Source organism: Rhizobium sp. 007 (assembly GCF_015353075.1).
In the GTDB taxonomy this organism is placed as follows: Bacteria; Pseudomonadota; Alphaproteobacteria; order Rhizobiales; family Rhizobiaceae; genus Rhizobium.
Window position 1 is genome coordinate 2,876,486 of record NZ_CP064187.1, and the last position, 56,776, is coordinate 2,933,261.

Below are 56,776 nucleotides of genomic sequence, written 5' to 3' on the forward strand. Positions count from 1 at the left end.
GACGGTGGTCTCTTGCGCGTCCCGGTAATAAACCTCGCTCACCCGAAACCGTCCATCGATGCGTTTGCACTGGACGATGACGTCGATGGCGATCATCAACAGCGCACGGATATCATGCCTGTCGACGTCCCTGCCGCCTTCCGATTCCTTGACCAGCAAGGTCAGCTGTTCGAAGGCGAGCTGCGCGGAGTCGGCATGCACCGTCGTGATCGAACCTGGGTGCCCCGAATTGACATTGCGGATGTAATAGAATGCCGTTCCGTCTCGCAGTTCCTGCAGCAGAATTCGGTCCGGCCGCATGCGCAGGCTAGATTCCAGCAGGTCCTTGGCGCCGATCTTCGCCAGGCCCTGACCTCCCTTGGAATAAAAGAGACGAACGTGGTTCGATTGCGGGATGACCAGCTCGGGCGTGTCTTCGATCGAAATGATCCGCTCGCTTGACGGAATATGACGGATCAGCGCCTTCGACAAGGTCGTTTTGCCGGAGCCCGTTGCGCCGGAAATGATGATGTTCTTTCTCGCCTGGACGGCTTCGCGCAGAAACGCCTTGTAGGACCTGTTCCTGTAGAACCCCAAAAGCTTGCGGCCAGACGCGTTGCCGTCTCTTTCGGCTTTCACGCCATCGTCGAACAGGCCGCCGTCATCGAGATCGTCGAGGCTTAGCGAAACGGACGACGGCTTTCGGATCGTAACGCTGACCGTTCCCTTCGTCGTTGCCGGTGGGATCACGATCTGGATTCGCTCATCGTCTGGCAGGGTGGCCGACAGGATCGGCCGTGTTTCATCGATCGCTTGATTGGAATAGCTTGCGACAGCGCGTGCGAGACGCATCAGCTTGTCGAACGATAGATCCGGCAGATCGTGGGTCTGCCATCCGGCCGTCCCCTCGGTCACCACCTGACCCGGCCAGTTGACGATGATCTCGTAAAGCGACATGTCGCGCAGAAAGGCGGAGATTGGCGCAAGAAGCTCGCGCACGACATCGCAATCTGCTCCTTCCGTCATCGGCGTACCTATTTGGTGACCAGAGTGGAAGCCGGGCTGACATCCCCGAGAACGGCGCGGTCATAGATCCTGTTGCGAGGCTCCGTGACGCGAAGGCGGTAAACGCCAGAGAAATCAAGATCCCGCGCCACGAAGATTAAGACCAGGTCGCCCTGGTTTTTCAGAAGCGTCGGCGGGATATTGATCGACTGTTCCACCGCGATCGCCGCGGCCTGCTGGCCGGCGCTCGTGGTATTCTGCGCCTCGACATCACGTTCCTGCAGCCGGCTGCTCGCGTAGGAGGTCGCATCGCCGACGATCGACAGCAGGATTGCGCTGCCGAAGCGCTCCCACCAGTGGGTGTCGACAAAGCCGTCCATGCCGGCACGTCCGAGAGCATCGGTCGCAGGCGACGCGAGCGTAATGATCACGCCCTTCGGCGTCTTGGCACGGCTCCACAGAACAAACAGGCGTTTTTGACCGCGGCGAAGACCGCCGCGATATTCGCCAACGATCTGGGTACCCTTTTCCATCAGCACGACGCGGCCATTGTCCGACAGCACATCGCGGTTGATGACGCAGCTTGCAAAGCCCGGCTGGTCCGAGGAAAGCGCTGTTTCGAGCACGCAAGGGATGGACGTTCCCATGGCGACGATGAAATCGCGATTTCCAAGCATGCCGGCGCGCGAGCCCTGCAATTGCGTCGGCGTCAGCATCCTGTTGAACCGCTGGTCTTCGTTTTCCGCCTGCGAACCGAGAGTGCCGGGATTAGCGTCGAACGGAAATTCGTTCGATGGAGCATCCGAACTCTGGTTCTGCCGGTCGGTAGCCGGTGCCTTTTCGCCGCCATAAGCGATCACCGGCGCGCGGCGGGCAGCGTCGAGGAGCTTATCCTCCTCGGCCGGCGCCTCCTCGGTTACCACAGGCGTTGGCAGTTGCACCTCCGTCGGCATCACGACTGGTTGAACCGGTTCCTTGGCGGGCTCGAAATCCGACGTCTGGCGGATGACGACGCGCTCGGGGTGGGTTCCTTCTGGCGGTTTGTTCTGACCGCGCATCGACCAGAGCGCAAAAGCGACGAAGGCAACGATCGCAACGGCAACTGCGCCGCGTTTCAGGATCGGGCTGTTGTCGAGCCGGCGCCGCCCGGTCGATGTTTCCGCGCGCTCTCCAGGGATCGGTGTGTTGTCTTCCGCAGCCATGACACTTTCCTATTGCGCGATAGCGGGTTGCGTCTTGACGACACGCTCGACGGACGGTGACGTCGTGTTGGTTTCAGGGTTGATGCCGACACGATCGTAGGCCTCGTTGAACACGCACAGCACATCCCCTCCCCGCCGCAGAATGAACTTGCGGCTGATGGCATGAACCAGCACCAGATTGCCGTCGACGGATTTTGGAACCAGGCCCTCGGTGCCGTCGGAGTTTTCCATGTAGATCGCCGGCATTTCCTGATTGCCGGCAAAGGCGAAAGTGGTGACTTTGCCGTTGTCATAGACGGCCTGAGGTTCGAGTGACACGGAACCTTGCGCCGAATAGCGCCAGTTTCGCGGCCCATAGGCCTCGTGGAGCGCGAGCACCTGGTCCGCCCGACCGGCCTCAGCAGCCTGGGCACGGGCGGCGGCCTCCTGACGGCGCCGGTCCGCCTCATCGGCCGGGTAGCGGTACTTCACGTAAAAATAGGTGTTCTGTCCGGCTTCGACCGTTCCGTCCCGCACCGTCAGTTCCATCTGATAGCTGCGGGTCGATCCGTCGCGCCTGGCCGTCACAACCGAGATATTGGTCACCGGCTGATGTTCCCGCGGCTTCAGGAACAGGATGTTGCCGGCCGGCGCCACCTCCCATGCAACGCTGTTGCCAAGGGCGACATGGGCAATCTCCTCGTCGGCGGCAAACTCGATCTGCACCGACGACCGCAACGTCCCGACGATCCGTGTGATGTTGTAGGGCTGATAATCGACGAAGCGGATACGGCTGTCCTTTGATGCGCCGCGGGGAATTTCCAAGGCAACCGCCGTCGATGAAAGACCAAAACTCAGAACAGAGGCGATCAGTAATATCTGTTTCAATCGACGGCCTCCGGATCGGCGCGATATTCGCTTACGGCAAAGCCCAGGGGATTGACCAGCCGGTCGGTGGAGGACATCGGCGCGATGACATAGGAAAAGGTGAGCGTTGCGACCCAGTGCGTGGTGCGCACGTCGTCTCCGCGGGTGTTCGTGCGCATGTAGCGCACGGAGGCCACGTTGGCATTGATCAGGGAGATCGAAACAATGCTGATGCGCGCCGTCGCGCTGCGGCCGTAGATATTCTGCGGAGATTGCGGATTGCTGCCGCGGTAGACACTCGCAAAACGCGTCTGCTCCGGCTGCGTGGAGAGCAAGGCAACGATCCGGAAATTCTCCTCGGCCTCGCTCCAGACATAGCCTTCTCTCGCGCGCACATACTTGGCAGCGAAATATTTGGTGACGGCCTCATCATAGCTCCCGGCGGCCGACGTCAATGCGGAGACGACGTCGACGATGCCGGTGGAGTTGTCGACGCGGACCACGAAGGGCTCGACCGTTTTCAACGGGGTGAGCCCGGCAATGGCGAAGACGGAGACGACGGCCACGATGCCGGCACAACCAGCGACGAACCAGGCGATGCGGGCGGAACGCTCCACCTGGATCAGCCGATCCTGATCGAACCGGCGCGCCTTGTCGAAGTAGCTCTTCAGATTATCCGGCGTCACCATGTCACTTGCCCTTGCACGGACGGTAAGAACCTTCGACATCGAAGTGTGCGAAGGCGGCTGGCGTGGCCGGGGCCGGTTGCTGCGCGTAGGAGGCGGCATGGCTTGCCGGGGCGGACGCAGGCTGCTTCAGCTTGCCGTCGTCCTCGCGTTGCCACATGGCCCGGTTCAGGGGCCGGCGGAAGTAGCCGTCACATTTGGGAAGCGGGTGTGTCATCGAGCTGCAGGCGGGAAGTGCCCCGGCGATGAGAAACAATGAAACGATGCGAAGCATGCGCACACAACCTGTCCGTTTCTTGAGGGGAGCGGACGTCATTTTTCCCCTCCCGGTCTGAGACGGCGCGAAACCGGGCGGGCTCCTCGCCCGAGCGCTCTTGCCGAATGCGAGGCTGCCCAGGCAATCGTGCTTTCGTGAGCGTCGCGAGCAGCGCCGTAGCCGTAGGTCAAGGATGCCCCGCCCGCGGCGAGAGCCGACGCAATACCGGGCAGCTGATAGAAGACGTAAAGCGCTGCAAGGCAGATCGCGCAGAGCGCGATCGGGCGCATCAGCACGTCGGAATAGCTTTCGATCGCCGTGAAGGTCGTGTCGACGCAGGTGATCAACAACGAACCGATCGCAACGACTAGGACCTGGAGGATGACGAAATTGGCAAGCTGCGCAATCCAGGACTCGGTGAAGCGGCGAGTGGGCTGGAACATTGCAAGCGCAATGAAGATCGGGCCAATCGCAAGCACGATGGCAAGGGCCAGCCGCGCATAGAGGGAAACGATGTAACCGATCGCCGCGACAATAAAGCTCGCGCCAATGACCATCATCCCGCCGATGCCGGTGACGATGTCGACCGGCCAGGACGCACGGGCCCAGATTTCCTGGGCGCCCTTCTGACCCTTGTCGAGCAGGCTGTCGAACGTAGAGGCGCTCGGCGCGGTGCCCGAGTTCAGCGCCTCGGAAATCTCTTTGGGCAGCGTCTCGAAGAACAGACCGGTGACATAGGTCTGGTACTCGCTGGCGTTCCTTACCAGCATGACGATGATTGCAAGCTTCATTGCCCGAAACGCAAACTCAAGGATGGGCTCCTGGACGGAACCGCGCAGCACAAGGTAGCCGTAAAGTACGACGTAGAGCGTCAGCGCCGCGGTGAGCGGGCCACTCACCCAGGCGGCAATGTTTGCGGTACCCGACGAGATGAACGTCTCCAGGGGCGACTTGAACTGCCCGTCCACGAAACTGAAGACCTGATACATCTCTTAGCCTCCGGGTGACTTGCGAATTCGAAGAAGCTGCAGTCCCGCCGCCTCTGTAGTGTTGGGCGTGTCAGCATGTCTGACTAAATTGTTGCAGCACTCGGCCATGACGTTGGCGAGCAAAGCCTCATCACCTTCATCCGTCTGGCCGGCACAAACCGGCTGGGCGGACGCGATCACTGCAGGAGGGGCATGTTTCATTTGAGCGCCGCTCCCATTGCGTCCATGCGCTTGCGCCAATCCTCCGCCTTTCGCTGGTCATCGACCTGCACCTGCGCCTGCTGGACCATCTGCAAACCATGCATGCGCAGCAGGTCGGTTTGAAGAAACGCCGTTTCGGCCTGCAGCCGTGCCTGAAGATCGGCGACGTCCTTGGCATCGGCGGCGCTGGAAATCCGCTGGCGCAGCTGATCGATGCCCTCGATGCGCGTGGTGGCCGCATCATAGATCTGTTGGCCAAGGCTCATCTGCCCTGCATTCTGGTTCTGGACGCGCGACAATTCCTGGGCGTAGAAATCATTGGCGTCGGTGCGATAGGTCGAGTTGCTCTCAAGGAAATTCGAAGCGGAATTGCCGAAGACGCCGGTACCCGACCCCTTGAACAGGCCTTCGACGGCATTGAAGTCGCGTGGCAGCGCCTTGCGGATCGAAGGGTCGTTCAGCAGGCTTGCGACATCTGCCATGTTGGTGATCTTGTTCAACGACCCATAAAGCTGCTCGGCTTGCTGGAGCTGCTGGTTCAGCGTGTCGAGCTGCGACTTCAGCTGTGTGATGCTCTCGATCTGCTTTAAGATCGCCGTCCGGTCGATGACCGGAATGCCCTGTGCGGATGCCATTGCCGCCGACAGCAAGGCAGCTGCCGCCATAAGAGCAAACCCTGCACTTTTTCTTTGCATCATCCCGCTCTCCTTCTTTGCCAAAATTCCGCCAGCCAGTCCTCTCGCCGGTCACCGACCTCCGCCCTGATCGCCTCGGCGAGTTCCACGTTGGCGGTGCGGCCGGACAATATGTCGAGCTGGTCATCGAAGCCTTTGAGGTTCAGTTCTGCGACGACGCTGTTGTGTCCCTGCTTGACGATGAAGCGGCGGCTTTCGGCCGACAGTTCGCTAGCGACAAGCTCGAACTCCCGTTCGGTGAGTTTGAAACCATCGACGTAGTCGGCACGATCGCCACGCGGATTGGGAAGGAAGATCTGCGTCGGGCACTGCTCGATGATCGTGTGGGCGATCGGCGAGACAATGGCATCGCGCGGGCTTTGGGTCGCAAACAGCATGAGCCCGTTCTGTTTGCGGATCGTCTTGAGCTTGTTTTCGGCGAGGTCGCGAAAACCTTCGTCCTGTAAGGCCTTCCAGAATTCATCGATCACGATGATGATGCGGCGCCCGTCGATCAGCTGCTCGATGCGGAAGAAGAGATAGGCCATCAACGGCGTGCGGATTTCCTCGTTGTCGAGGAAATCCGTCATGTCGTATCCGATGAATTTGGCGCCGATCCCGATCTCGTCAGCCTCGTTATCGAATACCCAGCCAAGCGGCCCTCCCCTTTCCCACCGCCGCAACCGCGAGGCGATACCCTCCGGGTCGGTATTGTTGAGGAAGGCGCGCAAGGCGCCGATGGAACGCCGTTCGACCGGCAGGTCCGCCAAGCCGTCGACGGCCAAGGCGATGTCGCGCAGCTCCGTGACCGTCAGTTCACGTTTCGCCGATCCGACGAGCTTGCCGATCCACCGTGTGAGAAACGCCTTGTTTTCCGCAGTCAGCTCAAGTGCCTTCAGCGGCGCGCAGCCGGTGGCAACGCCATTCCTCACCGGCAGGTAAGCGCCACCCGCCGCCCGGACGAAAAGGTCCGACCCACGATCCTTGTCGAAAAAGACCATATGCGGATCGTGCTTTTCGAGTTGGGAGAGCATGAAGTTCAAAAGTACGGTCTTGCCGGCACCCGAGGGACCGCAGATGAAGGTGTTGCCAAGGTCGCGGTGGTGGAAGTTGAAGTAGAAGGGCGAGCCGGACGCGGTCTTCAGCAGGGCAACGGCTGGTCCCCATTCATTTCCGTCCTTGTGCCCGGTTGGATAGGAATGGAAAGGCGAAAGTGCTGCAAAATTCCGGGATGTGATGGCGCCAGACCGCGCGCGGTAGCGAAAGTTGCCGGGCAGTTGTGCCCACCAGGCCGCTTCAAGCCCGAGATCCTCGCGCGCGACGACCGCGCCGCCATTGGTAAGGTGCGAGCGGGCCTCCGCCAGATCGTCAGTGAGCGCTTTGACTGAGGAAGCGAAGACTGAAAGAGTGAGGTGATGCTCGCCGAGTACGAAGCGGTTGGATTCGAGATCGTCCATCGCAGCGTCGAGTTCTTCGGCCTGGGACGCCGCCTTGTCGCCGGCACTGACCATCTGGTTCTGCTTGCGCCCCATGATGCTGCGCGCATCCGCTTTCGAGGTGAAGGCGAAGGATTGTGCGAGGATGAGCTCGAACGGGGCCGTCAGGATGCCGTCGAGCATGCCGCTGCGGGTCGCTGCCGGATATTCCTTGAACCCGAACATCCCGGCATAGCGGCTTTCGGCCTCGTGACGGATCTCGATGGTCTCGCGGCCGAAAATCACCCGATCCGAATAGATCGCCGATGAAATCCTTCCTTCAGTCAACGCAATGGGCTCGCGCCGGCCACCCACGATTTGATGAAGGACTTCGCTCGGCTCGGAAAACAGGATGCCGTCCTGCTCGTAGAGGGACAGCACGCGAGGCTCGAAGCGTTTCAGGCCTGCGGTGATGTCGGATAGCTTGCTGCGCAGCTGCTTCAGCGCAGTTTCGTCGAGCTCGACATCGCTCCGGCGTGCCCTGCGCAGCCGGGAAAGAAGGTTCACGGCCCTTTCAGCGGGATCGCGTGCGGGATGCCAGACCAGTGAAAGATAGAGATCGTTGCGAAACAGATCCTCGCCGATCATGCGCGCGCGATATCTTGAATTCAGTGCATCGGAGAAAGGATTGGCGAATTGTCCTTCCGGATAGCCGTTGTCGCGACGGCGAATGACATGCGTCCAAAGTGCGAGGCGCTCATCGGCGATATTCCGGTAGAGAGTGTTGAGGTTGCGGTGCAGGCTGTTGAGGTCGATGACGTCCGCTGTTTCAAAGGAGACGCCTTCGAGCGCGATCATCACCATCAGCGCTCTGGTACCGAGCCCGATCGTCGTCTCGTCGATATGGCGCACATAAGGAATGAAGGTCTCCGGCCCGAGTTCCCGGGATCGAAGCGTTGCGTTCCTAGGCAAGGCTTAGGTCCCTTTCGTCATAGTGTCTGGTGAGCTTGAGCGGCGAGAGCGTGGCCCCGCCCCAATAGGAGGTGTTGCGCGATCGACCGCGGGTCTCCATCCAAGAAACCAGGATCCGGAACATGTTATGGTCGTGCTTGACGAGCGTTCGGAACATGAAATGGAAGACGACGCCGACAAGCGCATAGGCAATCGATCCCGCCGTGATGTAGAGGATCGTCGTCAGCATGATGTTCAAGCCCATCGCCTCCATGGTCACACCTGCAATCATCGCCGGCCGGGTGCAGGCCAGGAACAGGGTGTCTTCTTCGATGTCGGGAGCTGTCGCCATGTCGCTCAGCTCCCAACGATGGTGTTCACCAGTTCGGTGGCACCGAAGATCCCCCCGATGCCGATGATCCAGTAGCCGGCACGGCGCAGATCCATGTACCCGAACATCCAGGCAATGCAGATGATGATTACGGCGATGACCGCGAGCAGGCGGGCGATGTTGCCGGTCAGCATATCGACGATATTCTGCAGGACGGTTTCGATGCCTGCGGCCTGGGCGAAGGCCGGTTCGACCATGCACGCAACGATGGCTGCGGCCATCAAGGCAGAGGCAGCGACAGGGCGAAGACTGGATTTTGAAGTCATTCACTTTGCTCCGATCGATCATTCTGAAACACGAGAACCGAAGATCGCCGCCGGGAATTGAAGACGTCCCATGAGGCGGTCTCATCGGCTTGGGGAAGGCGTTTTGCGACCGCTGACACGTCCTGAATGTCTGCGGGCTTCTCGAAGCGAGCTTCCATGCGCGGCTCGGCAATGGAAAGCGACGCCAGTTTGGGGGACAGCCGGACCATTTCCTGGCGGACCTGCTCGTCATATCCGACCAGTTTGCCCAGCGACGGATCGTCTCGACCGTAATGAGACTGAAGCATGATGTTTTCCGCTTGCGCCGCATCGGCGCCTGCGCGCAAGGCAAGGCGATAATACCCATCGAGAAGAGTGGCGGTGGCCTTGAGGTTCATGCAGGGATCGAACGCATCCGATATGGAAAGCTTCAGCTCGTGCAGTTCCTCCAAGCCGAGACCGCCAAGACCGATCTGGATGTCCTGGTGAGCCGCAACAAGGGAAGTGGCGAGCTCAATGGCCTCCGCCTTCGATGCCGGCCGATCCGAAAGCGGCGGGCCACTGTTGATGCGGATGGCATAGGGCTGAAAACTACTCTCCAGGCTAACAACTGCAGCAATCGTCTCGATCGCAATGTTGGGAGCGCATGCCTGCGCAAGATCGACGAAGGCGACTGGCATTGCTTAGTACCACACCCTTTGGTTTCCGATCCCGTCAATGGTGACGTCGACGTAGTGCGGCTTCGCGCGCATATGCGGCTGCATTGTCACGTAGCGCCGGCACTGTCGCTGCCCGTCATTCCAGTGCCAGGCGGATGAATGAACTTCGCGCACGCTCTCTGAGTAGCATTCATTGTTTGAGACAGTCTGCGGTGTGGTCGAGATGCAGCTTACCTCCCGTCCGCGATCACTGTATCGCGTCGTTATGCGGTAGCCTTTGTCGCAATAGTAAGGGGCGTATCCGGGCGCAGATGCCGTAAAGCCATGGCCGTTGCAGCTCGGGAATGCGTTCCCCTTTGCAAGTTCTCGCCACAGCTTCTCAATCGGCGGTCGGCATTCGGTAAATTGCGTTGCGCCGCCGGGATTGGAAAGGCATAGGATAACCTCGCATCCCCAATCATCTGCCCGCGCATAACTCCCTGAAATGAGATATGATGGCGAGGCATTGAGAAGAGCCACGAACGTCCTGATCAGAAGGTTTTTCATGAGCCGTCCCTCCGCAATCAACACGCCAACGATGCCCGCCGGCGTCTGTGTCGTCTGGAAATTTATACAGCCTTATATTATGCAGTTAAACAGATGACAAGAGCACTCAACGTTCAATGGCACAACCTTGCCTTTTCAGCCTTCATCTTCCACGAGATTTTTGACAATCCGCTGGAGGATGAAACGCCTCAGTCGCGGTTGAAGCAGATCGGCATGATGAGTGTCCTCTACATCATGCACCAGGGACATCAGCCGCTAACGCTTTCAAATATCGTCGAAACTACGGGTTTGACGCGCACCGGCGTAACCGAAACGGTAGACCCGTTGGTTCGGCGCGGGCTCCTGACGGAGAGCTTCGTGAAGAACTCGATGGGGCGCGGCAAGGCGCGACGGTTTGAGATCGCCCCGGAGATCCTGGAGAAAATTCGCAGCTTCCAGGGGAGTTAAAACCCTGCCCAAGGCGACATCGCCGACGACTCATAGCGCCTTAATTAAGAGCAATTGCTTCGCCTTTGTCACCTGAGCCAGATAGTCGGCGCGGGCATTGTCGGGCTTCTCGCTGGCGTGATCTCGTAGGGTTTCGTTGCCTACCTCTGTGCCGCGCTTCGCTCAACGATCCTGCGCCTTGCCATCGCCGTGATCTTAGCGGTTCCCGCCGCTATTGCTGGCTATGCCCTTTGCATGGCGTCACCCGCAAAGCAGTTCCTTCTGAAATGTGGCGCCAAATCTTCTCCATTGCGGGTGGCGCATTCGTCGGTCTGCCGGCGCTCGCAAGGCTGGCCGATCCATCAACGCTCCAAATTGACCTTGCCGTATGTCCAGATTTGGGCTATGTCTAGTTCAAGACTGGAGGTCATTATGCCGCACGCGCGACGCACCGAGCCACAGGACAGGCACGAGCCGCAGCGCCTGGAAACCGACCGGTTTGCTCCGGCAATCCGCAAAAGGTTGAGCGCCCCGGCTCTGCGAACCTTCCTAGCGATCGCCGATCTTTGGGGCCTGAACGAAGAGCAGCGCTTGCTTGTGCTGGGTTACCCGTCCCGGTCGACTTATCACAACTGGGCCAAGCAAGCGCGCGAACATGGTGCCTTCACGCTGGACGTCGACACCCTCATTCGGATCTCGGCCGTGCTCGGCATTCATCAGGCGCTTGGGATCCTGTTTGCCGATGAACGCCTCGGCGTTGCGTGGCTGCGGACGCCGCATGAAGCGCTTGTTTTCGGCGGCCACCCCCCGCTCGACGTCCTGACGAGCGGAACGCAGGACGGCCTGATGACAGTTCGTCGATTTCTCGATGCGGCAAGGGGTGGCATCTACATGCATCCGAACATCCTGGACGAAACGTTCACACCTTACGACGACGGGGACATCGTCTTCCGGTGACTGATCGTTTTGCTCAGGCGCCGCGTCCTTCGTACCGGCTGATCCCATCACGATTTCCGCCAATCGGGCTTTTTGATACCGTTGCGACGGCGGCCGATCTCGAAGCCGTGATGGAGCTTACCGGATGGACCAATGACCGTCTGGTTGCCGACCGCATCCAACGACTTCCCCAGGGCGAATGGGTCTACGGCACTCCCAATTCCAGCATCGTGATGGGGGCATTTCTCCATGTTGCGCCGGGAGGAATGCGGTTTAATGGCACCGAGCTCGGCGCATGGTATGCCGCCGACGATCTCCGCACAGCCGCAGCCGAGGTTGGCCATCATCTTCGGCGCGAAGCTGTTGCGCGCGGTGTGGCGACGATGACGCGCACCTATCGAAGCTACATGGCCATCCTGCTTGGAGATTACCTCGACATTCGTGGAGAGCAGATGCTGCGGCCCGAGATCTATGACGGCACCAGCTACGCCGCGTCGCAAGCGCTTGGTGAGCAAGTGCGTTCGAACGGCGCGGCCGGCATCCTCTATGACAGCCTGCGGCGCAGAGCCGGCGTGAACATTGTCGCACACCGGCCGCGGAACATTCGCAACGTCGTGCAGGCCGACCACTTCGAGATCACCATTTCCGCCGGCGATCGACGCATTGACGTCCAAAGGCTCGCGTCCTAACGACGGAAACCTCGGGACTTTGGGGTGAAATGCGCACATTGCATCGACCTGCCCAATCCGCCTCGGACACGGCGCTTTCGAGAGCCTCCCCGAGTTCGTCCCGCGACATCGTCCCACCGGAAATGATCGGGCAAGCATCGTCCGCTGCGCGGACACGGATCGAATGCGGTGTCTTTCGGTCAGGTCACCTGCCCACCCGCATGATCAGCGCGCGGTCATTGAAGACCTATTCTCCGTCAACTCGAAGCTGTCATCTATGTTTCAAACTATAACAGTAAGTAGTGCTGGCGGTTAGTCATCCGCTACCCTAGGCAGCCAGGCGCGCTACTTCGCCATCGACGCCTCCGGATCTGACTTCTGCACGTGGTAACAACTCGGCGAGGCGGATATGTTGAGATCACACGTTTTTTGGTCCCTGCGTCCTGGAGTGGAGGACGCTCTCAGGATCCTTGCTGCTGTCGGCCTGCTGGCGATCGCCCAGGCAACCCCCACGGACGTTTGGGCCGAACCTATTCGCGGCGCTGGCTCGACTTTTGTCGCACCCGTCATGGCGCAATGGGCGGAAGATTACCGTGTCGCCCGAGCCGATGGGGGAGATTTCAGTTCTCCTGATTGGACAGTCGATTACGAACTGGTCGGCTCGCTCGGCGGCCTCATGCGGCTCGATCAGCCGGAGTTGGATTTTGCGGCGACGGACGTACCGGTTAACCCGGCCGAACTCGAAAAGCACGGCCGTCAACAGTTTCCGATGGTCTTCGGCAGTGTTGCAGTTGTCGCGAACGTCGATGGTATTGCCGCAGGTAGCCTTCGGCTATCGGGCCCTGTCGTTGCCGATATCTATCTTGGCAAGATCCAGCGTTGGTCAGACTTGGCGATCAAGGCGCTGAACCCCGATCTTTCGCTTCCGGACCTTAAGATCAGCCCACTTCACCGCACGGACGGCTCCGGCAGCACCTATGTGTTTACGGAGTATCTTTCGGCAATCAGTGCCGAATGGAGCAAGGTGCACGGCGCCGACATGCTCATCACCTGGCCCGTTGGAACGGGTGCGGAAGGCACGCGGGATTTGATCCAGGCGGTGAAGAGCACCAAAGGTGCCATCGCCTACGCCGAATACGGCCAGGTGGAACGCACCGGTCTCCCCTTCGCCTCGCTTCAGAACAAGTCCGGAAATTTCGTCAAGCCGGGAGCCGAGGGCGTGCAGGCCGCCGTCAACGCAGTCGCCTGGGACAAGACCAAGCATTTCCACGTCTCGCTCACTGATCTGCCGGGAAAAGACGCCTATCCGATCACAACGGCGACGTTCGCCGTCGTTCCGGTCGCCGGACGCTCCGGGGATCGTTTCGGCCGGGTTCATGACCTCTTCCGCCTGGCGTTCAAGAATAGTGCGGCCGCGACCAAGCTCGGCTACGTGCCGGTACCGGCCCGGCTCGTTGATCAGATCGAGCAATATTGGGCAAGGACGCGGGGCGCGAGCAACTGAGAATACCGGTTCCTGCATTTTCCGGTACCCACGGGACCGGATCATAGAAGGATCGGCCGATTTGGACGCGCCGAAACAGGCGCTTGCAGGGGGCAATCAGCATGAACGTCGATATCTTCAAGGACATTCTTGTGCCGGTCATTGGCGGGTTGGGCATCTTCATGCTTGGCCTGGAATTCATGTCGAACGGTATCCAAGCGCTTTCGGTCGCGAAGATGCGCGCTTTTTTGGCGAGCGCTGCCGGTACGCCGATCAAGGGCGTTTTGGCTGGAACTTTGATCACCGGCGTCATCCAGTCTTCGACGGCCATGACAGTCATGGTGGTCGGCCTCGTTAACGCCGGTGTAGTCGCACTTCGGCCGGCCATTAGCGTCATCATGGGCGCCAATATTGGCACGACCCTCGGCAATGGCCTGATCGCTTTGCCCCTCGGGCCACTCGGCCTGATCCTCGCCGGCATCTTCTCGCTGGTCTATTGCTTCTCGAAGAGCGAGAAGGTTCGCAATATCGCGCTCGCCTGCATGGGCTTCGCGCTAATCTTCTACGGTCTCAATCTGATGACCGGTGGTCTGCGTCCCTTGCGCAACATGCCGGAGGTGATGGATCTCTTGTCCACACTGACCGCCGACTCCTATTTCAACCTTTTGAAGTGCGTTCTTATCGCCGCACTCGTCACCGCGATGATCCATTCTTCTTCCGCTACCATCGGCATCGTCATGGGGCTTGGCGCCGCCGGCATCCTCGATTGGACCACCGCCGTTGCCTTCTCACTCGGCGCTGACCTTGGCACTACCATCACCTCTTGGATCGCCTCGCTCAATCTTTCCAAGAATGCCAAGCGTGCCGCCTACGCGCATATCTCGTTCAACATCATCGGCGTGTGCATCACCATCCCGCTGTTCTTCGTGTCGATCGAGGTGTTGCGCTGGGCGATGCAGTTCTTCGGCGGGGATCCGTCGATCCCGGTAGCCGTCGATGGCAAGGAAACCTTCCCTCTGGTGCCGGTCGCCGTCGGCCTGTTCTCCACTTTCTTCAACGTCTTCAACATGCTGATCTTGTTTCCCTTCATTAGCGTGTTCGAGCGCGTGCTATTGCGTGTCGGCCGCACCGACGCAGAAGACATCGAGGACTACTCGACCCCGAAATTCCTCGACCGAAAGCTGGCTGGTGATTTCGCCAAAGCCATTCCGGCCGTCCAGCAGGAAACCGCCCGCCATTTGGAAGCGGGCGCTATGTTTCTCAACATCGCCCGGTCGGAAAAGACAGCGCCGTCCGATCCCGGCGAGCATTATCTCGCCACCGATATTCTCAGCCGGGATATCCGAGCCTACACTGCGTCGCTGATGAAAGAGGACCTTCCCTACGAGCAACTCGATTTGGTCGCCAGCCTGATCGAAGAAGCCGACTTTACGGCTGCGCTGACGGAATCCATGCATCAGGTCGCCCGACGCGTAAGGCGCGAGAAGTTCAGCCAACCGGCGCAAGAGATTGTCAATCAGGCGCTCAACAAGCTGGATGCAGCGCTGCAAGAAATCATGCCGGACCACGGCATCAAGAATCCTCTCATGCCTGCCGGCCATGTCAGCTATTCCGAGGTGGAGGAGCTCCGTGCTCGCACGCTGGCGCTTGGCCCCAATGCCGGCGCTGGTGAACGAGGGACGATTCTTGCCCTTCTCGGCTCGATCGAGCGCGCCGAACTGCTCATACGCCGCATCGATGCCGAGCGGAAGTCGGTCAACCGGCAGAACGTTCTTGCGCGTGCGGCCCAGAAGCAAGAGCAATCCCGGCCGCTGAACGAGGGTGGTTTCAGCCCCATGCCGGCCGAGTGATCTTCACCTTCGTGACGCGCTAGCCAATGTCTCGCGCGTGATTTCGTGAAGTGCGTTAGCGGCCGCGACCTCTTCAAAGAGACTTGCGCCAATTTGCTCAGGGATTCATTCCAGGCTCTGCAACAAACTGCGCTCCGATATCCGACGATCTGAGCGACCTGCCGTTGCTCAGATCGCAGCTTCACGCCCACGAACAAAACAGCGCGAAGGCGATTTGGCGTTCGAAGAATCCATCGAAGATTTCAACACCGCCAGCGCCGCCCTCCCAAAGAAAAATACCGCGCTCGTCCACTACCGATACACATTCATGTGCGGCTTGTTGCAATGCATAAGGTCGTCAGTTTGCGGAAGAACCCCGTGACTGCAGTCGCGGAGAAGGTTTGAAATGCAGCCACCCTCAGCGGCTCGGTCGATGTGGGAAGTCAGATGCAGATCGAACGGCAGCGTGAACGGGCATGAAGCCGCTTGGTTTGCGACGCATCGCAATCGCCTCGCGCCTGATCCTGTTTGGTCTCCTCAGGTCGACAGACTCGCCTCGAATGGCAGATCCAAGGCCGCCTTAAACGCATGAGATGAAACAATCAGTCAGCGGATGCGTTGGTGACGTCATCGCGTGAGTGGCGTTCAGGCTGGGGCATTGGCGCCAGCCAACTCTTTCACCGCCGATATGCGCACCCTCGGGGATGTCGGAGGAGGACATCATGACCAATGTCTTGAATGCGGAGAAGCGGCTGCGAAAGGTTCTGCGCGGCCGGCCATACAATGTGAACGAATTCGCCAGGAAATACCGGCTCGATGAGCAAGAGGCAAAGCGCCTCTACGAGAAGTTCGGACCATCCGCCACCGACCTTGACCTTTTGATGTCCGCGAAGTGTAGCGCGTCTCGCAAACCACCAACCTGCGATCTTTGAAACGCGGGACCAAAATCCGCATTAGCTCTCCCTCGCTGCAATAACAATTCGAGGCTGCTGGATTTCCCGGCGACGTTTTGTCGGCAGTGGTGTCATCTGTGCGAAAACTTATGCCTCGCTCGTGACCAGGCGTAAGTCGCGTTCTCTGGTCCTCGACCGAGATCACATTCGGTGCCACTGGTCGCGCGTCCAGGAAGCCTGAGCAGAAAGCGTGGCGCCCTTCATTGAAATCAAAGCATCATTGAACATGAATTATACTTCTGGCTGATTTCTGATTTCAGCAACGCGAAGCACCACTGTTGCGCATCATAGAAGTTTTTGGAGCAGCTTTTGCAATCCGGGTTGACCCGCTTCCCGAATGGCGCCCTTCATTGAAAACCAGCGCGTCTTACGGACGGATTTTTCAGGAAAGGATTTGGCGACAGACAGCGCCTCAAGCAAATGGACTTTCACCCGATAGCGGTTACGGCTGCCGTCCTTGAAATAGGTAAAGGTTCCGAAGACCTCGTCAGAGACGACGCCGGTCACGCCAGCCTCTTCGAACGCCTCGCGTTGTGCCGCGGATCTTGAATTCTCACCAGGCTCGATATGCCCTTTCGGAAGGCCCCAACGTCCGCTGCGGCGGCTGCCCACCAGAAGAACCCTGATCTGACCTTTCCTGTCGCGGCGCAAACAGACGGCGCCGGCCTGGTGCACATCGTCTACGTCCGCAGGTGTTTCCGGCTGCGATAGCGATCGATCCTGTAACATCGTCGTCCTTTGATGGGCGCATGCTCGTCAAGCGGACGGCACCCTGGTGAACGGGTCAACTCGAATCCAGCCTCGGCAAGATCGACCTTTTCCGCTATAATGACATGCTCAGATGTCGCCTTCATGATACCGTGACACGGCTGAACTATCTGCTGGCTTCGAACGAACCTTGGAGATCATCCTTGGCTGCCGAAATCGAATTGAAACTCGAGCTGTCACCCGAAGCGGTCAAAGAGCTGCTCGCTTCCGAATTTCTCGGAGAGCCCGAAGACGTCCTCAGCCAGCACTCGACATACTTCGACACGGCCGACCATCAGCTCTTCAAGGCAGGTTTCACCCTGCGTATCCGCCGCACCGGCGAGGCCTTGATGCAGACGGTAAAGGCGACAGGATCAAGCGCCTCTCTCTTCGCACGGTCGGAGTGGGAGACTCCTTTAACCGCGAACACGCCCCAGTTAGATCATTCCAGTCCGCTGCAAACCGAGTTCGGACCTGACCTTGACGTCGCTCCCCAGTTCGATGTCCAGGTTGACAGACGGGTCTGGAACCCGAGCGAGAACGGATCACAGATCGAGGTGGTCGTGGACCAGGGAACCGTGATCTCGGGAGAGCGGAGAACACCAATCTGCGAGGTCGAGCTTGAGCTGAAGGACGGTGACCACCAAAATCTGTTCGTTCTCGCAAGGCGGATCGAAGCCGTTGCGCCCGTTCGTTTCGGCGTTCAGTCCAAGGCGGGCCGTGGTTATCAGCTCATCGGGCCGCAGCAGTTCATGTTCAAGGCAGAACCCATCGATCTGGACCGGAACATGAACACGGTCAGATCCTTTCAAACCATCGCGCAATCCTGCTTCCGGCAATTCAGGCTGAATGAGGATGTGCTCCTTTGCCGGAGGAATGCTGAGGCTCTCCATCAGTCGCGCGTGGCGCTGAGACGCCTCCGCTCTGCCTTTTCACTCTACAAGCCGCTGCTTGCCGATGCAGAAGCAGAGCGCCTGAAGGACGAGCTCCGGTGGCTGGCAGGAACACTAGGCGACGCCCGAAACCTGGACGTTCTCCTCGTCAAGGCCAAGGATGACGACATGCATGACCGGCTGAAGAGTGCACGCAACGCCGCCTATGACGACGTCGTCGACGCCCTTCAGTCCTCGCGCGCCCGTTCCCTGATGCTCGACTTCAACGAATGGCTTCACTGCGGTGAGTACCTCGACCGGCCGGAGATCGCCGATGATCGCAATGGGACGGCCGTCGACTTCGCCTGTCAGGCGCTCGACCGGATGCGCAAGAAGCTCAAGAAGCATGGCCGTGCCCTTGCACAGGTTGACGACGAACAACGTCACGAGGCCCGTAAGGATGCTAAGAAACTGAGGTATGCAGCCGAGTTCTTCGGCTCGCTCTTTCCCGACAAACGCGGCGTGCGCCGCCACAAGCGGTTCATTTCGGCGATGGGCGACCTGCAGGATCACCTTGGCGCTCTGAACGACCTCGCAACAGGGCCAAGCGTCTTGAAGAAGCATGGTCTGGAAGATCATCCGGCTGCGAGCTCGGTCATCTCGCATGCCGACAAGCAAGACTTGATCGATGCAGCACAGACGGCGCTCGACGACGTCGTGGATGCAAAAAGGTTCTGGCGTTGAATGGTGAAAAAAAGCCCGCCGGCGGCGGGCAAGAGAGCGGTCTGGTCAAGGGGGAAAAACGCCCAACCAGATGTAAGCACTCTATTCGGTTACCGTGACAGTTCCGTGTCGCTTCCCGAAATGAAACAGTGATATGTTGCTTCTAGCTTGAAACTGGCGAGGAGAATGATCAGTCCTCCCGAATATAGCAGCTATAGGCGAATATCTTGTTCTTGGTGCTGGACAATCAAGGTGCCAAGTTCAATTCGGAGTTGCTTCACGAGGCACCGAAGCGGATGCGGCCTTCTTCTTCAGCTTGCGCAGAACCGGGCTCTTTTCCGTAGGATCTTCCTCATCATCGGGGTCACTCGCCGACCCGACCTCATCCATTCTGTGCGCTATCGCAAGCGCGTAAATGGTATGCAGAACATTCCGATCCTTCACGTGAGGATCTGAAAGAGCAAGAAGCGAGGCACGCACAATCTTCTTGCTGGTGGCTTTGGGACAGCGCTGCAGCACAAAATCGTAAAGCTCCTTGCCGGAAAGACCTTCTGTGGCGCCATCCAGAAGCGCTTCGTAAACTCGTTTCCGTTTTTCGCTCACGGTTCCCTCCCTCCAAGGTCGTAGCGACAATGTCTGTCGCAAAACCGTCATACACAATAAATCACCGCGCGCAATACCAGCACGAACTCTCGCCGAGACCAGATGACGTCACCGTGTCGCCGTAACATCATTCGGCTACGCTGCGATTTGTTTCATGACCGCATGAACGCAATTGAAGCCAACTCAATCATATCAACCAGCGATGAGCCCCAGGAGTTCCGCTTGCCCATACCCCAGCGATAAAGGCCGGCGCCTTCAGATCCGGCTTACGCCGGCAGCCAATCCATCTGGACCCGAACAGGAAGGCAGCGGGCATGTTCAAGGAACGAACCGTTTCAAACCCCACAGACGCATGAGCTCGGCTGGAGCGGAAATACCCGCGTCAAGGACATAGGGATCGAGCTTTCGTCCCCGGCCTTTCCCGAGATCCCGCACTGGAAGCCCATGGCCAAACCCCTGTAACAAGTAGAGCGACACCCGAAAACGTCCGTCTTGTTCCCACCGGACAAGCGTACCCCAGGGCTGGACAACTGTGCGGCGCATTTCTTCCGGGATGCCGGCGACCTCGAGCCATTGGGCAACGCATGCCTTCGCGTTAACGGACTTCACCACGCGGTCTTCTGTTCCTTGCCATATGGAGACCGGTGGCCATACGCTCTGCGCAGGCGAAGCCGCTTTGACTGGGCTGCCCCATCCGCCCGGTGGAGGCGCGGTGCCGGATTTCATCGCACGCAAAGCGGATACTGCGTCCCTTGCTGTTCCAAAGGGCATTCCGGCGACGATCGCGCCCCCGGCAAAGAGGCCGGGATATGTTGCGATAAGGGCCGATGTCATTGCTCCCCCCGCAGATAACCCCGCAATGTAGACCCGGGACCGATCGATCCGGTGGCGCTCAATTGCATGTTCGATCATCTGCCGGACAGACATCAGCTCGCCGCGGTCGCGCGCCACGGCGCTTGGCCGAAACCAGTTGAAGCAGCCATGGGGATTGTTGGCATTCGTCTGTTGCGGATAAAGAAGGACAAATCCGCGCTGGGCAGCGAGCCTGGAAAATCTGCTTGAAGCGTCGAAGCTCTCAGGCGTCTGCCGGCAGCCATGAAGGATCACGACGAGCGGCGGCTTTGCTGGCAACCGCTTCGGAAGAAAAAGTTTCATTCCAAGGCGTCCGGGGTTACTGCCGAAGCCGACCACCTCCCTAAGGAGCGGATTTGCGCCGCTTTTCGATCTGGTCGACGTGGATCTCGTTTTCGTCTGCGAACTTTTCCAAGCCTTTTCGAAGAGGCTCTGAAACTTCTTTTGCGTCTTCAATAATCGCGAGAAAGACTTCGCAAATCGCACCTTCACCGGCTACGTCCTTACCACGAGGTCTTCGACGCTTCTCCCGTCGCCAAAGGCAACCATCGACAGACAAGCTTCAAACTTCTAACGCTATTCGCAATGGTCCAGCAGCCATCAGACGTTAGACGAAGGCGGAGCGGATGGGACGAGCGGTTCGGCAGCGAGGGCCTGACGTAGGCGCTCCTCTTGCTCCGGCGACAGCGACGAGCGCAGGACCTTGGCATGCTCACCCTTGAATGCTTCCAGCACCTTCTCGGGCTGCGCCTTCCGGACGAGAAGGAACAGCGCCGAGCTACTGGCGGGGATCGCTTCGGCCAGCCGCTTGATGAGATCGTCGTCGATCCCATAGTCGGTTATTGAACCGGCAAGCGCGCCCGAGCCGGCGCCGAAGGCGCCACCGAGGACCATGCCCGCCAGCGGGTTGAGGAACAGGAGACCGACCAGCGATCCCCACAGAGCACCAGAAACGCCGCCGCTAGTCGCGCCGGCCGCGGTAAGATTGATGCTTTGCTTCAGGCGGACCTTGCCCGAACTGTCGCGGACTGCGACGACGGCGTCTTCCAGATCGACAAGGTATTCCTTCTCGAGTTGGACAAGCCGGTTGAGAATGGCGTCCGCCTTGTCGGCGGTATCGAAACCGAGCACTACGAGTTCTGACATCGAGTTTCTCCGCGTTGGTATCCCGACAGGACATAGCAGCCAAGTGGATTTCGTCCATGTCTGTGCATCGAGTCGGCTGCTTGCTGCGCCTTGCAGCGATGAAGTTGGCGCGGAATTGTCCTTCGATACTTCGAGCCACAAGGCAATATGCTGCAACAAGGTAAGACAGCGATCAAACTCCTCCCAACTCCTGCTGTTCGGCTTCATAAAACTGTCATCGAACCTCGGCATTGATTTATCGATTTCCGATATCGGTATTCGAAGGGCTTTCGATGCAGGACGGGACTCATCGCGTACTCTTCTTTCTCGCCGCAATTCCGCGCGCAGTGCGATGGCTGAAGCCATTTTGGCTAAAGCGAAGTACTATTGTTGGGTCACGATCATCGCCTCATCCACAGGCTGGCGACGGTGAGATAGCTGGAAGCGGTTTTGATATACACGAATCTGCCCTTCAAATCGGTCTCGGCCCTAACAGCAACAGCAGCTCGCTAGTCATTTGGATGTGATTTTCCAGAGACACCTCTTGTTGGAATTGTTTCAAAAAGCAACGATGGAGAACCGCCATGACTGATATCGACACAAGCAAGTTGTCCTGGGACGAATGGGACGAGTTGCAGAATCCGCCCCCGGCCGAAACCGATTTCGACCGAGTCGTCGAATCGGCCATCTCGCGCCGCGGCTTCCTCAGGGGCATCCTGGCCATAGGCTCCGCTGCTGCGGCCATGGGGACGCTCGGCAATCTGACGTCCTCCACCTCGGCCCAAGCGCAGGAAGCCGCTTCGCGCTTTGCGTTCAAGCCGATCCCGGTCTTCACCGACAACACTGTGCATGTCCCTGAAGGCTATTCATGGAAGCCGTTCGCCAAGTGGGGCCAACCGCTGTTCTCCAACGTTCCGGATGTCGACCCGGCCAACGGCGTCAGCGTCGAGAATTCCGACAAGGTCTTCGGCGAAAACACCGACGGCATGGAACTGTTCGTGATCGGTGACCATCAGGTGATCGCCGTAAACCATGAATACGTGAACAACGAAACCAATCTTCCGAACAATGAAAAGGGCATGCCGAAGAGCGCCGACGACGTGAAGATTCTGCAGAACCTGCAGGGAGTCACCGTCATGGAAGTCGCCGAGGGGAACAACGGCTGGGAAGTCGTGCTCGACAGCCCGTTCAATCGCCGCATCACCCATCTGACGCCCATAAAGATTTCCGGCCCGGCTGCGGGCTCCGATCTCATCAAGACTGAAGCCGATCCGAACGGCACTGACTGTCTCGGAACCTTCAACAATTGTGGCGCCGGCAAGACGCCATGGGGCACCTATCTCACCTGCGAGGAAAACTTCAACGGCTACTTCGGCTCCACCGATCCGAACTTTGCCATGCCCGACGACTTCAAGCGCTACGGCATTGCAGCCGAAACGCGTTATGGCTACGAGACCTTCGATCCTCGTTTCGACATCTCGAAAAACCCGAATGAGCCACGCCGCGCCGGCTATGTCGTGGAAATCGATCCGTCGGACGCATCGTCAACGCCGGTCAAGCGCACCGCGCTCGGCCGCATCAAGCATGAAAACGCCGCTGTCGTGATTGCCCGCGACGGTCGCGTCGTCGTCTATATGGGCGACGACGAGCGTGGCGAATTCCTCTACAAGTACGTCTCGAACGGCATCTACGTTCCGGGCGGCGACACCTCCAAGCTACTCGACGAAGGCTCGCTTTACGTCGCCAAGTTCTCCGACGACGGCAATGGCGAGTGGCTGGCCCTCACCCCGGAATCGACCGGCATGAAGACCGACGAAATTTACGTCTTCACGCGCCAGGCTGCTTCGAAGGTCGGCGCCACCACCATGGACCGCCCGGAATGGGTCGCCATCAATCCGGTCGCCATCGAAGCCTATTGCGCCCTGACCAACAATACCAATCGCGGGGTGAAGAAGAATGCCGGTGGCGACGAAATGCCGGTCGGCGGCGCGAACCCGCGCGAGAAAAACGCCTACGGCCAGATCGTGCGCTGGTATCCGGAAAACGAGGACCATGCCGATGGCAAGTTCAAGTGGGACCTGTTCGTCATGGCCGGCAATCCGGACGTCCACAAGGACGCCTATGCCGGCTCGTCCAACATCAATTCCGGCAACATGTTCAACTCGCCGGACGGCATGATGTTCGACACGACCGGTCTGTTGTGGATCCAGACGGACGGTGAAGACACCAACGAAGGCGATTTCCTCGGCCAGGGTAACAATCAGATGCTCGCCGGTGACCCGGCCACCGGCCGCATCGAACGCTTCCTGACCGGCCCGAAAGGCGCAGAGGTCACTGGTATGACCTGGTCGGCGGACAAGCGGACGGTGTTCGTCGGCATCCAGCATCCCGACGCACCCTTCCCGGATGGCGAAAGCAAGCTGCCGCGTTCGACCGTGGTTGCGATCAAGCGCGACGACAACGCGCTTGTTGGTTAATCGATGAGTCTCTCGACAACGGAGGCGCCGACTTCGGCGCCTCCTCTTGTTTCTAATGCGTTCAATCGCAGTTGATATCCGCTCCTTGCAGCGAGATCGAAGTCCAATGGACCAATCCTCACTGCCATGCGGCCTCGTTTTTCTTCTCGTAGTCACCGAATGCCTTCTTCAATCCGCCGAGAGGCGATCTGCATGGTTCTCTGGATGATCCAGGAACTCGCGCACCGCGGCTACAAGGTCTCCGCCGGCACGTTCTATCCGATGCTGCACTCCATGGAGAAGAAGGGATACCTCACCTCGCGAACCGAACGCGTGACGGAACACACCGCAGGATTTACAACGCGACGCCGTACGGCGTTGCAGCTCTGGAGATGGCCAGGGAAAAGGCCAGGGAGCTGTTTCGTGAAGTCGTCGGCGGAAGCACTTCATGAAGAGGCAACCAGGCGTCCAAATGGCACGCCGGCCGAGGTCTTCTTCGCATTCCTAAAGCTTGGCCTGACATCCTTCGCCGGACCGATCGCCCGTCTCGGCTATTTCCACGACGAACTGGTCGTGCGCCGCAGGTGGATCGACGAAGCCGGCTATGCTTTCTTCCGGGCCCGCCTCAAGTCAGGTTGGGATCGCGCGCTCGGCCTCCTGCGGGACGGCCCGCTTGGCTCATTCGCCGCCCGGGTCGCGTTCACGTTGCCATCTGCGGTGCTACTGGTGGTTTTTGCAATGGCGGCGACGGCATTTGAGGGGCCAATTGGCACGGGCTTGCTGCATGGTCTGAAGATGGTGGCCGTTGCGGTCGTGGCACAGGCGGTATGGGGCATGGCGAAGAGCCTGACACCTGACCGCGAACGCGCGAGCATCGCGCTCGCGGCTGTCGTCATCGTCGTTTTCGCTGCGGGGGCCACTGGCCAGATCACCAGGACATAGATCGTCAGCTGCTCATGCGACGTCCGGTCTTTTGGAACTGGAGCCTTCCATCTGACCGATCTCGTGAAGCTTGGCCGAGAGGCTCAGCCGTTCCAGACTTTCGACTGGAAGTGCAGCAAAGGCGGCGATGCGCAGCTTCATGTAGCGAAGCGTCTGGGCGAATGCGACCCGCTTGTCGGCATCGGTCCCTTCGACCGCCGCCGGATCATCGAGGCCCCAATGGGCGGTCATCGGCTGACCCGGCCACACCGGGCATGCCTCGCCTGCCGCGTTGTCGCAGACGGTGAAGACGAAGTCGAGCTGCGGGGCGTTCTTGGTTGCGAACTCGTCCCAGCTCTTCGAGCGCAGGCCGTCAACCGGATAGTTGTGACCCCGCAGGGTCTCGATGGCGATGGGATTCACCTCTCCTTTCGGGAAGCTGCCCGCGGAGTAGGCATTGAACTTCACCGCACCATCCTTTCTCAGGACGCTTTCGGCAATGATCGAACGGGCTGTATTTCCGGTGCAGAGAAAAAGAACATTGAATTTCGTCTTGGTCATGGGGACACCTTTAGTGGCGGACAGCATGGTGAGAGTTCGGCGATCAGCGGCTCGCAGAGCTCGGCCCTGCCTCCGCAGCAATCCTTGACGAGATAGAGGGTAAGCTCGCGCAAGGCCGCGATGTCCGCCCGGTAGACGACGAGGCGGCTGCGGCGCTCGGGACGGATAAGCCCTGCACGGGCGAGAATGCTCAGATGCGACGACATCGTGTTCTGCGGCACCGCGAGCGTCTTCGCGACATCGCCCGCCGGGAGTCCGTCGGGTTCGTGCCGGACGAGCAGATTGAAGGCCTGAAACCTCGTCGGCTGAGCGAGGGCGGCCAAGGCAAGGATCGCATTTTCTTGTTCCATATATCCAGATTGCCGGATATATCGATAGAGTCAATATTCTTCGGAATAAGTGCGACGTGAAGTTAACGAATCTCAAGCTGGTTCCGTTCTGGCTCTGCGTTGCCCTGGGCGCCGCGCAGCTTGCAGCTGTCGTTATCTATCTGAGTATGCACTTGATCTGCGCTTTTTCAGTTGGAATCCCGCAGTAGGCGTCTAAACTGTCTGGACGGCCCGCTTGGGAGGAAGGGCCGCCGGGAGGAAGGGATGGCACCGGGTTCCGAGGAGGATCACTGTCGGCGCGCCGGCTGCACCCGGCGGACCTTCATGCGAAACATCGCGGCCGCGGCGACCACCTTCGCGGCGACGGGAGCACGCGGCGTTGAATCGATCGCTATGGCACGCGAGGGCTCGATCCGCTTCGGCCTCACCCCCGTCTTCCTGTCGAACGACCTCGAAGTTCTCGACGAACTTCAAGCGTATCTGGCGGCCGCCACCAGACGCGAAGTCCAGCTCGTCACCCAGCGGACCTACCAGGAGGTTACGGCGCTGCTGGTCTCGGGAAATCTCGATGCCGCCTGGATCTGCGGCTATCCCTACATGAAGTTCCGGGACGAACTCGAGCTTGTCGCCACGCCGGTCTGGCGCGGCAGCCCTCTCTACCAGTCCTACCTGATCATCGGCTCCGACCGGGCGGCGTCGACGTTCGACGACTGCCGGGGCGACATCCATGCCTTTTCCGATCCCGATTCCAACTCAGGATACCTGGTCACCAAGACCTACCTTGCCGAAAGGCAGGTGTCGGAAGAGCGCTTCTTCCGCAAGTCGTTCTTCACCTACGGGCACCGCAACGTCATCCGAGCGGTCGCATCGGGGCTGGCAGATTCCGGGAGCGTGGACGGATATGTCTGGGAGGTCATGCGGGAGACCGAACCGGAGCTTGTGACAAGGACGAAGGTGCTGGTGAAGTCGAAATGGAACGGCTTCCCTCCGGTGGCCGCGCCCGCGCGGACGCTGGGATTTAAGTCCTTCCTTGCCATCCAGAACGCCCTGCTGACGATGACGGGGAGCGAACTGGGCAGGTCGGTCCTCAAGAAGCTCGAACTCGACGGCTTCACACGCGCTCCGCCAAGCACCTTCGACAGCATCGCCGCGAGCATGGATATCGTGCGGAGGCTCGGATGAATGTCATCGAGCGCTTGAAACGGACTCCTCTGACCATTCGCGCTCCGGTGATGGTGGCGACGCTGATGATCGTCGTGAGCGTCATCATCTCCGAGCGGGTGCTGAACAGGCTGAACGAAATGCAGCAGCAGCACCTGGAAAGCGTCTTCGGCACCTATTTCGACGGTCTGTCCACGGCCCTTATTCCACCGGTGCTACGTCAGGACGTGTGGGAAACGTACGACGTCCTCGACCGGACGCGCGTGGTGTTCAAGTCGGTTTCGCCGATCGAGACGGTCGTCACCGGCCGCGATGGGAGGGTGCTCGCCTCGAGCGATCCGCAGGCCATCCCCGTCCTTTCCGATCTCCCTTCCGAGTACTCCGCCAGGAACCGCCCGGATGAAATGGCGATCGACTGGGACGCACATACTGGCTTCGGCGTCCGCCCTCTGATCTACCAGGGTAAGACGGTCGGCGCGATCCATGCCTCATTCGACATATCGCACCTGATCGCCGAGCGCCGAGACATCCTTCACACGCTGCTTGCCACGAATGCAGCGCTTGCGGCGATCTTCGCCGCGATCGGTTACGTGCTCGCAAGGCGCATGGTCAAGCCAGTCACGACGCTAGCGGAGCACATGCGCTCCGGCGCCGCGGGCACGCCTCACGCGATCGCCGTCGAGGAATTTCCAAGCCGGAGCGGCGAGTTCGCCGATCTCTTCCATGGATTCAACACGCTGGTCGAGGCCGAGCGGGAGCGGAGCGCTCTGACGAACCGGCTGGCCGAGGAGGAGAAGCTCGCAAGCCTCGGCCGCCTCGCCTCGAGCATGGCGCACGAGATCAACAATCCGCTGGGCGGCCTCTTCAACTCCATCGACACCTTGAAGCGTCATGGAGCCGACGCCTCGGTACGGGAGATCAGCCTGTCGCTTCTCGAGAGAGGTCTCGGCGGCATCCGCGACGTCGTGCAGGCCGCGCTCGCGACCTACAGGCCGGACCGCTCCGACCGGCCTCTTGTCGTTCAAGACCTCGAGGACGTGCGCCTGCTCGCCGGTCCGGCCGTTTCGAGCCGAAGCCAGTCTCTGAACTGGAGTAGCTGTTCCGGCGAATTCTCCGTCGCTGCACTGCCGGGATCGTCCGTCCGCCAGGCCCTGCTGAACCTCGTCCTCAACGCGAGCGCCGCGGCGGGAGAAGGCGGGACGATCAGCGTGCAGGTGACGCTGGAGGACGCCGGAACCACGCTGGTTTTATCGGTCTCCGATTCCGGTGCGGGGCTGACGCAGGCCGCCACCGCCGTCCTGACCTCGCCAGACCCGCTGACCGCAAGCCGAGCAGCGGGGGGTCTTGGACTGTGGATGGTGCGCAAGCTGGTCGACGACGCGTCCGGCCGGATCGAAGTGCGTGGCGGGGATGGAGCGGCGACCATGGTCATAGTGCGCCTGCCGGTTTTGACGGCTACTAGGGAGGACGTCAGCGATGCAGCATGACATTGGAAGGATCGCCATCCTGGAGGACGACCCGATCATGGGCGAATCCCTCCTACAGAGGCTGACGCTCGAAGGACACCGTGTCGAATGGTGGACGAAGGGCGAGCAGGCGCTAAGGCAGCTTTCGCGCGCGGATGGCGCGTTTGATCTCGTCATATGTGACATCCGGCTACCTGACATGAACGGCGAGGACGTGTTCCGCCAGAGCAGCCGCGAGTCCGCGACGCCCTTCCTGTTCATGTCGGGATATGGCGACATCGACCAGGCCGTCCGCCTGATGCGCAGCGGCGCGGTGGACTTCATCACGAAGCCCTTCGAGATGTCCGCCCTTCTCGATCGGATTTCTACGAGCCTGCGCGCGCGCCCGGCGGGTGCCGTCGAAGGCGGGCTCGGCATTTCCCGCGCGATGCGCGACGCGGAGATGATCCTGCGCCGCTACGCCTCCCACCCGCTGCCCGTTCTCATCCAGGGGGAGACGGGAACCGGCAAGGAGGTCAGCGCACGCTTCCTGCATCAGGCTTCGGGGCGCGCAGGCTCTCCGTTCATGGCGGTCAACTGCGCCGCGATTCCGGCCGAGCTCCTGGAAAGCGAGCTCTTCGGACACGAGAAGGGAGCCTTCACGGGCGCGCACCAGCTTCACCGGGGGTACGCCGAGCGGGCCGGCGACGGCATCCTTTTTCTTGACGAGATCGGCGACATGCCCCCGCCGCTGCAGGTCAAGCTGCTCCGCCTGATGGAGGACGGCCGGTTCCACAGACTTGGTAGCGAGACGCCCATCCCCTTCAAGGCCCGCATCGTCTGCGCCACGCATCACGACATCGGATCCGAAGCAAGCACGTTCCGGAAGGACCTGTACTTCAGGCTCTCCGCGCTTCCCGTCAGCCTGCCGCCGCTCCGGGACCGGCCCGAGGACATCCTGTGGCTGGCCCAGCGTTTCCTCGAGGAGATCATGCAGGTCAGGGAGACTCCGGTTCGGGGGATTGGCGTTCTGGCCGAGGACGCCATGCTGGAGCACCCCTGGCCGGGCAACGCGCGCGAGCTGCGCAACAGACTAGAACGGGCGGCGGCATTGTCGGAGAACCCGCTGCTCATGCCTGCCGACCTCTTTCCGGACAAGGCGCCCTCGCCTCCCGCGCAGGTCGGAACGCTGTCCGACGCCCGCGACGCCGCGGAACGGCGACAGATCCTGCGCGCCCTGAGCGCCACCGGCGGCCAGATTTCGCAGGCGGCCCGCGAGCTCGGCGTGTCGCGGACGACGCTCTGGGAAAAGATGGCCCGCTTCGGCATCGAGGGCGGCGGACGTTCGGAAACCTAAACGCGGCCGACCGCTGCCGTTCGCTTCTCCGGACGCGGCGTGTCCACCTTTCCGATACTTCCCTTGACAGCCAGCGCCGAACAGCGTTGGCACGACGATTGCAGATCCTTCGTCACGGACATCCAATCGAGGGAGGATCACATGTCACGCTGTCGAACTTTGGTGGACCTTGGCCGACGCCAGTTTCTTCGCGGAGGCGCGCTGGCCGCGGCCGGGGCAACGGTGGCGGTCGTGGCGCCCGTCGCTCCGCAGGCACGGGCCGCGATTCCCTCCGCCGGCGTCGAGTACCCCTCCAACCGCCTTGCCAACCTCTCCGATCTGAAGGTGAACGAGCCGCTGGACGTCGCCTACCCTGACGAGGACGCGGCGGGCGTGCTCCTCAAGCTCGGCGTGGCTGTCGAAGGCGGCGCCGGCCCGGACGGAGACATTGTCGGCTTCTCGACGATCTGTCCCCACAAGGGCTTCCCGCTGAACTACTCCGCCGACGAGAGGACCTTCAACTGCCCAGGACACTATTCCGTGTTCGACGCCGAGAAGGGCGGGCAGGAGATCTGGGGCCAGTCCACGCAGAATCTGCCGCAGTACGTGCTGAGGATCGCCGACAACGGCGACATCTTTGCCGAAGGCCTCGACGAGCTGCTCTACGGCCGTCTGTCAAACGTGCTCTAAGGGGGACATCACCATGGCATTCAAACGTCACATCGACCGCCTGCCGATCATTCCCGCCGATGCGAAGACGCACAACGTCACGTGCCACTTCTGCATCGTCGGCTGCGGCTATCACGCATACACCTGGCCGATGAACAAGCAGGGCGGCAGCGCGCCCGACCGCAACGTGTTCGGCGTCGATCTGTCACAGCAGCAGCAGGCGGAAACCGACGCCTGGTACTCGCCCTCCATGTACAATGTGGTCAAGCAGGACGGCAAGGACGTGCATGTCGTCATCAAGCCGGATCACGAATGCGTCGTGAACTCCGGCCTTGGGTCCGTTCGCGGCGCCCGCATGGCGGAGATGAGCTATTCCGAGGCCCGCAACACGCAGCAGCAGCGGCTCACCGATCCGCTGGTATGGCGCTACGGGCAGATGCAGCCCACGAGCTGGGAAGACGCCCTCGACCTCGTCGCCCGCGTGACGGCGACCATCGTCAAGAACAAGGGCGAGGACGCGCTGTTCGTTTCCGCCTACGACCACGGCGGCGCCGGCGGCGGCTACGAGAACACGTGGGGGACCGGCAAGCTCTACTTCGAGGCCATGAAGGTCAAGAACATCCGCATCCACAACCGCCCCGCCTACAATTCCGAGGTCCATGCGACGAGAGACATGGGGGTCGGCGAGCTGAACAACTGCTACGAGGACGCCGAGCTCGCAGACACCATCTTCTGCGTCGGAGCGAATCCTCTGGAGACGCAGACCAACTACTTCCTGAACCACTGGATCCCGAACCTTCGCGGAGCGACGGCCGACAAGAAGAACGAGCAGTTGCCCGGCGAGGAGCATCCTGCGACGAGGGTCGTGTTCGTCGATCCCCGCAGGACGGTGACCATAAACGCCGCCGAGGCCGAAGCCGGTGCCGACAACGTCCTCCATCTCGCCATCAATTCCGGCACGGACCTGGCCTTGTTCAATGCGATCTTCACGCACGTGGTCGAGAAGGGATGGATTGACAAGGCCTTCATCGACGCGAGCACGACGGGCTTCGACGACGCCGTCAAGGCGAACAAGACGACCCTGGAGGAAGCCTCCAAGATCTGCGGCGTTCCCGCCGCCGACATCGAGAAGGCCGCGCAGTGGATCGCGGAGCCGAAGGCCGAAGGCAAGCGCCGTCGCACGATGCTTCCCTACGAGAAGGGTCTCATCTGGGGCAACGACAACTACCGCACCAACGCGGCCCTCGTTAACGTCGCGCTTGCGACGGGCAATATCGGCCGCCCTGGTGGCGGCTGCGTCCGCCTCGGCGGCCATCAGGAAGGCTACGCGCGGCCGTCCGACGCCCATGTCGGGAAGCCCGCCGCCTATGTCGACCAGCTCCTGATCGGCGGCCAGGGAGCGGTCCACCATATCTGGGGCTGCGACCACTACAAGACCACGCTCAACGCGCACGAGTTCAAGAAGGTCTACAAGAAGCGGACCGACATCGTGAAGGATGCCATGAGCGCCGCGCCGTATGGCGACCGGGACGCGATGGTCAAGGCGATCGTCGACGCCATCGACAAGGGCGGCCTGTTCGCGGTCAACATCGACATCATCCCGACCAAGATCGGACAGGCCTGCCACGTCGTTCTTCCGGCGGCGACGTCGGGCGAGATGAACCTGACGTCCATGAACGGCGAGCGCCGCATGAGGCTGACGGAGCGCTACATGGATCCGCCCGGACAGGCGATGCCCGACTGCCTGATCGCCGCGCGGCTCGCCAACAATATGGAGCGCGTCCTCCGCGAAACGAACGACACGGCCTACGCCGACAAGTTCAAGGGCTTCGACTGGAAGACCGAGGAGGACGCCTTCATGGACGGCTACCACAAGGTCGCCAAGGGTGGCGAGTTCGTGACCTACGAGCGGCTACGCGAGGCCGGGAACAACGGCGTCCAGGAACCGGCGGTCGGATATGAGAACGGCAAGCTGGTGGGGACGAAGCGCCTCTACGAAGACGCGCAGTTCGGCACCGACGACAAGAAGGCCAAGTTCATGGCGTCCGAGTGGCGCGGCCTCCAGGCTCCCGGCAAGCAGGCACAGAAGGACAAGCACAAGTTCCTGATCAACAACGGCCGTGCCAACATCGTCTGGCAGTCGGCCTACCTCGACCAGGAGAACGACTTCGTGATGGATCGCTGGCCCTATCCGTTCATCGAGATGAACCCGGAGGACATGGCTGAAGCAGGCATCAAGCAGGGCGATCTCGTCGAAGTCTACAACGACGCCGGCGCGACGCAGGCGATGGCCTACCCGACGCCGACTGCGCGCCGGGCCGAGACGTTCATGCTCTTCGGGTATCCGACGGGCGTCCAGGGCAACGTCGTCAACGCGGGTACGAACGAGTTGATTCTCCCAAACTACAAGCAGACCTGGGGCGACATCCGCAAGATCGCCGACGCACCGCGCAACGTCGCCCACCTCTCCTTCAAGCCGAAGGAATATCGTTCGGCCTGAGACATGGCGGAGGGCGGGCCGCCGCGCCGCCCTCCCAGTCCCCGCTGCCGATTTCCAAGGAGGCGGCCGTTGGACGCTCGGGTGGCGCGCCGTGTCACGGCGGGCCATGCTCCGCCTCTCCCTCCCTCCGAACCGCGGGTGGCGGTCGAAATTTCTACGGATGCGCCGGCTCCTGAAAGCTTCGATGCTGTAGTCATCTCCGGCCGAAATGCGCCTCGTCTGGCCGGTGACGCCAAGGCCGCCCGCGAGGTGCATCTCGTCCTTCCGGAGAGCGGCGTTTGCACTGCCACGAACCCGGCGCTGGCCGAAGCCGCGTCCGGCGGCTGTTGCGGTGGTCCCTCCCCTGCCGAGGCCGACGCCTGCTGCGTCGCCGACGCCGAAGCGAAGGCGGTAGGCAGATCTGGCTGCGGCTGCACGACGCCCGCAGTGAAACAGAACGACATGGAACCTGCAGAATGACCGACAAGAAGCCTCCCGCGCGCCTGATCTGGGCGCGCTCTGGCCGCCGCCATCTCGCTGGTCTGCGCGGCTGCATCGTCGAACGCGATATTGTTCGGGACGTCGCTTGTCGCGATGGAAATCGCATCGAGCTTCGTCCTCTATAGCACGGCATTCGCCGCCATAGTCCAGGTCGGCGGCAGCAAGGCGCAGCGTAGCATCACGCACCTGACGCTGATCGCAGGTTTCGCATCGACCGTTTTCTTAGGCCCCTGACGTCTACGCTGCACGAACACCTCGGCTGGCGGGAGATCTACCTCGTCTTCGCAGTCCTGAACGTCATTGTCTGCCTTCCGATCCATTGATGGGTCGGCGGGCTTCCAGGTATAGTGGCGACTGCCGGCGCAGGCCGGCTATTCGGGTGTTGCAACGCGAATTGGGCGAGTGCCGATCTTTGCCCCTGTGACGGCATCCACGGCTACCGGCTCAATTTCTTCTCCTGTCTCCGCGTCGACGTATCGCGCCAACCTGCCTTCGCCACGGTACTGGCGTCCCCACGCACCCAGTAAGACAAGCACCGGCAAGAAATCGCGTCCGGCGGCGGTCAGCACGTACTCATCGCGCGGAGGCCGCTCCGAGTAGCGCCGCTTTTCCAGAAGTCCCTCCTCCGTCAGCGTCGCCAGCCGTCGGGTCAGAATGGTGGGGGCGATGCCCAGACTTTTCCGGAATTCGTCGAAGCGGGTGAGGCCCATGCTCGCGTCGCGAAGGATCAACATGCTCCACGCGTCGCCGACGCAGGTGAGGCTGCGGGCAATCGGGCAAGAGGTGTCGGGAAGATTCTTCATGTTCATATCATTTTGATAGTGACTTAGTATCTAAATGATAGTAACATCCTTTCAAGATGTAATCCAGCACAAAGAAAGAAGTGACTTCCATGAACAAGATCAAACTTGGCGCCCCCCATCCAGAACTTAACCGTCGGCGCGCGCAATCGGGTCATCATGTCACCACCGGCCACCCGAGATCGTCCAAACGGAGCCTCACGATGATCAACTTCATCGGTGGCCTGGCGGCATTCGGCCTGGCCGCGTCTCCGTTGCATGCCGATGAGCTGCCCCCCATGGCGGGGGAAAGTATCCATGTCGGCGGTTTTCATGGCGTCTTCTACTACACCGACGAAAATGACGGCGATCGAGTGGTTGCAACGATTGCGGAGGGAGAGGCCGGAGTTCCGGTGCGTTTCTCGGCCACTCTCGCCGAGGGACAATCAGCGACGATATCCGTGCCGGGGAAATTGGGCGAACCTAGCCAAAGCCTCGCGATTTCGCGCTCGGACGACAAGCTTGTCGTCACCGACGTGGGGTCGATGTCCAACAAGAAGCGAATTGGGGCCATTGCCGAGTAATGGCCTCATCGAATCGCCCCCGGGGGCGAGCATATCTTCATTGGTGCGCACTGGATTGGCCCGCCGAGAACGTACAGGATTTAAGCACTGAGTCGGGAAGCATGCGCGGTGTTTCGTCTGCCTCAGGTGCAGACCCATTCACGGATCTCGCACTGGTTTTCCTGACCGCCACAGAGGCTCAGGGCCTTCCGTTCCGCTTCGCGACGGGTCATCGCCGAAGCGGTACCCCAGAACGGGGCTCCAGCACGGGAGGTTCCACCTAGCGACAGGGCTGCACAATGCTCGTAGGGAAAGCCCGTGCCGTCGTCGTCATCCCAATGGCGATGGTTGCGGAACACTTCGACCACCTTGCAAGCCGCACCTTCCTCATTCACGCAATGCTTGAGCGCGGCATCTTCCGCTTCCGTCCTCTTGTCGGCGCCCCAGAAGAAACCGTGCCGGCCGTCCACAGGCGAAAACGCAATCGCGCCGCAGATGCCCTTCTCTTCGTGCGCAGGTCCCCGCTGCGGCATCACCAAATCGGCGGCATTGCCCAGGCAACGCGCACCTTCTCTTTGTTGTCGCAGCCGATTTCGAAGCCGTCAGAGCACCAGCGAAGATTTGAGCGCTCAACGGCAACACGTCCGTCATGGCGGCGAGTATCGATTGCACCGGTATGGCGCTGGAGAAGCAATCCATGCAGCTTCATCACACGATAGACGCGTTTGGCGTTTGACCACTAACGTCCTTCGCTGCACGCGTTGCGGCGTAGGATGGCGTGAACACGGCGATATCCATAGGTCGGCATATCGGTAATGATCGCTTCGATCTCCTCCACCAGACCCCGATCAGCTGGTGGCGGTCGTCCACGGGCTTTGGAAGAAGGCTGCTTCACCCGCTCTGCGATATTCGACCGCGCAACACTTAAAGTCTCGCACACTCCCGTCATCGAGAAGTGCCCTTCGGCAAGGACAGCGATCGCAACAGATGTTTTTTTGGGCCGATAGCGATTTCAAGGGCTTCCTTGAGAATTTCGCCTTCCATCGTCTTCTTGCCGAGCAGGCGCTGCAGTTCCTTGATCTGGTTCTGAAGGGCGCGATACTCGGAAGCCGGAACGACCTCTTCCTGCGACGCGGTGGCGGTCAATGCCCCCTGAGCTGCAAGCTTGCGCCAATTGAACAACTGGTTCGGCTGTATGCCGTGACGCCGGGCAACGATGCTAACCGTCACGTCTGGCTCATACGTCTCCTGAACGATGGCCAGCTTTTCGGCCGTCGACCAGCGACGCCGGCGCTCCGGGCCGGAAAGAACTTCTATCTTCGGATTGTGACTGCTCATAATGGGCACATTACCTCGCTCACTTAATAAGTGGGAGATCGTGTCCGGTGATTTATGGGGCCATTACATTTCGAGCTGCAGGATCTAAGCAATCCATTAATTGGACTGGGAGGGGCGGCAATGGAGCCACTATCGACATGGGCCTGCGATGGATGCGGCGAAAAAAGAGTAGATGTATTAGCAGATGTGCGGAAGCTGCTGCGCGTCTCTATAGCCAGGCACAATGGGAAGTGTTTGTTTGACGGCACGGTAAACCTTTGCCCTACTTGCCAACGTCAGCTTCTCATCAGATCAAATCGCATAAGGTGTTCAGCCGTTAATCATCGCGACAGCCCTGATCGAGGGAGAACTTCGAATCAACGCCTCGGGAAATGGGTGCCGTTTAGAAGCTACTGCGATCGGTTGACCCGCTACACCAAACAGCGGCGATCACCTTTTCAAACTTTCGCTCAGTGCTCCCGAGCCGCGCTCAGCTCACCCCTTGAATGTCAGAAAAAGATGGCTTATTTTCTGACGCATGAAAACGACAGTCACATCGGTTCCCGATCGGATCATGAAGCGTGCCCGCGTTGCTGGGCGCGGCGGCGTTTTCACGCCCAGCGACTTCCTGGACGTGGCGACCCGGGCGGCTGTCGATCAGGCGCTTTCCAGGCTGGTCAAGAACGGCAAGCTGCGTCGCCTTGCCCGCGGCCTTTACGACTTCCCCAAGGTCCACCCGAAGCTCGGATTGCTTTCGCCGACACCGGACGACGTCGCGCATGCGCTGGCGCGTGAGACCGGGTCGCAAGTTCAGATCTCAGGCGCTCGCGCCGCGAACGCCCTCGGCCTCACAACACAGGTGCCGGCAAGGAGCACCTATCTAACCGATGGTCCCTCGCGGCGCGTCGTGCTGGGAAAGCGCGTCGTCGATCTTCGCCACGCTTCGCCCAAGCACCTGATCGCACCGGGCAGTGCCGCCGGTACGGTCGTTCAGGCTCTTCGTCATGTCGGCCCCGTGCGTGCGGCCGACGTTGCGCAGGTGGCCGCACTTCGGCTTTCGCCCAACGACAAGAAGATCCTTGCTTCGACCGCCGTTCAGGCCCCTGCGTGGATGCGGCCGACGCTCGTCTCGATCGCCAACGCAGTGGCTGTCGAAGTCGATGGATAAGGTCGCCCATCTCCCTGCCGGCGATCGCGCCGCCCTTTTCGGAGAGACTGGCGCCGGCCGTGGCGTCGCCGACACAATCATCGAAAATGACTTCTGGGTCTGCTGGACCTTGAAGCGACTTTTCGGTCTACCGAAGGGAGCCACCGCCACCCTGGTCTTCAAGGGTGGCACGTCGCTTTCCAAAGCGTTCGGTGCCATCCGCCGTTTCTCCGAGGATATCGACCTTTCGTTCGATCGCGCGGAACTTGGATATACCGGCGATCGCGATCCCGAGAAGGAGGGGATCAGCAGGAAGCAGGCTGCCCGGCTTATCGACGACCTGGTGAGCGACGTCGAGCGCCACATCGCCGAGAGACTTCTCCCGGCGCTCCGCACCGCCATCGTCGAACAGCTCGGAGAGCCGACCAACGGTGAATGGTCGCTCGAGATCGACGCGACAGATGCCCAGACAGTCAACTTTCACTATCCGACGGCACTGCCTGCAACGGAATACGAGGGCATGGCCTACATCACGCCGCGCGTGAAGCTCGAACTCGGCGCGCGCGGCGACCCCTGGCCAACCGAAGAGAAGGTCGTCCGCCCTTATGCGGCCGACGACTATCCAGACTTCTTCGAGGCCCCCCGACACCAGCGTTACCGTCCTATCCGCCCGGCGTACCTTCTGGGAAAAGGCCACAGCGCTCCATGCGGAAGCACATCGTCCGGCTGAGTCGCCAACGCCGCAATATTTCTCGCGGCACTATTACGACCTCGCGATGCTGCTCAACACCGAGGGAGGCAAAGCCGCTGCGACGGATTTCGATCTGCTCGCACAGGTCGCCAAGCACAAGACGACGTTCTTTCGTTCTGGTTGGTCGAGCTACGACACCGCCAAGCCGGGCAGCCTGCGGCTGATGCCGGACGAAGCGCGCATAAAGGATCTTCGCGTCGATTATCGGGATACGGCGCCTATGATGTTTGACGAACGGCCCCCGACCTTCGACGACATACTTGCGAGGATCAAGGAAGTCCAAGAAGCGATCAATAAATAGATCAATGCCAGTCCATGGGGAGGACAGTTCATTAGCTCGATACGGTCCATCGATCTGCGTCTTGTAGGTGACCTCGTTGACTTCGTCCGGGGGCCGGGCTTCGTGTTCGACTTTTCCGACAAGAGCTTCGCGGATTTCTTCGCCTCCGAGCTGAACGTCAATATCGACGATCCTAAATACGCGGCAAACGGCGGCCCCAAGGGGAAGAGGCTGCGCTATTTTCTGCAGAATTGCGACGACGCCATTGCCGTCCGCACGCTTGCGGCGCTCTGGGAGCACCGGTCCGAATACCTCGCCCGCAGCGGCGGAAAGGACCCGGTGATCGATGTACAGTCGCGCTATCAAAGCTTGATCGATCGTCTCTCCGGCGGTGCGGCTCCAAAGCCAGCCAAGCCAGCATCCGCGCCTGTTGTCGATCGTCAGAAGATCGCGGCCATCAAGCCGAGCTGCTGCAAGTCTCCTCGCTCAGCGCGCAGGCACGCGGCTTCGCCTTCGAGGGATTCCTCAAGGGTCTATTCGATGCGTACGGCCTTGCCGCCCAGGAGCCGTTCCGGCTGCGCGGCGAGCAGATCGGCGGCAGCTTCCAGCTCGGCAGCGACATCTATCTGCTGGAAGCCAAATGGCACGGCCAGCCAATCGGCGTTGCCGATCTCCACACCTTCCACGTCAAGATCGAACAGAAGGCAGCCTGGACGCGAGGTCTGTTCGTGAGCAACAGCGGCTTCTCCGAAGACGGCCTCGTCGCCTTTGGCCGAGGCAAGCGCGTCATCTGCATGGACGGCCTCGACCTCTACGAGATGCTCGACCGAGAGATACCGCTCAACCAGGTTCTGGAGCGCAAGGTGCGCAGGGCAGCCGAAACCGGCATGCCCTTCCTTCGTGTTCGCGACCTCTTCCCGGGCTGAGGAGAGGCCCATGGTGCAGTTCAACGATTGGTGCGACTCGGCGGACACGCCCCTAGCACTACTTTGGCACTTTAGGCTGTGCGATATCGGCAAGGAGCATGTCACAGTGAGGACATCGTCGGGGTGGAGGTCGTGCGAAGAGGTCGAGTATCGCTTGCCTGATGGCCGGCATGCTTGGCTGTGGCGGCGGCGCCGAGACTCTTTTTTCCGTCCCGCTGCTTTGAGGCGGCGGGCTTGAAGGAAGGCGTAGGCGATCATCGTCATCAACGCATGTCGATGTAATCCCGTCCAGGATCTACCTTCGAAGTGGTCGAGCCCAAGCTCCTCCTTGAGCTGCTGGTGGGCCTGTTCACAGACCCATCTGGCCTTGATCGTGGCAGCGAGCGTCTTGATGGTGGCATCGGCTGGCAGGTTCGACACATAGTATTTTTGCTCCCCGGTCGACCGCCACTCGCCGACGAGCCAAACCTCGTCGCCAGGCATGCATTGCATGCGGTTATCGAGCATCCGGTGCTTATGGCCATCCGCAACACGGACACGGCGGGCCGCGAAGAGACATGTCAGCCGACCCTTGGTGCCCCGCCGCCAGCTGACCTTTTGCCATTTCCCTCCGGCCAACAACGTTTCAGCAGAGACCGGGGGCTGATCAGGGATGTGGTATTTGCGGGGCTTTCCGGCCTTCGCGACGGGGAAGATCAGGGCAACGTCGGCGGGATAGACGTTCTGACGTCGCGACAGACCCACTGCCCACAGTAGACCGCGCTCGCTCAAAGCCTGACGGAAAGGTCCGCTGGAGCCGTACCCTGAATCGGCAAGCACACAGCCGAAACGCGCACCGGAGGCGATGACGCGGTCGATCTCCTCGATCGCAATCTCCGGCTTTGTCAGAGCAGTCTGTCTATCCTTCGGCACACGGGCCCGCGCCATACGCTCAGGATCATCTGTCCAGCTCTCGGGCAGGAATTGCCGCAGGCCCACCATCACCGGCACCTTCGCGTGACGCCAACGTACCGAGACCAGCGACTGGCAATTGGCCGTCTTTCCGAGCGACGAGGCATATTGTGGCGCGACGCCAACCGAGTGACGTCCCTTCTTGGGCAACGCCGTGTCATCGATGACAAGAAAACCCGCCTCATCGCCAACCAGGCCATCTGCCTCCTTCAGCAGGGCAGCCTCGAGTGGAGCACTGTCCCAAACTCCGGCAGCGACGAAATGATGAAGCTGATCGTAGCCGACCTCGCCAGCGCGCGCCGCCATCGGCTGAACGCTCTTGCGGTCTCCTGGACCAATCAAACCCGCGACATAGAGAGGGCACATCCGCGCCCGCGTCTTGTGCCCTAGCGCCGCGACAAACGGCGCAAGCCAGCGATCGAGATCGGTTTGCCAGTCCACGTCCATTGATCGGCCCTCCATAAGCCGACCTCTCATGAATCACGCAAACCCTCTCCTGGGAATCCCAAAAATCGCCCGCTCGCTTAAAAATCTGCCAAAGTAGTGCTAGTTGCGGCCATCATGGTCCTGGCAGGCGGGCTGACTTTGCTCCCGATCGCCGCCGACAGGAAACAGCACGCTCGGTAGGCTTCGATGCGAAGTGCAGGAAGTCGCACTGGCGATATTTTTCATGACCTAGCCTACCGTATATCTATACCCCTTTAAATGATGTTCAGAGGCCTCGTGGAGCATGCGGACCGTTCCTCGCGGCTTCTGCCCTACGCGATTTGCCGAAATAGGCGGCAGTGGCACCGGCGGTCAGCCGCACCAGCGTTCGGCGGCCACAAAGCGACCGTTGCGCATCTCACGGCGGCAAATTGATCGTTGCAAATAAAGTGCATGGCCTTAAGATGATTCAAGGGAAGACGTCGCACCGTCAGGCGGGAGAATGTTCGCAGGGCACGACCCCCTCCTGGTCGCGCTTTCGGTGGTGATCGCCATCCTGGGGGGATATACAGGATTCGGGGTTACGGCCCGTGTGCGGGGCACCGGCAGTGCCGACCGGAGGCTGTTGCTTGCCTGCGCGGCTTTCTTCCTTGCGGTCGGCGTCTGGACCATGCATTTCGTCGCCATGTTGGCAGCGCCAATCCCGCTCGATGCCACCTATCTTGTCCTGCCAACGGTCGTATCCTTTCTTATCTGCGCCCTTGTCATGGGGATTTCGCTATTCTTCGTCTCACTCGGCGAGCCTTCAAATGCGCGGGTGGTCCTCTCGGCGTTGCTGCTCGGCCTGGGCATCGCATCGATGCACTATGTCGGCATCCATGGTCTTGCCGGCACCTTCCATATCGAGCATCAGCATGCAATGGTTGTGGCTTCCGTCGTGATCGCCGTGTGCGCGGCCTTTGGCGGTCTGCGTATCTTTCTCGCCCGGCATGGCGGCATGCGGCTGGCGCTAAGCGCCACGGCGTTCGGAGTCGCCGTCTCCGGCATGCATTTTACGGCCATGTACGGCATGCGCTTCGTTCCGGGAAGTCCCGTCCACCACGCGGCGAACGGACTGGCTGTCTCCCGGGAGGCTTTAGCCCTAATAGTATCGCCTTTGTGTTTTCTGATTATCTTCGGCTTTCTGCTGCTCCTCGTACCCGAATCACGGTCCCGCTCGCTGAATTCAGCGCCCGCCAGCCAATCCGATACTATGGATGGTGAGGCGTCGGCGTTTGACCGGAATGGTTTGGGTTCCGCCGACGCGCAGACACAACAAACGCAGCGCCCTGTCGGACAGCCGGGTGTCGCCGTAGTGACACGGGTGCCTGTCGAGGGCGCCGACGGAACGCGTTTCGTCGAGACCGGACGGATCCGCAGCATAAAGGCAAACGCCCACTATACACTCGTTCACGATGGCAGCCGAGAACGCATGTGTCCATGGGCAATCTCGCAAGCCGAGGCGCGACTCGATCCTGCCACTTTCATGCGCGTCCACCGCAGCCATATCGTGTCCATTCCCCTCGTTTCGTTGATCCGCAAGGAAGGCAATGGTGCCGTGGTCGAGTTAGACGGGGAGGTGCCGCATCTGGTTCCAGTAAGCCGCGACAAAATTGCCGAACTTAGGGCGCGCCTAGGGTTGGCCAGGCGCGGCGATTCATAATTACAGTGCATAGATTACAATAGCTGACGCAATTCGTGCTGGTTGGACCCCATTCTGTGCGATTTCCGACGCTTCGTGCCGCGGTTGGCTTGGCCATCTTGCGAGTATTGGCTGTCAGTAACAGCTTGCCGCCGCAATCTCCTGAGAGTGGTGATCCTCAACGATCCCCACCGGGAAAGATATGTGGGTAGGATGTGAGCCGTAATTCTTCACGAGCCGCCGGCTGGGGCCGCGGTAGCACGCAACGCTTGGGCATGAAAAGCAATCTCGCGGCAGATCCTTCGCGCCGGGAGGATTGCATGGTTGATCTCGATTTGCTCGATGAGCGGCACGTGTCCATTGTCCAGGAAGCGATTGCGGAAGATCGTATCGGCTTCATCGTCCAGAGCATACATGCCATTGATGATCCGGCCCAGGTTCTATACGGCGAGTGCTTGCCTCACCTTACTGACCAAGACGGGATAGAACACGCCGACGCCGTGTTTGTTCCCGCACTGGAGGCTTTGGGAGAAGCGCCGGTCCTGGACCGGCATATGCTCAAGCTTGTCCTGGATGCGCTTGAATCCAATTCTCTGTCGGTTCTCGGATATAGTCTCTCAGGGGACAACATTTCCGATCCTGGGAGTTGGGCTCATATTCGCGACCAGATTGCCGCTCGACCTGAATTGGCCTCGCGGCTTGTTCTCAAGTTTACCGGAATTCAGCCCTTTGCCGACGCTGCGCTGGCGATTAATTCCCTTTCAGAGGCAAGAGATCTAGGGTGCCGGATTGCGATTGACCCCTACCTGTCGTGGACTGGACCTGTGCTCACGCAAAGACCGGATAATCGGTGAAATGCAGTGAGTTGACAGCAGCCACATCAATCAGCCGGAAGTAGCCTGCAGCAGGGCCAGATGTTTTTCCGTAAAGGGCGATGTCTTGATGTCGAGATCGACGAGCAATCGTTTTCGAAGTGGAGGTGGACCGGCTCCCGTCGGCGCCATCGCCACCCTCCGCAACATGCCCCAAGCACGCGCTGATCGCCGCCCTTTTGCCAAACGGTGTATGAAAGCAGATGATGCCGAGTGCGGCTTCGCCTCAAACTCCCAGCAAGTCGCGGTTCAGCATGACTGACAACATCTTTGTCAATGACAATGGTGGAGATATCGCGACATCTACGAAGAACGCCAAAGTAACCATAGTGGCCTCTTTTTGTCCTGACACACTCTGGGCAGTGTCGAGCGGCGCCGGCCACCGTAAACTTGTGTGGCAAATCGGAAACATCTGTTATCACGTCACGTGGTGCCGGATTTTTCTGAAAGAATCCGGAATTTTCCGAAATACATCCATCGCCCGATGTGGCCATCGTCATATGACGACAATCGATCGGTCATCATATCTATGACTCCAATAAAGCACTGAGGGAACTTCCAATATCCATGCTGCTTTGGGCCGGTTCGGTCGCCAATAGGCGGCGCGGCACGACTTTGAGACCTACGAATTCTGCAATCGAGACCTCGACCGATGCCACAGGCAGACCGTCACTGCCTGTGCGCTGAACCAACGGTTTCGACCGATCAACGATACTGAGGTTAGGCCTGGGATGCTGGGAAGAAGTGAAGTCGCAGAACGCCATTCTCCGATCGAATGGCCAAAAGCAAATACACACATCTTCGATGAAATTCCGGAAAGCAAGAGGCTGTGCGTTATCACGGACCAAGGTGCTGCGGCTTATGTTGTTCGGCCACCCGGATCACATGCGCTCAGGGCTCGGGAACATTTGGCGACGGTGATGCTCGCACCTTCGCCTGGAATAAGGGTGTCTTTTGACGGTCACCTCGTGCACGAATACGATGGCGACGTCGGGATGATATCCGTTACTCCTGCAAATACAGAACGCAACGTGACATGGTCTTCCACTTGCGAGAAAGTAATCGTTACTGTGCCGCCTCAACGCTTTCTGGAGCTGGCGGCGCATGAGTTCGGCGCGGGTCATACGGTACTTCAACCGCCCCGACTCGACGCCATAGACCTTCGGGCGCTGCATCTCGCGGAGATGTTGAAGGCGGAACTGGCACGCGAAGTTCCAAACAAGATCTATATAGAATCGCTAATCACCATTTTTGGTGTGCATATCGTCCGAAATTATACAGGCTTGGACAAATTGCCGTCGGGCCGAAAGAGAGGGGGCGGCCTGTCGAACCGCAGTACCGTGCGTGTTCGCGAGCTGTTGGAGTCAAGGTTTTCCAGCAAGATCACAGTGGCCGAGCTTGCGGCGGTCTCAGGCCTTTCTCCACGCCATTTCATCCAGGCCTTTACGAGCACCTTCGGCGAGCCTCCGCACAAATATGTTCTTCGACTGCGCCTCAATTTCGCTGAAAAACTCCTCGTCGAGAACGTACTGTCAATCGCCGAGATCGCCCATCTGAGCGGATTTTCAGACCAGAGCCATCTGACGGTGACCATGTCGAAACATAGAAACAGGACGCCCAGACAGGTAAGGCAGCAACGGTGATGTCCTGTCGCCGCGACGTCTTGATCTCGTGAATGAATCCGGTCGCGTTTTTCCAGGGAGAAGCATCAAGCCGAAGCCACGAGTTCGGGCCTCACGCAAATATACTTGGCTGATCCCACCGACCCTTTCATTTTTACTAGAAATCGACGCCGGTCGATATTGCGTTTTGTCGCGACGGGAGTGTCTTTTCTGAGCTTTTACGACGGAATGGCCGCACTTACTGAAAGGCGAGTTCAGACCGGATCTTTCTAAAAAGAAACCGGAATTTCGCAAAATACGTGCGCCATCGACTGTGGCTATCCTCGCGACAACACAATCATTTGGTGCGCTGTGGAGCTTTCTGGCATTCAGTCGAAACGGTGTATCGGGGCGTCCGGGGACATTCAGTTTCCGGAGACTGAAGTCTTTGTGCCAAGGGTCGAAGCGGCCTGGAGTGCTCTGCAGCGCCAATATGGCGGTCAGATAAGCGAGGCGGAGATTGACTATTTCTTTGCTTGTTTCGTGTTTGGGCTGACCACACCGGCTTATACCAATCAGGACCCATCCCTCCATTTCGAGGTCTGCCGCGCTCTTGTGTTGATCAAGCTGCCGCCGGACCGGGCTGACGCTGCACTGTATTCAGTGCCAGCGCCTACTCAGGCAGGGGTGGAAAGTGCCCGCGAGCTGATCGAGAGCAAAGGGGTGAAGATGGGGCGTACCCTGCAAGACGAGAGGTCAGATCCAGAAATCTTTTCAACGGCCAAGGCGAGCTCCGCGGCATCGGCGCGCCTGGGCAGCAACGAGGGAAATGCACAATGATTGAACGCATTGAAGGGCATACTCAGCGCATGTTCCGGTTCGGTTTCGCCAACGATCGTATGGCCGGTGAAAGCGGCGACCGGTCACGTCGTCGGCGGCTGATGGCAGTCCTTCGCATGGCCCATCGTGTTCTTGGCTTTCGGCGCAAGGGTCTGGGACTTGGAACATTGGGCGCCGGCGGCGGACTGGCGGCGATCGCGATCGGCCTCGCGACGCCCGCCCATGCACAATATGCTGCCGGCGGCGGAACCGCGTCAGCCGCCAACGCCGTCGCCGTCGGTAACGGTACCCAAGCGAATGGCGCGAACAGCGTGGCGTTGGGCACCTCTAACAGCGCAACAGGCAACGCTTCGATCGCCATCGGCTATTCGATGGGTGTCAATGGCCTCAATGCCATAGGCATAGGTGTCTTCGCGGGCGCGACCGGCGTCAACGCACTCGCCGTAGGCGGAAACGCCCAAGCCACTGCGGACGGAGCAAGCGCCATTGGCGTCAACTCGGTTGCACGCGCAGGCGCGGCCGCCTTTGGCCTCAACGCGCGTGCCGACGGAGTGAACTCGACGGCGATCGGCTATGTTACCCGGGCGACCGGGCTGCGCGCCACCGCGCTCGGGTTTGGGGCAACAGCGTCCGGGCTGGATGCGATTGCCCAAGGTAATTCCGCCGTCGCAAGCAATCAGAATGCAATCGCGATCGGCTTCCAGGCGAACGCGACCGCGGTCAACGCCATCAATCTTGGCAACCGCACTGTTGCGGGAATGGGCGCCCTTCAAGAGAGCGCCATCGCCCTCGGCACGGACGTCCTGGCGTCTCAGGTCGACGCCATTGCGGTGGGGCGCCAGAGCCGGGCGACTGCAGGAAGCGCGGTGGCTCTCGGCGTGAATGCGGCGGCTTCAGGCGCCGCCTCGATGGCGCTGGGGTCCGGCTCGGTCGCGAACAACACCAACGCTGTCGCGCTCGGCGCCGCTACCCAGGCCACTGGAGCCGGTTCGGTCGCCGTGGGCACCTTCAGCGTTGCTTCGGGAGCGAATTCCGCTGCGGTGGGCAACGCCACGGCCAGTGGCGCCCGTTCGTTTGCCGGTGGCCGTGTTGCCAACGCCGCCGGCACCGAATCTGCCGCCGTCGGCTTCTCGTCCAACGCTGCAGGGATTAGCTCGTCAGCGTTCGGTCCCGTGGCCAATGCCTCGGCAGATTTCTCGCTCGCCCTGGGCAATCAGTCCGTGTCGAGCGGTTTCGGCTCGGTCGCGGCGGGGTCGGGAGCCCAGGCCACGCAGGTCGGCACCATAGCGGTCGGCAACAACGCCCTTGCGACCGCCGCACGCGCAACCGCGCTGGGAGTTAGCGCTTCAACGAGCGGGCAGAGCGCGCTGGCCATCGGCGACACCGCGAACGCGAGCGCCCAGAATGCGATCTCCGCCGGAACGAACGCGATCGCGTCCGGGGTAAACTCCATCTATCTCGGCTCGCGCAATCCTTTGGGCAACGCGGGCGCCCTTGGCTTGGACTCCATCGCCGTCGGCACAGAAGTGAGAGCAACCCAGACCGACACCACCGCAATCGGCCACGTCGCAATGGCTTTGGGAGTGCGCGCCACCGCCATCGGCTCGAACGCGTTGGCTACCGAAACGAACGCGACTGCGCTGGGGTACAATTCCTTTGCGGGCGGGTCCGACGCCATTGCGATGGGCACAAGCGCGGCGGCGGAGACCGCCGACTCCGTCGCCATCGGCACCGGCGCGAACGCCCTCGGCGGCAAGGCTGTCGCCATCGGCGCCGGCAACGTCGCTTATGGCGACGGCGCGGTCTCGATCGGCGACCCGAGCTATGCCAGCGGCACCGGCGCCTTTACCGGCGGCGCGAACAACATCGCCAATGCCGACGGCACGGCGAGCGCCACGGCAGCCAATGCCGCCAATGGCGCGGTCGCGATCGGCAACAACAACGTCGCGATCGGCCAGGGCTCGGTCGCGCTCGGCAATTTCAGTCGTGCGGGCGCTGCAGGCGCGGTCGCCTTCGGTGACGCCGCCGTCGCCAACAATGCCGACGATGTGGCATTGGGTTCGGGCTCGGTCACGGCAGCGGCGGTGGGCACGGCGAACACCACGATCAACGGCACGGTCTATACCTTCGCCGGCACGGCGACGCCGGCCTCCACAGTGAGCGTCGGCGCAGCGGGTGCCGAGCGTACCATCACCAATGTCGCGGCAGGCCGGATTAACGGCGGCTCGACCGACGCGATCAACGGCTCGCAGCTCTTCGCCACCAACCAGGCGGTCGACAGCCTCGCCACCACCGTCAACAACATCAACACTGGCGGCGGCATCAAGTACTTCCACGCCAATTCGGCCCTGCCGGATTCGCAGGCGCTGGGGACCGACTCGGTAGCGATCGGGCCGAATGCGGTTGCCAACAATGCCGGCGACGTCGCCATCGGCCTCAATTCGGTGTCGGGCACGACGACGGCCGTCGGCGGGGCGACGATCGGCAGCACGGCCTACACCTTTGCCGGCGCGACGCCGGCCGGCGCGTTCTCGGTCGGTGCGCTGGGTGCCGAGCGCCAGATCCAGAACGTCGCGGCAGGGCAGCTCTCGGGCAGCTCGACTGACGCGGTGAATGGATCGCAGCTCTTCGCGACCAATCAGCAGGTCACCCAGAACACCACCGACATCGCCAATCTCGGCAATACCATTGGCGATATCGGTACTACGATCAACAACATCGCCGGCGACACGTCGACAATCTTCACCGACGCAAATGGTGACGGCATCCGGTATGTGCGCACCAATGACAGGACGCTTCCTGTCAGCGATTCCTCCGCTCAAGGCATCGGCTCCACCGCGGTCGGATATGACGCCGCCGCCATTGCGGACAATTCGCTCGCGTTGGGCCGGGACAGCCAGGCGACGATCGATGGCGGGATAGCGCTCGGCTCTGGATCGATCTCCGACCGGGCGCTCGCGCCCGCCACCGGCCAGATCGCGGCCGGCCCGACCAACTTCATCGAATACAACACGACCGACAAGACGCTGCTTGGCGCGGTCTCGGTGGGCACGGCGACCTCGTACCGGCAGATCACCAATGTCGCGGACGGCACGAACGCCCAGGACGCGGTAACCATTCGCCAGCTCCAGGGCGCCATCGCCTCGGTTGCAGCCACGCCGAGCATGTATTTCCATGCCAATTCGACTGCTGGCGATTCGCTCGCTGTGGGGGCCGAATCGATTGCCGTCGGTCCGACGACAGTGGTCAACGGTGATAACGGCATCGGCATCGGCAATGGCGCGATCGTCGACCAGGTAGCGCCTGGCGGAACGGCGATCGGTCAGAACGCGCATGTCATGTTGGCCGACGGTATCGCGCTTGGCACGAATTCGACGGCGGCGGGCGTTCAGTCCGTTGCGCTCGGTGCGGGCGCGACGAGCAACCACATCAACAGCGTCGCCCTCGGTGCGCAATCGATCACCACGGTAGGCGCGCAGGCGAACTACGCCGGCTTTGGCCTTGCCGCCTTGCAGAACTCGGCCGGCGAGGTGTCCTTCGGCTCGGCCGGCTCGGAACGCAAGCTGACGAATCTTGCAGCCGGTTCGGCCGATACGGATGGCGTGAATGTCAGCCAGTTGAAAGGCCTCGGCACCCAGATCACCAACCAGTTTGGCGGCGGATCGGTCCTCAACCCGGACGGCACCATCACCGGACCGACCTACAATATTCAGGGCGGCAGCTATACGACCGTCTACGACGGGTTCACCGCCGTGGATGCGAGCCTTACCAATCTCACCAATCAGATCAATGGCGGCGGCATCAAATACTTCCATGCCAATTCCACGTTGGCCGATTCCTCCGCGACCGGCACGGATAGCGTCGCGATCGGCCCGCAAAGCGTAGCCAGCGGCACGGACAGCCTGGCTGCCGGCCACGGCGCAACCGCCGCCGGTCAAGGCGCCGTCGCTCTCGGTGAAGGAGCACAGGCAAACAATGCCAACGATGTCGCCCTCGGTTCGGGTTCCGTGACGGAGGCGGCCGTCGGTACGTCAGGGACCACAATTCGGGGCACCCGGTACGACTTTGCGGGAACCGCGCCCGTCGGGACCGTCAGTGTTGGCGCCGATGGCGCGGAAAGGACCGTGACAAACGTTGCGGCCGGGCGCATTTCCGCCGATAGCACCGACGCCATCAATGGTTCCCAGCTCCACGCGACCAATACGGCAATCGAGGATTTGCAAGGCGGCATTGGCAATATCAACGACAGTGCGGTTTTCTATGACGTCAACCCGGATGGCAGCAAGAAGAACAGCATCACCCTGCAGGGCGGTGACGTAAATGCACCGGTCGTCATCTCGAATGTCGGCAGGGGCGTTGCCAACACCGATGCGGTCAATGTCGCTCAATTGAACCAGAGCTTCACCGAGGCAAAGTCCTACACCGACAATCGCGTGAATTATGCCATTGAATCGGCCAACAGTTATACCGACCAGAAGTTCGGCCAGTTGAACCGGGAGATGGGCAACATCCGCTCGGAGGCCAGGGCGGCGGCCGCAATTGGACTTGCAGCAGCTTCCCTCCGCTATGACGATCGCCCAGGCAAGCTGAGCGTGGCGATGGGCGGCGGTTTCTGGAAGGGCGAAGGCGCGCTTGCCTTCGGTGCCGGCTACACCAGCGAAGACGGACGCGTTCGAGCCAACCTTTCCGGCACGGTCGCCGACGGTGATGTCGGTGTGGGTGCGGGTCTCAGCTTCACCTTGAACTGAGGCCGGCATGTTGAAGAGAGCGGGTTCTGGCTCCTCGGTTTTCATTGCATGCCTTTTCCTGTCCGGCCCACAGGCGGCCGGACAGGAGGCAGCTTCCTCAGGTTATCGAATCAGGCCGCCCGAGGTCGCGGTCCCTGGTGACGTAACTCTCGGCCAATACCAGAGAATGATCAGACCGTTCGAGAATTGGACGCTGATCTGCGACGAAAATCTGAAAGCCCGCCAAAGGGTCTGCAACGTCACTCAGACGATTGAAAACCAGGCAGGACAGCTCGCATTCAGTTGGTCACTTGCCGCCACGCCGGAGGGCAAGCCCTACATGATCTTGCGGACCGCACCGGTCGCCAAGAGCGACGGCCTTGTCTCGCTGAAATTCGAGGGTCGGAAAGAGCCGGTAAACGTCCAGCTCGACGGATGCAATCAGGCGGTCTGCATCGGAATGCTGCCGGTCGGCCCCATTATGCGCGAGCAGATCTCGAAGAACTCGGCATCGACGGTGTCCTATTCGATAAGAGACGGGAGAACCGTCAGCGTAACCGCAACCCTCAGGGGCCTTTCCAAAGCCGTTGAGGCGATCAATTAACGGAGACATTTCACGATGGACCAGCAATCGATTCATGATCGGATAATGTCTCGCAAGAGCAGTGATGTTGTTCCGAATCAAGCCGATGATCGGAATAGACCGCGACGGAACTGGCTGAAAACAACGGCCTTGTCACTGCTCGGTATCGTTGCCGTCGGTGCCGCCGGATACGTTGCAGGGCGCTATGAGGTAATCGGGAATTTCCTATCGCAGCCGGCAATCGCAGAAACGAATGAAGCCGCTTCGACGCCGGCCGATACGCCATTTCGTCAGCACGCCAAACAGGCAGGTTTGCAAGCTTGCGCCAACATCTTTCCAGGCTTGGGAGCAATGTTGACGAACGGCTCGCAATACAGCGTTCAGTCGACCTGGAACATCGAAACCCCGGACAAGCACGCGGTGCAGGCCCTTGTCGGCATGAACTACGCCACCGAAGGATACAGCGGTACGGCTGCGGGTGTTGTGGTTGCGGCACCTACCGGTTCTCTTTGTGAAGGGTCGATGGTCCGAGTGGCACCATTTACAACTTCATGCGCCGATATGCCGGCCCTGCTTCCGAAGGGAAGCAAGCTTACCAACAATCTCGCACAGATCAGTGTCTACGAGCTCCCCAATAACGGCGGCAACGCGATGCTTCTGCCGACCGGCGACGGCTGTGCCGTTGTTTCCGTGGCTTCGGCAACAGGAACACAAGGAGGTGGGAAATGAGATTAGGTTTTGCCCTTGGCGCCATCTGCATGGCGTTGCTCCCGACAGCGCATCTGGGGGCGGCTGATTTTCCCATAACTGCGGATGTACCCGTTCCACCACCTCAAGAAGAGCGCGGCATATGGGGAGCAATCGCCTATTCAGAGACCGACGAAAAGCACGGTTTCTTTTGGGGTGCCGATAAGCGGCAGGAGGCGATGGATATCGCGCTCGAGCATTGTGAGAATGCCGACGGCAAGGGATGCGTTGTTGTCGAGGTGTTTCGCAACCACCGGCATTGGGACGATGATGACAATACCGGTTTTCCCTATCACCATTGCGGCGCGCTCGCGATCGGCGAGGAAAAGGCAAGCCGCGTCACGCCCTGGAGCGCAAAATCCGCACCAACCCGTGACGAAGCGGAGGACATGGCTATCCAAGCTTGCGAGGCCTCAGGGACACAATGCAAGGTGCGCGAATGGGTATGCACATGATTCTCCAAGCATAAGGGCGGAACTATGCAGCCAGTCAATTGCGCCGTTCGCCAACCAATTGAAGAAAAGCAGCATCGTGTCGACGAGATGCGACCGATCTCAAACAGAAAGATTGCACCCTTGCCAATCGCGATATCCAATTTAGTTGAGGTCGAGCACCCGGGCGGTCCGCAGCGCCGAAACCGCGGCGCCACCGGATTTAGGCTCCTGGAAAGCACCACGGCGAAACTTCGTCTGGTGGGCACCCTCCTTTGCGCGGCCTTTGCGGTCTCACTCATACCCCCTGCGTTGGCCCAACAGCAAGCAGCTCTCCCGAACGGCGCCTCGTCACTGCAGGAAACCTATCAGGATTGGCAGTTGTCCTGCACGATTCGCGACAACGCACGGGCATGCGTAATCTTACAGGACCAGTCGCAGCAAAATGGGCAAAGACTTCTCGCCGTCGAGTTTGGCATGCGTTCGGACGGTGCGGTGGCCACGTTGCTTCTTCCGTTCGGCATTCTTCTCGACCCCGGAATCGCGCCGCAGATCGACGATCAGCCGCCATTGCCGGCTTTGCATTTCCGGACATGCCTGCCAACCGGATGCGTTGCCGTGTTTCCGATCGACGCGGAAACGCTCCGAAAGCTGCGTACAGGCTCGGTGCTGAAACTGAAAGTCACGACTGCGGCGCAAACCGAGCTTACGTTTCCGGTCTCCCTCAAGGGCTTGACCGCGGCGGTCGATCGTCTCGGTGCGCTGGGCGGCAGTTAGGGAAAAGCTGAGGTATGCCTGAAGCAGGCCGCGCCAAAATGTGCGGCGGTTTGCGAAAACGGCGTGCGCAGAACAGTGACCTAGGGCGTGAAGCGAATCCGAAGGATCGCAACACGCTTTAATACTACAGTTGCATTAGTGCTCGTTTCACGAGAGAAACGTGTTCAACGTTCATTGACGGCCTTTTGTCTGGAATAGAACGCAAGACCGGGTGGCTGATGGCCGAACAGGCAGGCTTTTCCAGGCCGTGGCGGACACAGGCGCTATTGGGTCGCTCGCATTGGGACGCGGACCGAATGCGTGACATTGTTTTCGATTATGTTGTCGAGACGCTGGGCGATCCTTCGGGTGTTTTGGTGGTCGATGAGACCGGCTTTGTAAAAAAAGGTGAGCATTCTGTCGGTGTTTCGCGCCAGTATTCTGGAACGGCAGGCCGCATCGAGAACTGCCAGATTGGCGTTTTTATTACCTGTGCCAGCCGCTTCGGTCAGGCGCTGATTGACCGCAGGCTTTATTTGCCCGAGGCGTGGGCAACAGACGAGAAGCGCCGTAAGGACGCCTCGATTCCTAAGGAAACTGTTTTCGCCACCAAGCCGGCGATGGCGCGGGCGATGCTTGGTGAGGCGCTCGACAAGGGAGTACCATGTGCATGGGTTCTGGCCGATGCCGTCTATGGCAGTGATTATAAAACCCGCCGCATGCTTGAGGAACGCCAACAACCCTATGTCTTATCCGTTCGATCCAATCAAACATTGCGATTGCTGACAGAAGAAGGCCTGCTGCAAACCGATCCCCGAGACATGGCGGACGATTTACCCGATGACGCATGGCAGGCATTGCCGGCGAGTGAAGGTGCCAAAGGACTGCGGCTTTACGATTGGGCGCGCATATCCTTGCCGTACGTTGTCGCGCCTGGCTTTGCTCGCTACGTGCTGATCCGCAAAAGTCGCTCCAACCCAGATGCGGTGAGCTATTACCTGGTCTTTGCGCCTGCAGACGCCACCCTTGCAGAGCTAGCGGGTGCGGCAGGTTTGCGCTGGACAATTGAGGAGTGTTTCCAGCGCGCGAAGGATGATCTCGGCCTCGACCACTGCGAAGCCAGATCCTGGCACGGCTGGCACCGCCATATGACGCTGGTCATGGCCGCGGCCGCATTCCTCACCACGCTCAGTGCTAATTTGCGTCGTTCCGCGTTTGGCAAACCGAACGAAAGGAAGAGCACGCCGCCACGTGGAATAGGTCGCGGCCCGTAACAGATCACGCCGCTGGCTGCGTTGCCACAAAGCTCGCCGCCGCAGTGCCGGCAAGGAGCGAGGCGGCGGCTATGCGCGTTTGAGTAGACGAAATTGATTCGGAGTATTTTGCCGCAATTTGCGCATAACCGATGTCAGATGGCTCTGGCTTGAGAAGCCGGACAAGTAGGCAACTTCTGCTACGCTCACATCTTCATTTGAGAGTAGGCGTTCAGCGCAATCCAGGCGAAGATTGAGAACGTATTGGTGCGGCGGTTGCCCGAACGTATTTGTAAATGCTTGAATAAAATGGCTCTTTGATAATTTTGCGACGCCCGCAAGCTCGGCGATCGAGAGCTTTCGACTGAAATTGTCGCCCAAATAATCCTGCACCCGTCTTGCGGCAAGTATAGACAGCCGCCCCCCCCTGCGCGCAGGCGCTTCAATGGCCACGCCATAGTTTCGAAGCAAATGAATGCCGAAAATGGTGATCAGCGAATCGAGATAGAGGTCATTACCGGAATCCTTTCGAGACAGCTCCGCCTTCATGAGCCTTGCCAAATGTAAGGCATGGGCATCTGGTTGCCTGGATGGTCCTGGGCGTAGTTCCAACGAGGAGCCGGGAATTTCGCTTTGTGCGAGCTCCTGCAAGCTGGAAGGAGGGATCGAGACCGTTATCGTTTCGCGCGGATGTGACCAGATCAGGCGACAGTCGATGTCCGCCGGACTAACCGTGACCGTACCGGCCGATGCGCTAAGCGTTAGAAATTCATCGGTTCCAAGCGCGAAGTCGATTCCTCTCGACGGGGCGAGATAAATAGCCGTCACGTAACTGTTCGGCCGATAGGTATGAGAGCCGGATTCAGTCCGCCTCTCATACACAACAGCACCGCGAAACGTTGACGCCCGTGGACCGGCAGATTCAGGGATAATCTGAAACACATTGTGTTTTGCACCCAGATGATCATCGTCAACCGAATGGCTGCTGTTGACGTCGGCACATTCAAACATCGCCTCGCTTACCCCTCAGCTCTGCCCAAGTTATCGCGACAATCCGGTCCAGTTCCCCACGCGGTGTAATCGTAAAATGCCAGCTCCAAGTTCCGCGCAATGGATGAGAGCCAACAGAAAATGTCAACGTAAGATTACAGTTTTTTGGACATTTCGCGAAATTGCGATCAGAGCTCGCATAGGCACCGGCGAAGCTTGCACGATGTCGCTTGCGCAAAAGACATCAAGGGACTGAATCTAAATTGGTTCATGCCGCAGAGACAAAAAAGCAACTAATATCAATCAAATCACCTCTTTGGAGAAGAGACGGCTTGCCGTTAGATCGGCCACCGTCAGAGCGACGCGGCTTAGCACCGGCCCGGCCGATCTTGCCGCCGACATGGGGTTACCTCGGCAAGCCGGGCGCGCCGCAAATGCAGGCCAAAGTGGAGAAGGCGCTCCTGAAGATCCAGTCGCACGGCAAGGCTGCCGGCATCCTGATGGCGACCTTGCGCTCGCCCGGCACTATGTCGAATTCGCCGCGACCTTCGTCTCCATCGGCAACGACGTGGCCGTGTTCGCAAATGCCGCAGCCTAGCGAGCGTCTGCGCTCCACCTCTGACGGCGGTGCCAGGCGTGCTTTGCTACTAGTGTAGTTAATATAACTACTTTATGGAGGCGACAATGGAGGAAGCTGTTTCGGCAGCCGATGCAAATCGCAAATTCTCTCTCATCCTGCGCAGCGTCAGGGAAGGGCATAGTTATGTCGTTACAAGTCATGGACGACCCGTGGCACGGATCATTCCTGCGGACAGGCGCGAAAATGTGGCGACTGGTGCTCGCAATGCTCTTTTGTCCCGTCTTGAACGGCAGTCAGTTGTGAATGCCGAACCGTGGACACGAGATGAACTGTATGAGGATGATCGGTGAAGGTCGCGCTCGATACCAATCTTCTCGCTTACGCGGAAGGCGTGAATGGAGCGGACAGGCAGGATATGGCCCTTTCCCTTTTGAGGCGCTTACCGGCGGATGCCACCGTTATACCGGTTCAGGTGCTCGGGGAGCTTTTCAACGTCCTTGTGCGTAAGGCGGGCAGGTCAAGGGACGAGGCGCGTGAAGCCTTGCTCAGCTGGCGTGACGCATTCTCCGTCGTCGAGACATCCGGAGAGGTCATGCAAACGGCCGTTGATCTGGCGACGTCTCACAGATTCGGTATTTGGGACGCGGTGATCTTATCGGCGTCTTCGCAAGCGGGGTCCCGACTGCTTCTTTCGGAAGACATGCAGGAAGGCTTCACCTGGGGCGGTGTAACGGTGGTCAATCCATTCGCGGAAGTCCGGCATATGTTGCTGGATGCCTTGCTGGACGATTCGGACAGGTAAGAGCGATCCGCGGGCCATGGGTGACTAACAGCAGGAATCGTTGGTTGCGAGCCCCCTGTACCTTTTTCATGTCGGCGCGTTGGTGTGAGTTGTTGACTGGCGTGACCGGGCCATCCCGTCGGGAGCAACCCAAAGCCCCCTGTGCTGCGAGCACCTGTTGCGGACCGGTGCCCCGGCGGGACGGCCGCGACAGGTGTCCGGTGGGAGGTTGCGCCGTCGAGCGCCAGTACAGGGAACGACGTATGTCGCGATGTATGAGACGATGGCGGAAGCGGCGTAAAATATTCCGAGAGCGGATGAAGGAACTTCCGGCAAAGTCCTGGTCAGAACGGAATAAATCCCCAAAGAGCCGCCGCGACGCCGATCAGCGAGAGATAGAATGTCGCTCCCACTGAAAAGGACGCCTCGCTGCCAGCATCGACCATGTGATTACGCCTGCTAGCTCGGATAGGGCAGAAGAACAAGATCACCCGGCGATGGGCAGGCAAAGGGCACAAGGCCTTCGGCACCACTCGATCAACGCACGATGTGGACCTATATCTTCGGAGCCATCTGCCCCAAGAAGGGCAAAGCTGCGGGCCTTGTTCTTCCCTGCTGCGACACCGACGCCATGAACCAGCATTTGCTCGAAATCAGCCAGGCCGTCGATGAAG

53 protein-coding genes and 6 pseudogenes (2 of these 59 cut by a window edge) are annotated in these 56,776 nt (G+C 60.2%); 36 read left to right on the top strand and 23 right to left on the bottom strand.

The genetic code is table 11. The features are described 5' to 3' along the window. The 12 genes from virB11 to ISN39_RS14290 form a co-directional block, all read right to left on the bottom strand. Positions 1-1,005: the 5' portion of a P-type DNA transfer ATPase VirB11 gene (gene virB11 / locus ISN39_RS14235; RefSeq protein ID WP_194727955.1), read on the bottom strand. It extends 45 nt beyond the left edge of the window; only the first 1,005 of its 1,050 coding nucleotides appear in the window; it begins with the start codon at positions 1,003-1,005; its stop codon lies beyond the left edge, outside the window. 8 nt (positions 1,006-1,013) lie between these two features. Continuing rightward, on the bottom strand, positions 1,014-2,186 hold the full coding sequence (gene virB10 / locus ISN39_RS14240) for a type IV secretion system protein VirB10 (protein WP_194727956.1): 1,173 nt from the start codon (positions 2,184-2,186) through the stop codon (positions 1,014-1,016). Positions 2,187-2,195: 9 nt separating this feature from the next. Next, entirely contained in the window at positions 2,196-3,053 is an 858-nt protein-coding gene (gene virB9, locus ISN39_RS14245) for a P-type conjugative transfer protein VirB9 (RefSeq protein ID WP_194727957.1), read from the bottom strand. After that, positions 3,050-3,721, bottom strand: coding sequence for a virB8 family protein (locus ISN39_RS14250; RefSeq protein ID WP_194730206.1), 672 nt, complete (start codon positions 3,719-3,721; stop codon positions 3,050-3,052). The genes virB9 and ISN39_RS14250 overlap by 4 nt, the downstream gene beginning before the upstream one ends. A gap of 1 nt (position 3,722) precedes the next feature. Continuing rightward, positions 3,723-3,992: a hypothetical protein gene (locus ISN39_RS14255; protein WP_194730207.1), complete on the bottom strand. Its 270-nt coding sequence runs from the start codon at positions 3,990-3,992 to the stop codon at positions 3,723-3,725. Positions 3,993-4,030: 38 nt separating this feature from the next. Next, the gene (locus ISN39_RS14260; RefSeq protein ID WP_194727958.1) at positions 4,031-4,963 is read right to left on the bottom strand and encodes a type IV secretion system protein; all 933 of its coding nucleotides are present in this window, start codon (positions 4,961-4,963) and stop codon (positions 4,031-4,033) included. A 197-nt stretch (positions 4,964-5,160) separates the two neighbouring features. After that, the gene (gene virB5, locus ISN39_RS14265; protein WP_194730208.1) at positions 5,161-5,859 is read right to left on the bottom strand and encodes a P-type DNA transfer protein VirB5; all 699 of its coding nucleotides are present in this window, start codon (positions 5,857-5,859) and stop codon (positions 5,161-5,163) included. Then, positions 5,859-8,225, bottom strand: coding sequence for a VirB4 family type IV secretion system protein (locus ISN39_RS14270; protein WP_194727959.1), 2,367 nt, complete (start codon positions 8,223-8,225; stop codon positions 5,859-5,861). The genes virB5 and ISN39_RS14270 overlap by 1 nt, the downstream gene beginning before the upstream one ends. Then, entirely contained in the window at positions 8,218-8,556 is a 339-nt protein-coding gene (locus tag ISN39_RS14275) for a type IV secretion system protein VirB3 (protein WP_194727960.1), read from the bottom strand. Before ISN39_RS14275 ends, ISN39_RS14270 begins: the two co-directional genes overlap by 8 nt. A 5-nt stretch (positions 8,557-8,561) precedes the next feature. Then, the gene (locus tag ISN39_RS14280) at positions 8,562-8,861 is read right to left on the bottom strand and encodes a TrbC/VirB2 family protein (RefSeq protein ID WP_133940766.1); all 300 of its coding nucleotides are present in this window, start codon (positions 8,859-8,861) and stop codon (positions 8,562-8,564) included. Continuing rightward, positions 8,858-9,520: a transglycosylase SLT domain-containing protein gene (locus ISN39_RS14285; RefSeq protein WP_194727961.1), complete on the bottom strand. Its 663-nt coding sequence runs from the start codon at positions 9,518-9,520 to the stop codon at positions 8,858-8,860. The genes ISN39_RS14280 and ISN39_RS14285 overlap by 4 nt, the downstream gene beginning before the upstream one ends. Positions 9,521-9,523: 3 nt before the next feature. Further along, entirely contained in the window at positions 9,524-10,045 is a 522-nt protein-coding gene (locus ISN39_RS14290) for a hypothetical protein (protein WP_194727962.1), read from the bottom strand. A gap of 93 nt (positions 10,046-10,138) precedes the next feature. Here ISN39_RS14290 and ISN39_RS14295 point away from each other — a divergent pair, with 93 nt between their 5' ends. The 6 genes from ISN39_RS14295 (at position 10,139) to ISN39_RS14320 (ending at position 16,319) form a co-directional block, all read left to right on the top strand. Next, positions 10,139-10,492 (top strand): MarR family transcriptional regulator, encoded by a 354-nt coding sequence (locus tag ISN39_RS14295; RefSeq protein WP_194727963.1) that lies wholly within the window; start codon positions 10,139-10,141, stop codon positions 10,490-10,492. A 411-nt stretch (positions 10,493-10,903) separates the two neighbouring features. Further along, on the top strand, positions 10,904-11,428 hold the full coding sequence (locus ISN39_RS14300; RefSeq protein WP_194727964.1) for an antitoxin Xre/MbcA/ParS toxin-binding domain-containing protein: 525 nt from the start codon (positions 10,904-10,906) through the stop codon (positions 11,426-11,428). Beyond that, entirely contained in the window at positions 11,425-12,096 is a 672-nt protein-coding gene (locus ISN39_RS14305; protein WP_194727965.1) for an RES family NAD+ phosphorylase, read from the top strand. Before ISN39_RS14300 ends, ISN39_RS14305 begins: the two co-directional genes overlap by 4 nt. A 388-nt stretch (positions 12,097-12,484) precedes the next feature. Continuing rightward, positions 12,485-13,579 (top strand): phosphate ABC transporter substrate-binding protein PstS, encoded by a 1,095-nt coding sequence (pstS, locus tag ISN39_RS14310; RefSeq protein ID WP_194727966.1) that lies wholly within the window; start codon positions 12,485-12,487, stop codon positions 13,577-13,579. Positions 13,580-13,680: 101 nt separating this feature from the next. Beyond that, positions 13,681-15,408: a Na/Pi symporter gene (locus ISN39_RS14315; protein WP_194727967.1), complete on the top strand. Its 1,728-nt coding sequence runs from the start codon at positions 13,681-13,683 to the stop codon at positions 15,406-15,408. A 701-nt stretch (positions 15,409-16,109) separates the two neighbouring features. Next, positions 16,110-16,319, top strand: a complete 210-nt coding sequence (locus ISN39_RS14320) for a hypothetical protein (protein WP_194727968.1) — start codon at positions 16,110-16,112, stop codon at positions 16,317-16,319. Between the two features lie 306 nt (positions 16,320-16,625). On the opposite strand, the gene ISN39_RS14325 is transcribed toward ISN39_RS14320, so the two are convergent. Continuing rightward, on the bottom strand, positions 16,626-17,015 hold the full coding sequence (locus ISN39_RS14325) for an NUDIX hydrolase (protein ID WP_348651958.1): 390 nt from the start codon (positions 17,013-17,015) through the stop codon (positions 16,626-16,628). Positions 17,016-17,251: 236 nt separating this feature from the next. On the opposite strand from ISN39_RS14325, the gene ISN39_RS14330 reads away from it, so the two are divergent. Beyond that, positions 17,252-18,703, top strand: coding sequence for a CHAD domain-containing protein (locus tag ISN39_RS14330; RefSeq protein ID WP_246763217.1), 1,452 nt, complete (start codon positions 17,252-17,254; stop codon positions 18,701-18,703). Between the two features lie 240 nt (positions 18,704-18,943). Here ISN39_RS14330 and ISN39_RS14335 read toward each other — a convergent pair whose 3' ends face one another. The 3 genes from ISN39_RS14335 to ISN39_RS14345 form a co-directional block, all read right to left on the bottom strand. Continuing rightward, entirely contained in the window at positions 18,944-19,285 is a 342-nt protein-coding gene (locus ISN39_RS14335; RefSeq protein WP_246763218.1) for a hypothetical protein, read from the bottom strand. Positions 19,286-19,603: 318 nt separating this feature from the next. Continuing rightward, positions 19,604-20,629: a PHB depolymerase family esterase gene (locus ISN39_RS14340; protein ID WP_194727971.1), complete on the bottom strand. Its 1,026-nt coding sequence runs from the start codon at positions 20,627-20,629 to the stop codon at positions 19,604-19,606. A 108-nt stretch (positions 20,630-20,737) separates the two neighbouring features. Beyond that, positions 20,738-21,283: a DUF1269 domain-containing protein gene (locus ISN39_RS14345; RefSeq protein WP_074069475.1), complete on the bottom strand. Its 546-nt coding sequence runs from the start codon at positions 21,281-21,283 to the stop codon at positions 20,738-20,740. 563 nt (positions 21,284-21,846) lie between these two features. Here ISN39_RS14345 and ISN39_RS14350 point away from each other — a divergent pair. From ISN39_RS14350 to ISN39_RS14355, 3 genes and pseudogenes are all read left to right on the top strand, one after another. Then, a complete protein-coding gene (locus ISN39_RS14350; RefSeq protein ID WP_194727972.1) occupies positions 21,847-23,739 on the top strand; it encodes a PhoX family phosphatase in 1,893 nt (630 codons plus the stop codon). A 204-nt stretch (positions 23,740-23,943) separates the two neighbouring features. Next, positions 23,944-23,997, top strand: a pseudogene (locus ISN39_RS36365) (PadR family transcriptional regulator); the annotation flags it as partial. Positions 23,998-24,141: 144 nt separating this feature from the next. Further along, positions 24,142-24,648 (top strand): annotated as a pseudogene (locus ISN39_RS14355) (chromate transporter); the annotation flags it as partial. A 24-nt stretch (positions 24,649-24,672) separates the two neighbouring features. On the opposite strand, the gene ISN39_RS14360 reads toward ISN39_RS14355, so the two are convergent. Both ISN39_RS14360 and ISN39_RS14365 read right to left on the bottom strand, forming a co-directional pair. Further along, positions 24,673-25,200, bottom strand: coding sequence for an arsenate reductase ArsC (locus ISN39_RS14360; protein ID WP_194727973.1), 528 nt, complete (start codon positions 25,198-25,200; stop codon positions 24,673-24,675). Continuing rightward, complete coding sequence (locus ISN39_RS14365) at positions 25,197-25,550, bottom strand: metalloregulator ArsR/SmtB family transcription factor (RefSeq protein WP_194727974.1); 354 nt, start codon at positions 25,548-25,550, stop codon at positions 25,197-25,199. Before ISN39_RS14365 ends, ISN39_RS14360 begins: the two co-directional genes overlap by 4 nt. Before the next feature lie 372 nt (positions 25,551-25,922). Between ISN39_RS14365 and ISN39_RS14370 the strand changes: the two genes are divergently transcribed. The 7 genes from ISN39_RS14370 (at position 25,923) to ISN39_RS14400 (ending at position 33,245) form a co-directional block, all read left to right on the top strand. Further along, positions 25,923-26,711 (top strand): PhnD/SsuA/transferrin family substrate-binding protein, encoded by a 789-nt coding sequence (locus tag ISN39_RS14370; protein WP_246763339.1) that lies wholly within the window; start codon positions 25,923-25,925, stop codon positions 26,709-26,711. Then, on the top strand, positions 26,708-28,177 hold the full coding sequence (locus tag ISN39_RS14375; RefSeq protein WP_194727976.1) for an ATP-binding protein: 1,470 nt from the start codon (positions 26,708-26,710) through the stop codon (positions 28,175-28,177). Before ISN39_RS14370 ends, ISN39_RS14375 begins: the two co-directional genes overlap by 4 nt. Next, the gene (gene aioR / locus ISN39_RS14380; protein WP_194727977.1) at positions 28,167-29,492 is read left to right on the top strand and encodes an arsenic response regulator transcription factor AioR; all 1,326 of its coding nucleotides are present in this window, start codon (positions 28,167-28,169) and stop codon (positions 29,490-29,492) included. Before ISN39_RS14375 ends, aioR begins: the two co-directional genes overlap by 11 nt. A gap of 141 nt (positions 29,493-29,633) precedes the next feature. Then, positions 29,634-30,161 carry an arsenate reductase (azurin) small subunit gene (locus tag ISN39_RS14385; RefSeq protein WP_194727978.1) on the top strand — a complete coding sequence of 176 codons (528 nt, stop codon included), beginning with the start codon at positions 29,634-29,636 and terminating at the stop codon, positions 30,159-30,161. A 13-nt stretch (positions 30,162-30,174) separates the two neighbouring features. Beyond that, positions 30,175-32,640 (top strand): arsenate reductase (azurin) large subunit, encoded by a 2,466-nt coding sequence (locus ISN39_RS14390; protein WP_194727979.1) that lies wholly within the window; start codon positions 30,175-30,177, stop codon positions 32,638-32,640. A 69-nt stretch (positions 32,641-32,709) separates the two neighbouring features. After that, positions 32,710-33,099, top strand: a complete 390-nt coding sequence (locus ISN39_RS37890) for a hypothetical protein (RefSeq protein WP_348651959.1) — start codon at positions 32,710-32,712, stop codon at positions 33,097-33,099. Then, positions 33,096-33,245, top strand: coding sequence for a hypothetical protein (locus ISN39_RS14400; RefSeq protein ID WP_194727980.1), 150 nt, complete (start codon positions 33,096-33,098; stop codon positions 33,243-33,245). Before ISN39_RS37890 ends, ISN39_RS14400 begins: the two co-directional genes overlap by 4 nt. Positions 33,246-33,491: 246 nt before the next feature. Here ISN39_RS14400 and ISN39_RS14405 read toward each other — a convergent pair whose 3' ends face one another. After that, positions 33,492-33,923, bottom strand: a complete 432-nt coding sequence (locus tag ISN39_RS14405; protein ID WP_210388698.1) for a helix-turn-helix domain-containing protein — start codon at positions 33,921-33,923, stop codon at positions 33,492-33,494. 89 nt (positions 33,924-34,012) lie between these two features. On the opposite strand from ISN39_RS14405, the gene ISN39_RS14410 reads away from it, so the two are divergent. After that, positions 34,013-34,483, top strand: a complete 471-nt coding sequence (locus tag ISN39_RS14410; RefSeq protein WP_246763219.1) for a hypothetical protein — start codon at positions 34,013-34,015, stop codon at positions 34,481-34,483. Positions 34,484-34,605: 122 nt separating this feature from the next. Here ISN39_RS14410 and ISN39_RS14415 read toward each other — a convergent pair whose 3' ends face one another. Together ISN39_RS14415 and ISN39_RS14420 are read right to left on the bottom strand one after the other, a co-directional pair. Continuing rightward, positions 34,606-34,995, bottom strand: a complete 390-nt coding sequence (locus tag ISN39_RS14415; RefSeq protein ID WP_194727982.1) for a DUF4189 domain-containing protein — start codon at positions 34,993-34,995, stop codon at positions 34,606-34,608. A gap of 14 nt (positions 34,996-35,009) precedes the next feature. Next, positions 35,010-35,800, bottom strand: a pseudogene (locus ISN39_RS14420) (transposase); the annotation flags it as partial. 553 nt (positions 35,801-36,353) lie between these two features. On the opposite strand from ISN39_RS14420, the gene ISN39_RS14425 reads away from it, so the two are divergent. The 4 genes from ISN39_RS14425 (at position 36,354) to ISN39_RS14435 (ending at position 38,883) form a co-directional block, all read left to right on the top strand. After that, positions 36,354-36,947 (top strand): DUF6088 family protein, encoded by a 594-nt coding sequence (locus ISN39_RS14425; RefSeq protein WP_194727983.1) that lies wholly within the window; start codon positions 36,354-36,356, stop codon positions 36,945-36,947. After that, the gene (locus ISN39_RS14430) at positions 36,940-37,656 is read left to right on the top strand and encodes a nucleotidyl transferase AbiEii/AbiGii toxin family protein (RefSeq protein ID WP_281438288.1); all 717 of its coding nucleotides are present in this window, start codon (positions 36,940-36,942) and stop codon (positions 37,654-37,656) included. Before ISN39_RS14425 ends, ISN39_RS14430 begins: the two co-directional genes overlap by 8 nt. Beyond that, positions 37,547-37,978 (top strand): nucleotidyl transferase AbiEii/AbiGii toxin family protein, encoded by a 432-nt coding sequence (locus tag ISN39_RS37640; RefSeq protein ID WP_281438314.1) that lies wholly within the window; start codon positions 37,547-37,549, stop codon positions 37,976-37,978. Before ISN39_RS14430 ends, ISN39_RS37640 begins: the two co-directional genes overlap by 110 nt. A 230-nt stretch (positions 37,979-38,208) precedes the next feature. Further along, the gene (locus ISN39_RS14435) at positions 38,209-38,883 is read left to right on the top strand and encodes a restriction endonuclease (RefSeq protein ID WP_246763220.1); all 675 of its coding nucleotides are present in this window, start codon (positions 38,209-38,211) and stop codon (positions 38,881-38,883) included. 101 nt (positions 38,884-38,984) lie between these two features. On the opposite strand, the pseudogene ISN39_RS14440 reads toward ISN39_RS14435, so the two are convergent. Further along, positions 38,985-40,318 (bottom strand): annotated as a pseudogene (locus tag ISN39_RS14440) (IS701 family transposase). A 444-nt stretch (positions 40,319-40,762) separates the two neighbouring features. On the opposite strand from ISN39_RS14440, the gene ISN39_RS14445 reads away from it, so the two are divergent. The 10 genes from ISN39_RS14445 to ISN39_RS14490 all read left to right on the top strand — a co-directional run bounded on the left by ISN39_RS14445 (position 40,763) and on the right by ISN39_RS14490 (position 53,772). Further along, the gene (locus ISN39_RS14445) at positions 40,763-41,962 is read left to right on the top strand and encodes an MHYT domain-containing protein (protein ID WP_194727984.1); all 1,200 of its coding nucleotides are present in this window, start codon (positions 40,763-40,765) and stop codon (positions 41,960-41,962) included. 299 nt (positions 41,963-42,261) lie between these two features. After that, positions 42,262-42,795 (top strand): EAL domain-containing protein, encoded by a 534-nt coding sequence (locus ISN39_RS14450; RefSeq protein ID WP_194727985.1) that lies wholly within the window; start codon positions 42,262-42,264, stop codon positions 42,793-42,795. A 749-nt stretch (positions 42,796-43,544) separates the two neighbouring features. Continuing rightward, the gene (locus ISN39_RS14455; RefSeq protein WP_246763221.1) at positions 43,545-44,456 is read left to right on the top strand and encodes an AraC family transcriptional regulator; all 912 of its coding nucleotides are present in this window, start codon (positions 43,545-43,547) and stop codon (positions 44,454-44,456) included. A gap of 408 nt (positions 44,457-44,864) precedes the next feature. Next, entirely contained in the window at positions 44,865-45,254 is a 390-nt protein-coding gene (locus ISN39_RS14460) for a hypothetical protein (protein ID WP_246763222.1), read from the top strand. Then, positions 45,251-50,002 (top strand): YadA-like family protein, encoded by a 4,752-nt coding sequence (locus ISN39_RS14465; protein ID WP_194727986.1) that lies wholly within the window; start codon positions 45,251-45,253, stop codon positions 50,000-50,002. The genes ISN39_RS14460 and ISN39_RS14465 overlap by 4 nt, the downstream gene beginning before the upstream one ends. A gap of 7 nt (positions 50,003-50,009) precedes the next feature. Then, positions 50,010-50,585, top strand: a complete 576-nt coding sequence (locus ISN39_RS14470; RefSeq protein ID WP_194727987.1) for an invasion associated locus B family protein — start codon at positions 50,010-50,012, stop codon at positions 50,583-50,585. Positions 50,586-50,600: 15 nt separating this feature from the next. After that, positions 50,601-51,293: a hypothetical protein gene (locus ISN39_RS14475; protein ID WP_194727988.1), complete on the top strand. Its 693-nt coding sequence runs from the start codon at positions 50,601-50,603 to the stop codon at positions 51,291-51,293. Then, entirely contained in the window at positions 51,290-51,766 is a 477-nt protein-coding gene (locus ISN39_RS14480; RefSeq protein ID WP_194727989.1) for a DUF4189 domain-containing protein, read from the top strand. Before ISN39_RS14475 ends, ISN39_RS14480 begins: the two co-directional genes overlap by 4 nt. A gap of 234 nt (positions 51,767-52,000) precedes the next feature. Continuing rightward, a complete protein-coding gene (locus tag ISN39_RS14485) occupies positions 52,001-52,519 on the top strand; it encodes an invasion associated locus B family protein (RefSeq protein ID WP_246763340.1) in 519 nt (172 codons plus the stop codon). 134 nt (positions 52,520-52,653) lie between these two features. Continuing rightward, positions 52,654-53,772: an IS701 family transposase gene (locus ISN39_RS14490; protein WP_281438315.1), complete on the top strand. Its 1,119-nt coding sequence runs from the start codon at positions 52,654-52,656 to the stop codon at positions 53,770-53,772. A 69-nt stretch (positions 53,773-53,841) separates the two neighbouring features. On the opposite strand, the gene ISN39_RS36370 is transcribed toward ISN39_RS14490, so the two are convergent. After that, complete coding sequence (locus ISN39_RS36370; RefSeq protein WP_246763224.1) at positions 53,842-54,762, bottom strand: AraC family transcriptional regulator; 921 nt, start codon at positions 54,760-54,762, stop codon at positions 53,842-53,844. A 355-nt stretch (positions 54,763-55,117) separates the two neighbouring features. Between ISN39_RS36370 and ISN39_RS14500 the strand changes: the two are divergent. The 4 genes and pseudogenes from ISN39_RS14500 to ISN39_RS14515 form a co-directional block, all read left to right on the top strand. Then, positions 55,118-55,330: pseudogene (locus tag ISN39_RS14500) on the top strand (aldolase/citrate lyase family protein); the annotation flags it as partial. Positions 55,331-55,425: 95 nt separating this feature from the next. Then, positions 55,426-55,671, top strand: a complete 246-nt coding sequence (locus tag ISN39_RS14505; RefSeq protein WP_194727990.1) for a type II toxin-antitoxin system prevent-host-death family antitoxin — start codon at positions 55,426-55,428, stop codon at positions 55,669-55,671. Next, positions 55,668-56,123, top strand: coding sequence for a PIN domain-containing protein (locus ISN39_RS14510; protein ID WP_194727991.1), 456 nt, complete (start codon positions 55,668-55,670; stop codon positions 56,121-56,123). Before ISN39_RS14505 ends, ISN39_RS14510 begins: the two co-directional genes overlap by 4 nt. A gap of 441 nt (positions 56,124-56,564) precedes the next feature. Next, positions 56,565-56,776, top strand: a pseudogene (locus ISN39_RS14515) (IS630 family transposase); its annotated part runs 282 nt beyond the window's last position; the annotation flags it as partial.

Excerpts from the sequence above, each read along its gene's own strand:
- ISN39_RS14475 (WP_194727988.1), top strand. The coding sequence starts at position 50,601 with ATGGACCAGCAATCGATTCATGATCGGATAATGTCTCGCAAGAGCAGT.
- ISN39_RS14400 (WP_194727980.1), top strand. The coding sequence starts at position 33,096 with ATGACCGACAAGAAGCCTCCCGCGCGCCTGATCTGGGCGCGCTCTGGC.
- virB10 (WP_194727956.1), bottom strand. The coding sequence starts at position 2,186 with ATGGCTGCGGAAGACAACACACCGATCCCTGGAGAGCGCGCGGAAACA.
- ISN39_RS14425 (WP_194727983.1), top strand. The coding sequence starts at position 36,354 with ATGAAGCGTGCCCGCGTTGCTGGGCGCGGCGGCGTTTTCACGCCCAGC.
- pstS (WP_194727966.1), top strand. The coding sequence starts at position 12,485 with ATGTTGAGATCACACGTTTTTTGGTCCCTGCGTCCTGGAGTGGAGGAC.
- ISN39_RS14375 (WP_194727976.1), top strand. The coding sequence starts at position 26,708 with ATGAATGTCATCGAGCGCTTGAAACGGACTCCTCTGACCATTCGCGCT.
- virB5 (WP_194730208.1), bottom strand. The coding sequence starts at position 5,859 with ATGCAAAGAAAAAGTGCAGGGTTTGCTCTTATGGCGGCAGCTGCCTTG.
- ISN39_RS14260 (WP_194727958.1), bottom strand. The coding sequence starts at position 4,963 with ATGTATCAGGTCTTCAGTTTCGTGGACGGGCAGTTCAAGTCGCCCCTG.
- ISN39_RS14320 (WP_194727968.1), top strand. The coding sequence starts at position 16,110 with ATGACCAATGTCTTGAATGCGGAGAAGCGGCTGCGAAAGGTTCTGCGC.
- ISN39_RS14345 (WP_074069475.1), bottom strand. The coding sequence starts at position 21,283 with ATGTCAGAACTCGTAGTGCTCGGTTTCGATACCGCCGACAAGGCGGAC.
- ISN39_RS14290 (WP_194727962.1), bottom strand. The coding sequence starts at position 10,045 with ATGAAAAACCTTCTGATCAGGACGTTCGTGGCTCTTCTCAATGCCTCG.
- ISN39_RS14285 (WP_194727961.1), bottom strand. The coding sequence starts at position 9,520 with ATGCCAGTCGCCTTCGTCGATCTTGCGCAGGCATGCGCTCCCAACATT.
- ISN39_RS14470 (WP_194727987.1), top strand. The coding sequence starts at position 50,010 with ATGTTGAAGAGAGCGGGTTCTGGCTCCTCGGTTTTCATTGCATGCCTT.
- ISN39_RS14455 (WP_246763221.1), top strand. The coding sequence starts at position 43,545 with ATGCTGGGAAGAAGTGAAGTCGCAGAACGCCATTCTCCGATCGAATGG.
- ISN39_RS14445 (WP_194727984.1), top strand. The coding sequence starts at position 40,763 with ATGTTCGCAGGGCACGACCCCCTCCTGGTCGCGCTTTCGGTGGTGATC.
- ISN39_RS14450 (WP_194727985.1), top strand. The coding sequence starts at position 42,262 with ATGGTTGATCTCGATTTGCTCGATGAGCGGCACGTGTCCATTGTCCAG.
- ISN39_RS14465 (WP_194727986.1), top strand. The coding sequence starts at position 45,251 with ATGATTGAACGCATTGAAGGGCATACTCAGCGCATGTTCCGGTTCGGT.
- ISN39_RS14410 (WP_246763219.1), top strand. The coding sequence starts at position 34,013 with ATGAACAAGATCAAACTTGGCGCCCCCCATCCAGAACTTAACCGTCGG.
- ISN39_RS14350 (WP_194727972.1), top strand. The coding sequence starts at position 21,847 with ATGACTGATATCGACACAAGCAAGTTGTCCTGGGACGAATGGGACGAG.
- ISN39_RS14365 (WP_194727974.1), bottom strand. The coding sequence starts at position 25,550 with ATGGAACAAGAAAATGCGATCCTTGCCTTGGCCGCCCTCGCTCAGCCG.
- ISN39_RS14280 (WP_133940766.1), bottom strand. The coding sequence starts at position 8,861 with ATGACTTCAAAATCCAGTCTTCGCCCTGTCGCTGCCTCTGCCTTGATG.
- ISN39_RS14385 (WP_194727978.1), top strand. The coding sequence starts at position 29,634 with ATGTCACGCTGTCGAACTTTGGTGGACCTTGGCCGACGCCAGTTTCTT.
- ISN39_RS14255 (WP_194730207.1), bottom strand. The coding sequence starts at position 3,992 with ATGCTTCGCATCGTTTCATTGTTTCTCATCGCCGGGGCACTTCCCGCC.
- ISN39_RS14300 (WP_194727964.1), top strand. The coding sequence starts at position 10,904 with ATGCCGCACGCGCGACGCACCGAGCCACAGGACAGGCACGAGCCGCAG.
- ISN39_RS36370 (WP_246763224.1), bottom strand. The coding sequence starts at position 54,762 with ATGTTTGAATGTGCCGACGTCAACAGCAGCCATTCGGTTGACGATGAT.
- ISN39_RS14370 (WP_246763339.1), top strand. The coding sequence starts at position 25,923 with ATGGCACGCGAGGGCTCGATCCGCTTCGGCCTCACCCCCGTCTTCCTG.
- ISN39_RS14275 (WP_194727960.1), bottom strand. The coding sequence starts at position 8,556 with ATGGCGACAGCTCCCGACATCGAAGAAGACACCCTGTTCCTGGCCTGC.
- ISN39_RS14390 (WP_194727979.1), top strand. The coding sequence starts at position 30,175 with ATGGCATTCAAACGTCACATCGACCGCCTGCCGATCATTCCCGCCGAT.
- ISN39_RS14480 (WP_194727989.1), top strand. The coding sequence starts at position 51,290 with ATGAGATTAGGTTTTGCCCTTGGCGCCATCTGCATGGCGTTGCTCCCG.
- aioR (WP_194727977.1), top strand. The coding sequence starts at position 28,167 with ATGCAGCATGACATTGGAAGGATCGCCATCCTGGAGGACGACCCGATC.
- ISN39_RS14405 (WP_210388698.1), bottom strand. The coding sequence starts at position 33,923 with ATGAAGAATCTTCCCGACACCTCTTGCCCGATTGCCCGCAGCCTCACC.
- ISN39_RS14250 (WP_194730206.1), bottom strand. The coding sequence starts at position 3,721 with ATGGTGACGCCGGATAATCTGAAGAGCTACTTCGACAAGGCGCGCCGG.
- ISN39_RS14295 (WP_194727963.1), top strand. The coding sequence starts at position 10,139 with ATGACAAGAGCACTCAACGTTCAATGGCACAACCTTGCCTTTTCAGCC.
- ISN39_RS14505 (WP_194727990.1), top strand. The coding sequence starts at position 55,426 with ATGGAGGAAGCTGTTTCGGCAGCCGATGCAAATCGCAAATTCTCTCTC.
- ISN39_RS14415 (WP_194727982.1), bottom strand. The coding sequence starts at position 34,995 with ATGCCGCAGCGGGGACCTGCGCACGAAGAGAAGGGCATCTGCGGCGCG.
- ISN39_RS14430 (WP_281438288.1), top strand. The coding sequence starts at position 36,940 with ATGGATAAGGTCGCCCATCTCCCTGCCGGCGATCGCGCCGCCCTTTTC.
- ISN39_RS14315 (WP_194727967.1), top strand. The coding sequence starts at position 13,681 with ATGAACGTCGATATCTTCAAGGACATTCTTGTGCCGGTCATTGGCGGG.
- ISN39_RS14360 (WP_194727973.1), bottom strand. The coding sequence starts at position 25,200 with ATGACCAAGACGAAATTCAATGTTCTTTTTCTCTGCACCGGAAATACA.